The following is a 57,671-nucleotide window of genomic DNA, read 5'->3' on the forward strand; positions in this document are numbered from 1 at the left end:
AGTATTCGCTAAAGGTTCAGTAGCTGATTCCCCATTAACAATTCGACATAAAAACGGAAAGTTGACTGACGTCTTGTTTAATGGATCTGTTTATAAAGATGATAAAGGAGCTGTATTAGGAATTGTAATTGTAGCGAGAGATATTGCTGAGCAAAAGTGGGCCTTGGATTTACGAATTGCTAATAGAGAACTTGCTTTTCAAAATGAAGAGAAAGAAAAAAGAGCCAATGAATTAATCATTGCAAACGAGGAACTTTTGTTTCAAAATAATGAAAAAGAAAAACGAGCAGCTGAATTATATTTGGCCAATAAAGAGTTAATTTTTCAAAATGATGAAAAAGAGAAAAGAGCTGCAGAATTAGTGATTGCTGGCATTGAACTAGATTTTCAGAATAAAGAAAAAGAAAAACAAGATATTGTAAACGAGGAACTCAAATCCCTTAGTGATTCTGCTAAATTAGCATCACAATATTCTCTGAGTTTAATTGAAGCCAGTCGTGATCCATTGGTAACAATAAACATAGAAGGTAAGATTACTGATATGAATGAAGCCACCGTGAAAATTACGGGCATCGATCGTGAAAAACTAATTGGTACTGATTTCTTGGATTATTTCACAGAACCACAAAAGGCTCGAGAAGTATATCAAGAAATTTTCGCAAAAGGATCCGTTGCCGATTCTCCATTGACACTTCGTCGCAAAGGAGGAAAATTGACAGATGTTTTATTTAATGGTTCCGTTTATAAAAACGAATTAGGAAATGTACTTGGTGTTGTTGTAGTAGCTAGGGATATTACGGATCAAAAAAGAATTGAAACGGAACTAATTGAAGCCAAAGTATTTGCTGAGTTAGCTACAGGAATTGCCGAGGAAGAAAAAAGAAATGCTGAACTTTCAACATTAATTGCTGAAAATGCGGTAAAGGCAAAACAACAGTTTTTATCAAATATGAGTCATGAAATCAGGACTCCCATGAATGCCATTATCGGCTTTACGAAAGTAGTTCTTAAAACGGATTTGTCAGCAAAACAAAAGGAATATTTGACAGCCATAAAAATGAGTGGTGATGCACTTATTGTTCTTATAAATGACATTCTTGATTTAGCAAAAGTAGATGCAGGTAAAATGACTTTTGAAAAAATACCATTCAAATTAAAGTCTTCAATTTCTTCTATGCTTCATCTTTTTGAAACAAAAATTCAAGAGAAAAATTTAAAATTAGTAAAGGAATATGACCCAAACATTCCACCAATTGTAATTGGTGATCCAGTACGTTTGCATCAAATCATTTTAAATTTAGTAAGTAATGCGGTAAAATTTACTTCAAAAGGAAAAATCACAGTTAATGTGAATCTAATTGATGAAGATGAAGAAAATATAACTATCGAATTTGCAGTTACAGATACGGGAATTGGAATTTCTAAAGAAAAAATCGCAACCGTATTTGACAATTTCCAGCAAGCAACAAGTGGAACATCCCGAATTTATGGTGGTACCGGATTAGGACTTGCCATTGTAAAACAATTAGTAGAACCTCAAGGAGGAACTATAAATGTAGTAAGCGAAGTTAATGTAGGAACTACATTTAGTTTTAGATTAGACTTTCAAAAAACAAACCTTGACGCAGAAGTAAATAACGAATTTCTTGAATTGGATACTGAAATTAATAATATAAAAGTATTAGTAGTTGAAGATATTGCATTGAATCAGTTGTTAATGAAAACCTTGTTGGATGATTTTGGTTTTGAAAGAGATATAGCCGAAAACGGAAAAATCGCCATTGAAAAATTGCAAAATAACTCCTATGACATTATCTTAATGGATCTACAAATGCCCATAATGAATGGATTTGAGACAACTGAATACATTAGAAAAACAATGAATTCACAAATACCAATTGTTGCTTTAACTGCTGATGTTACCACTGTAGATTTAGCCAAATGCATGGCAGTAGGAATGAATGATTACATTGCAAAACCAGTAGATGAACGATTATTATATAGCAAAATTGTAAGTATTGTAAAAAAAAATTCCTCTTTAAAATCAGATGAATTAGTACCAAAAGATATCCAAAAAAGTATTGATTTGGAATATTTGAAAACTAGGACTAAATCGAATCCAGAATTAATGATGGCAATGATAGATGCTTATTTACAGCAAACACCCCCATTAATAACTGCCATGAGAGAAAGCTTAAAAGACAAAGACTGGCAACTGTTAAAAGCTTCTGTACATAAGATGATCCCGTCCTTTTCAATAATGGGAATAAGCCCAAAGTATGAAGATATGGCAAAAAAAGTTCAAGATAGTGCTCTTGAACATGAAAATATAGAAGAAATAGGACATTTGGTTTTAGAGCTAGAAACCATTTGTACCTTATCTTGTAAAGAATTAGAAATAGAATTTAATAATATAAAAAATAGTAACTAATGAAAAACGATAACAAAATAAAACTCTTTTTAGTAGATGATGATGCCGTTTTCTTAAAATCATTAGAAATAGAATTTCTTCATCACACTGATTTTATTGTTGAAACTTTTGCAACTGGTGAGCTATGCATTGCCAATTTAGAAAAGAAACCTGACGTAATTATTCTTGATTACCATCTGGATGGAATTGATAAAAATGCTATGAATGGCATTGAAACATTGGATAAAATAAAAGAATTTAATCCTGATATTCCAGTAGTAATGTTATCATCTCAAGATAAAATTGATGTAGCCATTAGCTGTATGCACCATAAGGCATTTGATTATGTTGTAAAAAGCGAAACTGCTTTTTTGCGCCTTCAAAAAAACATTACAGCCTTTTTCCATTTTGAAAGAATTGAAAAAGAATTAAACTGGTATATGGCCAGAATGTAATTTAATACTATTCCTTTTAAGATAAAAGAGCAATGTTCATCATTAGAGGAGCATTGCACTTTTATCTTAAAAACACCCATAACCATTCAAACATTTGAATTTCACAACATTTAAAGACAATACAGCAACTAATTAGCATATAAATAACTGAATTTTGGAATGTGATAAATAAGTCACATTTCAAAAATAAAATTATGAAAATAGTAAAAATGTTTCCTGTTTTGGCAGTGCTTTTAGTTGGATTAATGACGAGCTGTAGTACTGATACGGATTCAGGCACAGCTGTTGTTGCAAATTCAATTTTTAAAACTACACCAATACCTTCAACTGACAAGTCAACCTCAAATTTGACAAACAGCGCTACATTAGAAACAATAAATCTTGGTGTTGCAGGAAATTTTGCTATACTCTCAAAAACAGGTATTACCGATGTCTATAAATCCGCGGTCACTGGTGATGTAGGAGCAAGTCCAATTACAGGAGCGGCTATTCTTTTAAAATGTGATGAAGTAACCGGAACTGTTTATTCAGTTGACGCTGCAGGTCCTGCATGCAAGATAACCGATGCAACCAGATTAACAACAGCTGTAGGTGATATGGAAACGGCGTATACGAATGCCGCGGGTCGTATTAATCCCGATTTTCTAAATTTAGGAGCTGGAAGTATAGGTGGAAAAACACTTACACCAGGTTTATATACATGGACAAGTACATTAAACATCCCAACTGATATTACAATCTCAGGTAGTCCAACTGATGTTTGGATTTTTCAAGTTGCAGGAAATCTTAATATGAGTTCAGCTGTTAGAATTACTTTAGCTGGAGGTGCACAAGCCAAAAACATTTTCTGGCAGACGGCTGGTGCAGTTACTCTAGGAACAACTAGCCATTTTGAAGGAAATATATTAAGCCAAACTGGTATTAATTTAAAAACAGGAGCCTCCATTAACGGAAGAATGCTTGCTCAAACTGCTGTTACACTTCAAATGAATACAGTTGTATTACCCCAATAAACATTTGGTTATTTAACTACTAAAAGTGCTGTTTATCAACTGATAAACAGCACTTTTTCTTTACTTAAAAGGAATAGTAGCACCTCTAAATGTGTGAAAGATGAAAGTATTATTTAAAATAATGTAAAACTTACTGGGTACAAGACGTTTATCTTTGTTGTAGAAATTAGCACTAGATATTTAACAAGTCAAATAAGATTAAAAATTTATACTAATGCATATTCATTTTAACAGCATTTGTATTTTAAAACGAATTTAAAATATAAATAAACAAATTATTAATTCTTAAAAAAATAAAATTATGAATCTTAAAAGAATCTTTGGAGCATTACTTACAGCGCTTGGAATTGGAGCTCTTATTTATACAGCTGTTGTATTTGCAAATACTGGTGGTAGTAATAATGATGTTAAAGCATTAATTATTTACGGAGTACTAGGTATAGTGTTTTTTAGTGCCGGAATAAGCTTAGTACGCACAACAAAAGATGAATCTTAACTAATCGAAAGAATTAGTCTTATTATTTAATGAATCGAAATCAATATTAAAAAACAGGTTATGAAATCAAAAAACATAGGAATTCTTATAATTGTAATTGGAGCAATCATGATTTTTTATAACGGGTTCAATTATATTACTAAAGAAAAAGTAGTTGATATTGGACCTATTGAAATCAATAAAGAAACAAATCACCCAGTACAATGGTCACCAATTGTAGGTATTGTTCTACTTGTTGGAGGAGTACTACTTGTAGTACGTGACAAAAAATAATAGAATCCAAATTACATGATTACGTAATAATTTAAATTTATAATATGAAGCCACAAATAGGAATAACAGCCAATAATTTAAAAAACAGTACTGATTTACTTTCATCCGTTTTAGCAGATGAAATGACATTATATATTAAAACTAGAAAATTTCATTGGAATGTCTCTGGTGAAAGTTTTATGGAAATTCATAAATTATTTGAAAATCAGTACAAACAATTAGAAGAAAGTATTGATAATGTAGCAGAACGTATCAGCAAGCTTGGCGAAAAAACTATTGGTACAATGAATGAGTTTATAGCACATTCAAAACTAAAAGAATCACCTAATAAATATCCTTCACAAAAAGAAATGATTAAAGAGCTTCTAGATGACCATGAAACTGTTATTGTAGCTCTACGCAAAGGAATAAAGCAGTCTGAAGAAGATAATAAAGATATTGGTACATCCGATTTTTTAACAGGTTTAATGACAGAACATGAGACGACAGCTTGGATATTAAGACGCTATTTAAGTTAATTATACAAGCTTTCAAAGATTTACATCTTAAATAACCAATCATAACAATTGAAAATATTTTTATTAGTAACAACCATTTGAAATAAAAATACATTCATAAATAATAAACAAAAATGAAAAAAATTACATTCAATATAATTTCAAAAAAAATACTTTTAAGTGTATTTGCTCTCATGACACTAATATCCTTTACATCTTGTGCCAAAAAAGTGGCTTTTCAAACCTCATCCATTGTACCAGCAGCACGTGGAGATGTAAAAATAAAAAAAGATGAAAATAAAAATTACTTGATTAAAATTGAATTGGAAAATCTTGCTGAAGTTAACCGAATTGAGCCTCCAAAAAGTGCATATGTTGTTTGGATGGAGACTGATGACTCCTCAGTGAAAAATATTGGTCAAATAAAAAGTGATTCAAAGTTTTTATCTTCTAAACTTAAGGCTTCTTTTGAAACTGTGACTCCATTCAAGCCTTCGAAAATATTTATAACTGCAGAGGATAATGCAGGTGTTCAATATCCGGGAATGCAACTTATAATGGAAACAAGTACCTTTTAAAATAAATAGTCTAAAAAATAAAGATTTGGTTGGTTTTTGGTTGAATTGAGGACTGTTTTAATCTACAGTCCTTTTTTTTATCTGAAATTAAACTATCAAAAATTTACGTTTTAAGGATATCTTAAAAGGAGTTCTAAATCAATTAAACCCCTAAAAAACAATTCCAATTTAAGTCCAATTACAAAAAAGAATCTACATGGAATTCCATATTAAACATACTGGCAAACTATTGAAAACAACTTATGAAGGATGGAATGAAAAAGATCCGTTTAGACAAAGTGCTGTAATTGCTTATTATGCTATTTTTAGTATTCCTGGTTTATTAGTTTTAATTATTTCTATAGCTGGTTATTTCTTTGGAAAAGAAAGTGTAAACAAAAATATATTAGAACAAATTACTAATACAATGGGGGCCGAAACTGCCATTCAAATTAGCCAAATTTTAGCTAAATCTACTGAAACGAAATCAAGTTTTTTAGGGTCAATTGTTGGTGTTATAGTGTTACTAATTGGTTCCACAGCAGTTTTTGTTGAACTACAAAAAACGCTGAACTTAATATGGAAAGTGGAAGTATTACCAAAGAAAGGGATAATTACAATATTGAAAGCACGTTTTTTTTCCTTTGGATTAATATTAGCTATTGCATTTTTATTGATGATTTCTCTAGTTATATCTACAATGCTTTCTAGTATGGGAAATTGGATTGGAATATATACTTATAATTATTCCGTTCTTTTTTTCAATTGCATCAATTTTATATTTTCATTGGCTGTTATATCAATACTTTTTGCTCTAATGTTCAAAATTTTACCCGATGCAAAAATAAAATGGAAACATGTTTGGTTAGGATCAATAGTTACTGGTATCCTTTTTACAATTGGTAAAACTATTTTAGCATACTACTTTAGTACGGCTGAACCAGCATCTGTTTATGGTGTAGCGGGGTCTGTAATTTTAATTTTATTATGGGTTTCTTACTCCTCTATGATTTTGTTTTTTGGGGCCGAATTTACGGCCGCCTACGCAAAAATTTACACAGGTGTTGTGCCACCTACTGAAATTGCAAAAAAAATAACAAGCACAAACTAACTATTTATAAATCAAATAACATTTCTTCCATTTTTGCTATTTCATCAATGAAACACATACGTTAATTATATAAATTTCCGTTGAAATTGTATAATGCAATTTACAATTAAAATACTGAAATTTAACCTTTTACAAAGTATTAGTTAGACTATAATTAATTAAAGCAAAAGGTATGAAAAGAGTTAAAAAATTAGGTATATGGATGGATCATTCCATTGCTTATTTAATGGAATTTACAAATAATCCATTTGAAATAAAAACGATAGAATCACAATTTTCAATAGAAGAAAAAGAGTTACAAATCTCAAAAAAAGCAACAGTTTTAATAAACACAGAAAAACATGTTTTATATGAGTATTACAATAAAATAGGTGACGCAATAAAAAATTATAAACAAATAATTCTATTTGGTCCATCATGTGCAAAAATGGAATTCTTTGATGTTTTAAGTGAGGATGAACGTTTCTTAAAAATGAAAATTGAAATTAAAGAAACTGATAAAATGAGTTTGAATCAGCAACATGATTTTATTTTAAAATATTTCGCAAACAACTAATTTTTATAGTAATAAATGGTAATGATTTAATCCAGGTCATTTTGGTTTTCGGATAAAATAACTTGAAATGAAATGACCATAATACATAATTTCAATTGAAAACTAAGCCTATGTTTATTTATAAAATAAAATTTCTAACTAAAAATTAAAAAAATGGATAATGAAAAAGCAATTAGCGTATTAAATTCATTTATAGTAATCAATAATGCTAGAATTAAAAGATATAAATGGGCATCGACAGATAGCAAGGAATCTTTTTTGAAAAAAACATTTATGAGTTTTCAAAAAACGAGTCTAGCATGTAAAAAAGAACTTAGAAAAGAAATTATAAAATTAGGAGGCACACCAATTGAAGAAAAAAGTAAAAATACTTTGCTTCATCACTTTTGGTTGAAGTTTACAAAATTTGTTTTTAATACTGATTTAAACAATATAATATATTCCTGTGAACGAAATGAGTCTATTATAATTCAAAGTTATTATGAAGCAATATACAGTAATCTAGGCAACCTTAATTATAAACAAAAGGCGATGCTAAACAATCAATATTTTTTAATTAATGATGATCATGACAAAATGAAATCATTAAACATTCACTCTCATCGTTTATAATATTTATCTAGTAAAATCAAATGTAATCTGAAGAGTCTTAAACAGTATGATTTATTCAAACATAACTATTTTTCAATTACCAAACATTAAACTTAATAACACCCACCATTTTGATTATTTATTTTAAGAACCTCTTTAGTGATGTAGGTGATGTAACAAAATTTGCATCAAAATTTTTCAAAGAAGCTGTAGCTCCCCCTTATGAATTTAAAGAATTTATAAAGCAGTGTTATATTATTGGATACAAATCATTGCCCTTAGTAGCCCTTACCGGTTTTATAATGGGCTTAGTACTTACGCTTCAATCACGTCCTACCCTAGCCAAATTTGGGGCTGAATCTTGGTTACCTGGAATGGTGGCACTTTCATTGATTAGAGAAATTGCTCCTGTGATAACTGCATTAATTTGTGCAGGTAAAATTTCATCTGGAATTGGTGCTGAACTAGGTTCTATGAAAGTGACTGAACAAATAGATGCTATGGAAGTCGCAGCAATTAATCCTTTTAAATACCTCGTTGTTACTCGTATTTTAGCAACTACACTTATGATTCCCATGTTGGTCATCTTCGCAGATGGAATTGGAATATTAGGTGGTTATATCGGAATCAATATGCATGGTGATGTAAATCTATTTAGATATGTTTCTAAAGTTTTCGATTCATTAGCCTTTATTGATATCATTCCTGCAACAATCAAAACCTTTTTCTTCGGTTTTTTCATTGGAATGATTGGCTGTTACAAAGGGTTCACCGCCGAGAATGGAACTGAAAGCGTGGGTAAAGCAGCAAATTCAGCAGTCGTGACTGCATCATTAACTATTTTTATTATAGACATGTTAGCAGTTCAATTAACCGATTTATTTTTTTAGAATGAAACAAGAGCACCTAGTTTTAGAAACACCAGTCATCTTAAAAGATGCAACTCCCCTTATTGAAATAAAAGATCTACACAAGTCTTTTGGAAAAAATAGTTCCGTTCTAAAAGGAGTTAACCTTACACTTAACAAAGGCAAGGATTTAGTCGTTCTAGGAAAATCTGGATCTGGAAAATCAATAACTATAAAATGCATTGTAGGATTAGTTCAGGCAGATAAAGGAGAAATAAAAGTATTTGGTCAAGAAATACTTGATTTGCAAACAGAGGAACTAAATAAAATAAGAGTTCGAATTGGTTTTTTATTTCAAAATTCAGCCTTATATGATTCTATGACTGTAGAACAAAACCTTGCATTTACATTAACCCGCCATGTGAAAAATTTAACCGATGAAGAAATAGAAAAGGAAATTATAGATGTATTGGAAAGTGTTGGATTGGCGGAAGCAATTCATAAAATGCCTTCAGAACTTTCTGGAGGAATGAGAAAAAGAATTGCACTTGCTCGAACTCTAATCTTAAAACCCGAAATTATTCTTTATGATGAACCCACTACTGGACTAGATACAATTACTTCTAGGGAAATTAGTGAGTTGATTTTAGAGATAAAGAAAAAAAATAACACAACGTCAATTATTATCACCCATGATATGGCTTGTGCAAAACTTACCGCAGACAACATTGCAATATTAAAAGATGGAGTAATTCATGTTGAAGGCAGTTACGAAGAATTAGAAAACAGTAAGGACGAATGGGTTCGTTCCTTTTTTATATAATTAGTTAATTTAAGAATTTAAGAATGAAAAAGGAATCAGGAAGTACATGGAAATTAGGAATGTTTGTATTAATAGGATTGGTCGCTTTTACGTCCACTATTTATTTTGTTGGAAAACAAAAAAACTTATTTGGCTCTACATTCATTTTAAACTCACATTTTAAAAATGTAAGTGGTTTAGAAGTGGGGAATAATGTGCTTTTTTCGGGTATAAACGTTGGAACTGTTAGTGAGATTCAATTAATAACAGATACATCAGTTGTTGTTCGATTATTAATAGAAAAAGACGTGCAAAAATTCATAAAAAAAGATGCCATTGCAAGTATAGGCTCGGATGGATTGATGGGAGATAAAGTGCTTGTTATTTCTCCAGGTACAAATTCAAAAACTAAAGTAAAAGATAATGACAATATAGCGTCAATCAACCCCATTGAAATGGATGAAATTATGAGAAGCCTTAAAACGAGTATTGATAATGCAAGCATAATAACCGATGAGCTTGCTCAATTTACTTATAAGATGAATAATGGAAATGGTGCTTTGAATAAATTAATTACCGATGAAAAATTTGCTAACAGTCTAACAAAAACACTTACAAACTTACAAACAGGTTCCAAAGGATTGAGTGAGAATATGGAAGCCGCAAAACATAATTTTCTACTAAAAGGATATTTTAATAAAAAGAAAAAAGCAGAAGAAAAGAAATTGGAAGAAATTCAAAAAGAAAAGGAAAAGGAAAGTACTGACTTAAAAAAATAAGGAAGTTATACAGATAACAAACACATCATAATTAGCATCCCTTACTGTTAATTAAACAATATAATTATAAAAAAAAGTATTACAAATGACGTAGGTATTAGCGACTACCAAATAATTTTAACAACAAAGTACTTTTTCTATTTAAAAAATGATGTGATTTTTTTATTTCAATTGTAACCAATTTTCGAAAATAAATAAACAAAAATAAGTAAATCATATAAATTCTTTAAAAAGTTATATAAGACTTTCTAGTATAAACAAGAGCACCTTTGTATAACATACTTTAAATTAAATATAATGAAAAATAAATCAGAAAAAATTAAAGAGACCTGGGAGGCACAGAAAGCAAAGTTAAAAGAAAAATTTGCTGGACTAACAGATACTGATTTTCTTTTTCTGGAAGGTAAGGAAAATGAAATGATAGAGAAGCTTAAACTTAAGCTTGGCAAAACAGAAGTTGAAATTTACCAAATTCTTAATTCCCTTTAATAGCTATTGCAGATAGCCGAATGAATAAAAGTGACTCTTTTCAAAATTTTACAGCATCAAAAAAAGTAAAAAGTGTTAATAATGTAACTTTTAAATAAAGTTGTATAACAGATCCATTTAGTAAAATAATGACCTTTGTTATATATAAAAACAGAAACTCAACAAACAAATATTAATTAATAAAACTAAAGATCATGAGCAATCTACTTTACACATTAGCAGTCATTTTAATCATTTTTTGGGCAATTGGATTCTTTGCATACAGTTTAGGATCGATAATACATATTTTATTAGTTATTGCAATCATAGCAATAATATTAAGGATAATCCAAGGAAGAAGATTATAAAATAATCAACTAAAAATTAAAAAAATTAACATTAAAAAAATTATTATGAAAACAGATAAAGTAATATTAGGAGTATTAGGTGGACTTGCAGCAGGTGCAATAATGGGAATCTTATTTGCTCCAGATAAAGGCGAAAAAACTAGAAAAAAAATCAAACGTAAAAGCAATGATTATGCTGATGATTTAAAAGACAAATACGAGACTGCTTTAGATACTATCTCTAAAAAATATGAAACTCTAAAACAAGAAGGTCAAGATCTTTATATAGAAGGAAAATCAAAATTTGATAAAACAAAAAAAGAATTGGAAAATTTAGATATCAAGAATTTAAATAACTAATTTATATTATGAACAATAATACAACATCAACAATAGAAATTCTTTTTGAAAAGGCTGAGAATTACACCCGCACTTCTATAGAGTTAGCTAAGCTAAATGTTATAGATAAATCTTCGGACGTTTTATCCTCATTAATTTCAAGACTAGCAATTGCTATTGTTTTTGTTATGTTCATTTTACTCTTTAATTTTGGTTTGTCTTTTTGGATTGGAGAAACGCTTGGTAACTTCTTTTATGGTTTTTTTATTGTAGCCGCTTTCTATCTCATTATTTCTATTGTATTGTATTATTATAAAGATCAATGGATAAAAATGCCAGTGAGCAATTTTATCATTAGAAAAATGCTAAAACAGAAATAAAATGAAAAAATTAAACGAAACCGATCTTTTAGACCAAACGATTTTAGCTCTAAAAACAAAAAAAGCAGATGAATTTGAATCTCTAAAAGAACAATTTCATTGCACATATGAGAGCATAAAACCAATGAATTTAATTAAAAATGCTTTTACAGATTTAACAGATTCTCCAGTCATTAAAAATAGCATTCTCAATAATGTCATTGGTCTATCAACAGGATATTTGTCTAGGAAATTAATATTAGGGAGTTCACAAAATCCTATAAAAAGAGTTTTGGGTTCTGTATTTCAATTTGTAGTTTCTAATTTTGTTTCTAAGCACTCCTCTTTATGATTCAATCAAATTTATTTAAGTTAATAATGCCGTTAATTTATATAAGTAATTGTTTTTTAGACCAATAATTTACTTTTAAAAGACATACGATTTATTTATAACTATTTAAGATTTCATGAATTGTTGTCGGTAAATCACAAAAAAGTAGCTTTTTATTATGGACATGAAAATGAAAAAAGAAGATTTGATAATTACTAATTTGCAGCTTGAATTTCAAAATAATGAAAAAGAAAAAAAAGCAGCTGAACTAATTATCGCCAATACCGAACTCGCCTTTCAAAATGATGAAAAAGAGAAAAGAGCGGCTGAATTAATTATTGCCAATAAAGAACTCGCTTTTCAAAATGATGAAAAGGAAAAAAGAGCGGCTGAATTAATTATTGCCAATAAAGAGCTTGCCTTTCAAAATGATGAAAAAGAAAAAAGAGCAGCTGAATTAATTATTGCCAATAAAGAGCTTGCCTTTCAAAATGATGAAAAAGAAAAAAGAGCAGCTGAATTAATTATTGCCAATAAAGAACTCGCCTTTCAAAATAATGAAAAAGAAAAAAGAGCAGCTGAATTAATTATTGCTAATAAAGAACTCGCCTTTCAAAATGATGAAAAAGAAAAAAGAGCAGCTGAATTAATGGCAACCAATATAGAACTTAAGAATGCCGAAGAATCACAAAAAGAATATATTAGGGGCTTAGAAAAAATCATGTATTTGACTTCACATAAAGTCAGACAGCCAATTGCTAATATTATTGGTTTTTCTCTCATGATTGATATAACTAAAGATTCAAAAGAAGAAATTAAACAATCTATCGATTACATAAAAGAATCCGCATTATCACTAGACCTTTTAACTAGAGAATTAAATGCACATGTTTTATACCTAAAGAAAAAAGTGAAAATGTAAATCAAATTTATCTATATAAAAGATTTCCCCTTACTACAAATTGTAGTAAGGGGAATTTTTTTATACCTAATGGACACAACATGGTTTTCGAACTCTTTAGCTATTTTCTAAATCTCACTTTATTTCTCTGAAATTGAAATAAATACTGCTATTGTAAAATAAAAGCAGTACTACCATTATTTTGTAAAAACCTAACATTGAGCATTTTAACATATTTTATAAATATACTATCAGTGAATTATAAAACAATGAAAGTTAATAGTATAACAGGTAAGAGGCATTAACAATGAACCTTTGTTCCACATAACAATCAATCCCCAAAATTAAATAAAAATGAAAACAAAAAAATTACTATTAACCGTCGCAGTACTCTTTATTGCATTATTTTATGGTTGTGCAAAAGATGATTTTCAAGAAGTAGATGGTGTTTGTCCGCTTGTGACAACTACCAGTCCAGTCAATGGAGCTATAAACGTTCCTCTTGATCAAATAATTACTGTAAGCTTTAATGAAGAAATGAATCCTGAAACTATAAATCAGTCTTCATTTACTTTAACCGGAACTTCACAAGTTGCAGGTGTAGTAACATACAGTGGAACTACAGCAACTTTTACTCCATCTGCATTGCTTACTCCTAACACTACGTACAGTGCAAGAATAACAAGAACTGTAAAAGATCTTACGGGTAACGCATTACAAACCGAAACTATTTGGACTTTCAGTACTGGTTTAACAATTACTCCAATGGTATCATCAACTGATCCTGAAAATAACACCAATAATGTTGTTTTAAACAAATTAGTAAGTGTTAATTTCAATATGCCAATGAAAGCTTCAACTATTAATACAACTAACTTTACTTTAAAACAAGGAACTACAGCAGTTTCAGGAACTGTATCGTATAGTGGTACTACCGCTATCTTTACTCCAGCAGGACCTTTAGCTCCTAATACTGTATACACAGCAACAGTTTCTAAAGCAGTAACAAATTTAGACAATACTGCATTATTAAGTGACTATGTATGGAAATTTACAACGGGTGCTTTAGTAGCTCCTACAGTAACTGCAACAGATCCAATAAACAATACGACAGGAATTAATCTAAATCAAACGGTTACAGCTAACTTTAGTATGATTATGGATCCGTTAACAATTAATGGAACGACTTTTACTTTAAAACAAGGTATAACAACAATTGCAGGAATAGTAAGCTATTCTGGAACAACTGCCTCTTTTAATCCAACAAATGATCTATTGGAAGGGAAACTTTATACTGCGACAATTACAACTGGTGCAAAAAATGCTACAGGTGTTGCTTTAGCAAATGATTATGTATGGAGCTTTACAACATTGGTTACAAACCCAACTATCCCTTCTACTTCAAAATTAACTTTCGGAGTCTTTGGTGGAAATGCTGGAATAACGAATCAAGGATTATTAACAAGAATTAATAATGGAGGAATTGGTACAACAGCAGCTTCTACATTAGTAACAGGTTTTACAGATATTTTAGCTTCACCATTTGAAGTATATACTGTTACACCTCTTAATAACGGTCTTGTAGCTGGTGGAGTCTTTGCTGCAGCACCTGCACCAGGAAATGGTACAAAAGCACAAATAGCACTTGAAGGATTGAATGCTGCAAGAGATGTTTATAATAGTATTTCTCCAGCTTCGAAACCAGGTGGAAGTGATCAAGGATCTGGTGAATTAGGAGCCTTATCATTGGCGCCTGGTGTGTATAAATCAGCAAGTGGTACCTATAAAATTACAAATGGTGATTTAGAATTAGATGCACAAGGTGATGCAAATGCAGTTTGGTATTTTCAAGCAGCATCATCCCTAACAGTGGGATCTCCAGCAGCTTCTAGAAGTGTTAAATTTAAAAATGGAGTTGGTTCAGCAAATAATGTGTATTGGTACGTAGGTAGCACAGCCGTAATTAACTACGGTGGTGGTGGTGTAATGGTAGGAAACATTATTGCTAATAATGGTGTGACATTGTCTTCTCCAGGAAATAGTACAACTCTTGTTGGTCAAGAAACAGTATTAAATGGTAGAGCTATTTCATTAGTTTCTTCGGTAACTATGGTAAATACAATTATTAATATCCCTGCTAATTAAGTAAACAATCAAAGTTTTAAATATCCCGTCTTAGGGCGGGATTCATTTAAATAAAACCTAATAATAAAATACATCAAAAATGAAATCAAAAAATATTTATAACGAGACACCATCTACTGCATGGTCTCTTACCAATCGTACCTTAAAAAGTATCGGAATTATTACTTTAGCTTGGTTGAGTTTTCAAACTTCAGTTCAAGCACAAGAGACTCTAGAAGCTAAGTATACAAAACCTTCATGGTATTTTGGTTTAGCTGGTGGTGCTAATTTTAATTTTTACAGAGGGTCAACACAGCAAATGAATGCTAGTTTTACTTCTCCTAAAACATTTCATGATGGATTTGGAGCTGGTCTTTTTATTGCACCACTTTTAGAATATCGTCCTGCTGATTCAAGATGGGGAGTTATGTTACAAGCTGGATATGACAATCGCAAGGGTAAATTTGACCAAGTAGTTACAGCATGTGACTGTCCTGCAGATTTAAAAACGAACGTGAGTTATATTACAGTGGAACCAAGTTTACGTTTTGCTCCTTTCAAATCTAATTTCTACGTTTATGGAGGTCCACGTTTGGCTTTCAATATGGATAAATCATTTACCTATCAATTAGGTATAAATCCTGCATATCCAGATCAAACCGCTAATCCAGCTGTGAAAGGTGATTTTGATAATGTAAATAAAACGATAGTTTCCATGCAAATTGGAGCTGGTTATGATATTCCACTTTCATCAGATAGTAATAAAATACAATTTGTATTGTCTCCTTTTGTTTCTTTTCAACCTTATTTTGGTCAAGATCCACGTTCAACTGAAACATGGAATATTACAACGGTAAGAGCAGGTGTTGCACTTAAATTTGGACAAGGCCAAAATATCCAACAGTCTACTGATATGGTAAAAGACGCCGAAGTACAATTCTCTATTAATTCACCAAGTAATGTACCAGGTGAGTCTAGATATAATGAAATATTCCCACTTAGAAACTATGTGTATTTTAATGCCGGTTCAACTGAAATTCCAAACCGTTATGTTTTATTAACTAAAAATCAGGTAAAAGATTTTAAAGAAGACCAATTAGAAGTCTTTGCTCCAAAAAACTTGTCTGACCGTTCAAAAAGACAAATGACTGTTTACTATAATGTATTAAACATTTTGGGTGACCGCATGCAAAAAAATCCTACATCAACAATTTCTTTAGTAGGGTCTTCAGAAAATGGTCCTACAGATGGATTAGCAATGGCCGAATCAGTTAAAACGTATTTAGTAAATGTGTTCGCTATTGATGCTTCAAGAATTAAAACTACAGGTCAAACAAAACCTAATATCCCTTCTTTACAACCAGGAGGAACATTAGAATTAGAACTTCTTAATGAAGGAGATCGTAGAGTTTCTATTGAAAGTACTTCTCCAGATTTACTAATGGAATTTCAAAACGGACCTGATGCCCAATTGAAACCAGTAAAAATTGTAGCACTTCAAGAAGCACCAATTGAAAGCTATGTTACTTTTGATAATACAGGAGCTACTGAAGCTTTATCGTCATGGTCTTTACAAATTGCTGATGAACAAGGAAAAGTACAATCTTTTGGTCCATATACAGAAGATCTAGTTCGTATACCTGGTAAAGCAATCTTAGGTAACCGTGCAGAAGGGGATTACAATGTAAAAATGATTGGTCAATCTAAAAGCGGTAAAATTGTACAGAAAGAAAGCCCAATACATGTTGTGCTTTGGACACCTGCTAAAGTGGAAGAAGGAATTAGATATAGTATTATTTATGAATTTAATAAATCTAAAGCGATTACAATCTATGAAAAATACCTAACTGAAGTTATTGCACCAAAAATTCCTAATGGAGCAACTGTAATTATTCATGGTCACACTGATGTAATTGGTGAAGAAGTCCATAATCAAGAATTGTCTTTAGCTCGTGCTAATGATGTGAAAAGTATCATTGAAAGTGGTTTGTCAAAAACTGGAAGAAATGATGTGAAATTTGAATTACATGGATTTGGGGAAGATGAAAATAAAGCTCCATTTGAAAATAAAACTCCAGAAGAGCGTTCTTATAATAGAACAGTAATAATTGATATTATTCCTGCTACTAAATAAAAGTGAATATATTTTTTATAATTTGAAAAAGAGGATAGAAACTTAAAAGTCTATCCTCTTTTTTTATGCTCCATTTTTATTAAATTATAAATAAAAAATAACACTTTCACCATTTAGAATTCAATTCTGCAACCATTTTCACCAATTAAATCAATAAATATAATTATCTTTATATCAGCAATTTAATACTTATATCATGAGAGAAAATCAATTATACACCCCTATAAAAATTGGCTCAATCGAATTAAAGAATCGAATTGTTATGGCGCCAATGACGAGATGCAGGGCATTAAAAAATATTCCAAATGAACTTATGTGTGAATATTATCAACAACGTTCAACTGCAGGATTAATTATTACCGAAGGAACAGCACCATCCCCTAATGGACTAGGGTATGCCAGAATTCCAGGAATTTTTAGTGAAAAACAAGTTGAGGCCTGGAAAAAAATCACAGAAACTGTACATAAGAACAATGGAAAAATAATTGTTCAGCTGATGCACTCAGGAAGAATAAGTCATCCACTTAATATGCCTGTTGGGTCCAAAATACTCGCTCCTTCAGCAGTAAAAGCAAGTGGACAAATGTGGACTGACTTAAAACATTTTCAAGATTTTGAAACTCCTACTGAAATGACTTTACAAGATATAATTCATGCCAAAACTGAATTTATATGTGCTGCCGAAAATGCCTTATTTGCGCATTTTGATGGTGTAGAGTTGCATGGAGCCAATGGTTATTTATTAGAAGAGTTCCTGTCACCAATAACTAATATCCGTACTGATAATTATGGCGGAAGTATTGAAAACAGATGCCGATTTGTTCTAGAAGTAGTAAAAGGTGTTGCCAATGCAATAGGAAAAGACAAAACAGGAATTCGCTTATCCCCTTATGGAGTAGCCAGCGATATGTCACATTATCCTGAAATAGATGCTACTTATGACTATTTATCTAAGGAACTTAATAAATTAGATATTGCATATATCCATTTAGTTGATCATTCTGCGATGGGATCCCCTCCTGTTCCATTAGAAATAAAGAAAATGATTCGTGAAAATTTCAAAAATGCTATTATTCTTTGCGGTGGCTTTAATAATGAAACCGCCGAAGAAGCTATTGAAAGTGGTTTAGCGGATCTTGTTGCTTTTGGTAGACCGTTTATCTTAAATCCTGATCTTGTAGATCGATTTAAAAATAATTGGCCACTTTGTGAAGATTTAAATATGGATCTATTTTATACCGCTGATGAAAAAGGATATACTGATTATTCTTTTTATAATTCTTGAGGAAATTAATATTTTATTAAAATTATGATGAAAGACATATTCCAATTATTAGATTTATTAGGTAATGATAAAGAGAACTTGTTGAATCATGTGTGTAAAACAATTGCTAAAAATCAAATCCATTTACCCAATAAAGATAGCGTTGATTCGTTTTTAAATAGTAATCGAAATGAGCAATCCATTAGAAGTATAAATCAACTTTATCACAATGGAAATCTTTCTGGAACTGGCTACCTATCTATTTTACCCGTTGATCAGGGAGTTGAGCATACTGCTGGTAGTTCCTTTTCTCCAAATCCAATTTATTTTGACCCAGAAAACATATTAAAGTTAGCATTAGAAGCTGGTTGTAATGCAGTAGCCTCTACAATGGGAGGTTTAGCATTGCTCTCTAGAAAGTATGCACATAAAATTCCTTTTATTGTAAAAATTAATCACAATGAATTAATGACGTATCCTAACAAATATGATCAAATCATGTTTGCAAGTGTACAAGACGCATGGAATATGGGAGCAGTTGCTGTTGGAGCCACCGTATACTTTGGTTCAACTGAGTCTGATAGGCAAATTATAGAAGTAACACAGGCCTTTGAAGAAGCTCATAATTTAGGAATGGCAACTATACTTTGGTGTTACACCCGAAACACAGCCTTTATAAAAGATGGAATAGACTACAATATTGCTGCAGATATTACAGGACAAGCCAATTATTTAGGCGTCACATTACAAGCAGATATTATAAAACAAAAATTACCACTCAACAATGGTGGTTTTACTACTTTAAAATTTGCTAAAACTAATCCTGATATGTATTCAAAACTGTCTAGTGAGCACCCTATCGATTTGTGCCGTTATCAAGTACTAAATTGTTATTCAGGTCGCATTGGAATGATTAGTTCTGGCGGAGAATCAAAAGGTAAAACTGACTTTGCAGAAGCGGTAAGAACAGCAGTAATAAATAAAAGAGCAGGAGGTTCTGGAGTGATAATGGGGCGAAAATCTTTTCAACGCTCTTTTAGTGAAGGTGTTAAACTCATAAATTCAGTACAAAACATCTATTTGTCAAATGAAATAACAATTGCCTAATAAGTAAAATAGATAGTCAAACAACTAAAAAATAATTGAAATCTTAAAAATATTAAATTAAATTCATTTTTAGATATTGAATATAAAATTAATTCTTAACAAAAAAATTATTATTTTTACTGTTCATAATTTTTAAATATGACCGAGAACGAAAAAACGCTAACCAAATTCTACACTGCCTTTACTAATGCCGATGCATCTACAATGTGCGAATGCTATCATCCAGATATTAAATTTAGAGATCCTGTTTTTGGTCTATTAAAAGGGAATCAAGCTTGTGATATGTGGAAAATGCTAATTAAAAGTAGTAAAGGAAACATCATAATAGTATTCTCTAATATAGAAGCTGATGAATATTTAGGTACTGCAAAATGGGTAGCCACCTATAATTTTAGCAAAACGAAACGGAAAGTTATAAATGAAGTAAGTTCTCATTTCCATTTTAAAAACGGTTTAATTATTAAACATACTGATGATTTTGACATTTGGAAATGGTCAAAACAAGCTTTTGGAATTCCTGGAATCTTATTTGGTTGGACTGGTTTCATGCAAAAAAAAATTCACGAGAAAGCAATTTCATCACTTAAGGATTACCAAAAAAATAAACAATGATAATTAATACTCTAAAAACTATATTTAAACGAGATCTTAATCAGTTAATAAACGAAATTGAATTGTATCAAAATGAGAGTTTAATATGGCATGTTGAAAAAGAAATATCAAATTCAGCTGGAAATCTATGCCTACACTTAATAGGAAATCTTAATACATACATAGGAAGTGTTTTTGGAAATACTAACTATATCAGAAATAGACCTCTTGAATTTTCATTAAAGAATGTTCCTAAATCCGATTTGATACAAAAAATCGATGCCACAATACTTGTAGTCGAGGAAGCTTTAAATGCAATAAAAGAAGATGATTTAAAAATGGACTATCCATTGTTAGTATTCGAAAACAAAACGTCAACGGAGTTTATGCTCATACATTTGACTACTCACCTATCCTATCATCTAGGACAAATAAATTACCACCGCCGCTTATTGAATGAATAAATTAGTCTTTGTTTAGAGAGCAAAAATAATTCTAATAGATCTATTCAATTTAAAGAGTCTAATTATCTCCTAGTATTTTTTTTCTTTCTTCAAATTCGGCTGTAGACAACTCCCCATTTGCATATCTTCTTTTCAAAATTTCCAAAGGGGATTCCTTTTCCGAAAACTTATTAGTATTGGATTTAACAAAAAATCGAAATAAAAAAATAAAACAAAATACCATTATAGGTAACCATATAACCCACATTATTCCCATGTTCCAGTAAGTATCGTGATACATCATTATTTCCAGCAATTAATGTTATTAAGTAATTTGCTTTTATTAGTTAATATAGACCTTCTTTTTAAGCAAAATCCAATTTAACTCATTTTTTACAAGTTATAAACTATCTTATTATTCACCATGACTGCATTTTATATCTATAGAATCTATCTCCATGCTATTACCAATTACCATCTTTTTATTACCAATAACATGTGTTGTGTTTTTTCTATTTTTTAAATATAATTCGAACTGCCTTGCCAATTGCCAGTCTTCACTAATTGTTTTAAAAACTTCTTTTTACTGAAGAGAATCCTTCAATAAAATATTTATAGATTGTTTTTGAGCATTTATCTGGAAACTAACAAAAAACACTGTGACAATTGACCATTTAAATTTTAAAAGAAGTTTCATAGTACCAATTTTTACAATTCTTTTTATAGTGCTTAAAGATAATGAATTAAAAACTAAAATTATTCAAATATCTGAAAATCAATATTTTAAAATAAAAAAAATACAATCCGTACTTAAAAATGCTTTTCATTTCTCTTTTATGATGAATCAAGAATTTATTATCTAATTTGGCAATCTATTACAAATGATTATCTTGCGAGTAATGTATATCAACAATTGTTGAGCTAAATCTAAAAAAATAATGAAAAAAGTATTACATAAAAAATTAAATGAATTACAAGCAACCGCAATTTGCGGAAATGATATTAGTTCATCTTGTCTTTACGTATCGGCACTTACAATTATGTATGCGGGCCAATATGCTTGGATTTCATTATTATTAGTTGCAGTTGTATTATTTTTATTCCGAAAAATATATGGTGAAGTTGTTGGTGCCATACCTCTTAATGGAGGCGCTTATAATGTATTATTAAATACTTCTTCCAAAAGGTTAGCTTCGCTTGCTGCTACTTTAACGGTATTATCTTATATGGCGACAGCTGTTATATCGGCATCTGAAGGAATGCATTATCTACATGGTATAGCTCCAGGAATTAATGTCGCAATTGCAACAGTAGTTGTATTACTTGCTTTTACTGGATTAGCTATTTTAGGAATTGGAGAATCAGCAATTGTTGCTGTTGCTATTTTTATTATTCATTTATCGACCTTAAGTATATTAGTCCTAGCGTCTTCTTGGTTTATTTTCTCTAATGGATTAGAAACTTTCAATATCAACTGGAGTCTACCTGTGAGTTCAGGCGGAATTATCAATGCATTATTCTTAGGGTTTTCGGCAGCAATGTTAGGTATTTCAGGTTTTGAAAGTTCAGCTAATTTTGTTGAGGAACAAGAGCAAGGTGTTTTCCCTAAAACACTTCGTAATATGTGGGCTATAGTAAGTTTTTTCAATCCAGTTATAGCATTATTATTAATTTGTATTATCCCCCTTGCGCAAGTTGGAGAACATCAAGAGTCATTATTAGCTTATTTAGGACACACAACTGGTGGATCTTGGTTAGCTTATCTTATCTCTATAGATGCTGTTCTAGTACTTTGTGGTGCTGTTTTAACTTCATTTGTAGGAGTATCAGGTTTATTAAATCGTATGACTTTAGACCGTATTTTACCCAACTACTTTTTAAAACAAAATAAGCGTGGTTCTAATTATAGAATAATCATCAGTTTCTTAATATTATGTGTATCCGTTTTATTCGTTACGGCAGGTAATCTTATTGCATTAGCTGGAGTTTACACCTTCTCGTTCTTAGCGGTAATGGGATTATTTGGAATTGGAAATTTATTATTAAAATTCAAACGTAAAAAATTACCAAGACCAGAAAAAGCGAGAGGAATTGCAGTAGTTTTTGCAGTTTCACTTATCATAGCTGCCTTTATAGGAAATGTTCAATTAAATGTTGACTCTTTCTACACTTTTATTAAATACTTAATTCCAGCTTTACTTTTTGTCTCAATTATGCTCAACCGATCTTTTCTTATAAAAGTATTGATTGAAGCTTTAGAATATTTTTACAAACCATTACGAAGAATGGTTATTTTCAGTAATCGTTATTTATTGAAAATGAATTTAAAAATCAATTCACAAGAACTTGTATTTTTCACAAAAGGGGATGACGTCGCGATCATAAATAAGGTAATGCAATACGTTCAAAATAACGAAACCACTAAAAAATTAAAAATTGTCAATGTAAAAAGTGAAGGGGAAAATAACGATTTACTTATAAAAGATCTTAAAGTATTAGATCGCGCCTATCCTGAAATTGATATCGAATTTATTGAACTAGAAGGTGTTTTTGGTCCTGAAATCATCGATGAACTATCAAATAAATGGAAAATTCCAAAAAACTTTATGTTTATTGGTTCTCCAGGAAATCGTTTCTCTTATAGAGTATCTGAACTTGGTGGTGTACGTTTAATTATGTAATTTTAATATTCTCTTATTTAATTCTCTCAATAACAATGCAATGAAAGAACTATTAAACTATACTCTTTTTCAAGATGGAGAATTCAATATTAAGATTATTAGCATTATAAAGCTATTCGTCTTTCTTATCGTAACGGGTCTTCTTTTGAAAATTATTAAAAAAACAATTTACAAAGTTGACAAAATTGACGAAGCTAAAAAATATTCCATTTACAGTTTAGTCAGATATTTAATTATTGTAATTTCGATTATCACTGGTTTACAACTATTTGGATTCAATTTATCGGTACTAGTAGCAGGTTCAGCAGCATTATTAGTTGGGATTGGTTTGGGATTACAAAACCTATTTAGTGATTTTGTTTCTGGAATTATACTCTTGGTTGACTCTTCAGTTAAGGTAAATGATGTAATAGAAGCTGACGGATTAATATGTATTGTAAAGGAAATCAACTTAAGAACAACCACCGTTTTAACGCGAGATGATAAATACATTATCCTACCTAATTCTAATTTAACAAAAAATCAGTTAATAAACTGGACACATAATGATCTCTCGTCAAGGTTTGACGTCAATATAGGTGTAGATTATTCATCGGATATAAAACAAGTAATGCAAGTACTTAAGGAAGCTGTTGATAGTCAAAACGGTGTACTAAAGGAACCAAATCCTTTTGTTCGATTTACTGATTTTGGTGATTCATCACTAAATTTTTCTGTTATTTTCTGGTCTGAAGATGTTTTTAGAGTCGAAAGTATAAAAAGTGAAATGAGGATCAAAATATTTGAATTATTTAAAGAAAATAATATCATCATTCCTTTTCCTCAAAGAGTAATACACATCAACAAATAGACAAAAATGGAAAAGCAAATCCAAGAATACCTATATAATCCCACTGTTGGGAAAATTGTGACTTTTCTTGTTGGTGTTGTCATAATTTGGATGATTATTAATGCCCTTCAAAAAAAGCTGTTTTCAAAAATTAAAGACAATGACAATCGATATAAAGCTAAAAAGTTCAGCACTTTTGTGGGTTATTTGATAACTATTATTTTTTTGACTGTTGTTTTTAGTGATAAGTTAGGTGGATTTACTGTTGCATTAGGCGTAGCTGGAGCAGGAATAGCATTTGCTTTACAAGAAGTAATAGCATCCTTTGCTGGTTGGTTAGCCATCATGTTTGGTGGATTTTATAATACAGGAGATCGCGTACAACTAGGAGGAATAAAAGGAGACGTAATGGATATTGGAGTGCTACGAACTACAATTATGGAAACAGGGCAATGGGTTGATGGTGATTTATACAATGGAAGAATAGTATTGATTGCCAATAGTTATGTTTTTAAAGAACCTGTTTTTAATTATTCTGGAGATTTTCCTTTTTTATGGGACGAAATAAAGATTCCTATCCAATATGGCAGTAACTACGATAAAGCTAAAGAAATAATATTGAATGTAGGTATCGAAGTTGCAGGTGATTTAACCAATACTTCAAAAGAAAAATGGAAAAAACTTCAAAATAAATATAGATTAGAAGACGCACAAACTGAACCCATGATTTCCTTGGTTGCCAATGACAATTGGGCCGAATATACGCTTCGTTATGTGGTAGGTTATAAAAAAAGAAGATTTACCAAAACAGCATTGTTTTCTAAAATCTTAAGCCAAATAGAAGCTACAAACGGAGAGGTAAAAATGGCTTCCGCCACATTCCACTTGGTTCAAGCACCTGATTTCAATATCAATATCAAAAAATAATAATGGACGTATTTCATCTTTTTTCAATACTAATTGTAGTATCAGCAGTCTTTGCTTATATTAATTTTCGTTACCTAAAATTACCAAGCACTATTGGTTTAATGCTTGTGTCCTTAGTTTTTTCTCTATTTATATTAGTTTTTGGGAATAATTTCCCTGATTTCAAGCAAGACATAACCGCTACCATGTACAATATCAATTTTAGTGAATTACTACTGGAAGGAATGTTGAGTTTTATGCTTTTTGCAGGAGCAATTCACATTAAATTCAAAGATTTGAACAATGAAAAATTAAGTATCTTATTATTTTCAACCATAAGCGTCCTGATTAGTACCTTCCTAATAGGATTTGCATCTTATTATGTATTGACTTTTATGGGTTTCAAAATAGATTTGATCCACTCCATGCTTTTTGGAGCTTTAATTTCACCTACAGATCCTATTTCAGTTTTGAGTATTTTAAAGAGTACTGGAATTTCAAAATCATTAGAAACAATCATCGCAGGAGAATCTTTATTTAACGACGGTGTAGCTGTTGTAGTATTCATTACACTATTAAAACTAGCTAGTCCTGGTGCAAACTTGGACGCAATTAGTATAATGATGTTGTTTGGTCAAGAAGCTATCGGAGGTTTAATTCTAGGTCTGATAGTGGGTTATATTGGATTTAAATTCATAGCCAGTATAGATCATTACCAAGTAGAAGTATTAATCACTTTAGCAATCGTTATGGGAGGTTATACACTGGCACACTATCTTCATGTTTCTGGCCCACTAGCTATGGTTGTTGCGGGGTTGATTACTGGTAACCAAGGGAAAACTTTAGGTATGTCAGATATAACAGCACGATATGTAGACGGATTTTGGGAACTAATAGATGAAATCCTAAATGCACTTCTTTTTGTACTTATAGGATTAGAACTTTTAGTTATTCAAACCAATCAAAAAATACTTATTGCAGCTTTTATTATTTTAGTCATTACACTAATTACTCGTTACATATCCATTTTTATTCCATCTATTTCGGTACGACTTAAAGAAAAAATAACTCAAAAAACGAGACTAATATTAACGTGGGGAGGTCTAAGAGGAGGCATTTCTATTGCTCTAGCTTTATCAATTAATCCAGAATATCACAAAGAAATATGGGTAACAATCACCTATGTAATTGTTTGTTTTTCTATTTTAGTACAAGGACTAACTATTGGAAAATTTGCTAAAAAAATGCAATAAAAATAAGCTAATAAAACCTGAATCGACATTTTAAAAAACACGCCTTTTCGATAGTTAAACCGTTTCTAATTGGTTAAAATCAAAGTCCCAACCACGGTCTTTTTCATACCATAATTGCCCTTGACGAACTTGCAATGGGCAATCAAAATTATTAGTATAAAGTGCTCCAGTCCCTAACCCTTGTGGCATTAAATTGTGCTGTAAATAAGTCCATTGTGCGATGGCATTTAAACCAATATTACTCTCCAAAGCCGAAGTAATCCACCAACCAATTTGATACTTATCGGCCAGTAAAATCCACTCTTTCGTTCCTCTAAAACCACCTATAAAACTAGGCTTCAAAATGATAAATTGGGGCATTATTTTTTGCAATAACCGTTCTTTATCTTCAAATGAAAACACGCCAATCAGCTCTTCATCCAAAGCAATCGGCAAAGGAGTGGCTTTACATAGCTCTGACATCCTGTCAGTGTTGTTTTTAGCAATAGGTTGCTCTATGCTATGCAATACATAACCAGCTAGTTGTATTATTTTAACTAAAGCTTCATTTAAACCGAAAGCGCCGTTAGCATCCACTCGGATTTCGACTTGTTCAGGACTGAAATTTGCCCTAATAAAAGCTAACAATTCCAATTCTTTATCGAAATCTATCGCTCCAATCTTCAATTTTATACAATTGAATCCTTGGGCTAATTTTTCCTCGATTTGCTCCTTCATAAAAGAAGGTTCTCCCATCCATACAAGTCCATTGATTTGAATTGATTTTTCACCCGCAACAAAGTCCGAAGGAAACAATTCAAAAGGTGTTACACTTGCCAAAGATTGAAAGGCCATTTCCACCCCAAACTGTATTGAGGGAAACTCAATTAAAGCTTCCAAAAGTTGCTCTTCACCCAGATGAATATTTGTACAAGTCCATCGCAATTTATCTTCATAATCTGGTCGATCATCAATACTCAAACCGCGCAAAACACCACACTCTCCTATTCCTTTTTTACCGTCTTTTTCAAGCACAATAAACCAAGTTTCTTTTTGAGTTAATACGCCACGAGAAGTCCCAGACGGACGCTTGAAGTCGAGAATGTATTTGTGGTAAGTAGCTTTCATTTTAATGCGAACTAAATTGTTTTTAAAGAATTACGCTTTTGGTTTCATCAAGTAGGAGATTCCAATTAATAAAATTCCGAAAAAACTCAATATAGTAAACATATAGGTTGGACTTTCCACCAATAGATACATTTTAAGATTTAAAACCACGCCAATAAATAGCATAAATATTCCAAAATAACGTGTAATTGTAATTGCTGTTTTCATAAATTATTTATTTTTTAAAGCATTTAAAGTTCTTAGCTCTATGATTCAAACATATAATCATATAAGTTTTATTATTGCAATCGAAAACCTATTTTAAGTAATAAATCTAAAAGTATATAAGGTATTTAAGGACATCTGAGTTTCCTCAACATCTGCTTAACTTAAATGACTTATATGGTTACAAAAACTATTTTTCCATCAACTTCAAAACTCTTTCAAAATCTCCCGAAGGCAAACCTACTTTCTTGAAGATAGCAAAGTCACTATTGATTTTTTGAATCCAACTTAAGCTATCCGTTACGTTTTGAGTTTGATATTCTTTGTAAATAGTTTTAGCACTTCTATACTCGTCATTGAATAAATAAGCATGTGCTAAATTTAGTTTTACTAACAGTTCAGTATCATCTAGCTTCACTCCTTCTTTTAAAGATTTGATTGCTTTACCATATTGCTTGGTTAAAATATAAGTGTACCCAATTGCATTATAATCTAATGCTGTGGCTTTACCTTCATTGATAATTGTATTGTATTGTGCAATTGCGTTGCCATAATCTCCTTTTTTAATGAAATTGGATGCTTGGATACGTAAATTATCCAAAACACCTTTAGAACCGTTTATTTCATTAAAACAACTATTGCCAAAATCTTTGTATGCTTTTGCTTGTTCTATAGCGAGTAGTTTTTGGAATTCCTGAAACTTGTACTGCTTTTGAATTTTTTCTTCAATACAAATACAAAAATCATCCGAGTTAGATAGTTTTCTAGCCAAAGCAGATGTTTTACATTGATTGATAATGTATTTTCTATTTTCCAAAGTCCATCCTCTACTAAGCTTAGTATCTACCCAAGGCACTACTTCAAGAATTATTTTTTGTTTCATAATCCAGTTGCTGCTTTTGAAACCAAACCATAAATTAGTCGTATTGGATTTCAAGCAACTTGATTTATCGATGGACAATCGGTTAGCATCTTTGCTTAATGGTACATCTTGAACTACACAAGCCTTATCTGTTTTATCGTCTTTTTGATACGCTAAAGCGAGCTCATTTGATGAAAAAACAGCATATTTACATTTATCCGTTCCTGAAATTTTAGATAAAATAAAGACCGCTCCTGCTGAGCCTTGACTAATACCTGTTGGGTCAGGAATGGCTTTCAATAGAGAAACTAAACTACTGGCCATTTGTTGATTTTCATCCAATAAAGTAATGCGATAAATCAACTCTGTAGTTCCTACAGGAAAATCCTCTGTTTTTACAATGACTCTGTCTCGTGCTGAAACAATAATTTCCTTAGTAGTTGCTCTGTCTTTGTCCCAATAGCCTTCTTTTTGAGCAAAAGCCGACTGATAAAAAATGCTAATAAATAGCAATGCAATGATTTTTTTCACTTTGGTTTAATTTATTGCAATTAGCCGTAGCACAGATGGAAGTGAAAATCCTTGTGTGCCAGGTTTTGGCACATAAGATTACTCCACTTAACTTTCATTTACATAGGAGTTCAGTGAACTTTGTTTGTAACAAACAGCTGGAAATAGCTCCTTAAGAAAAATTATAATTCGATACTATCCCCTATTTCCAATAGCATTAAGTCCTTTCCCTTATCAAAAAACTTTTGAATGCTTTCTTTGTGATCAATTTTGATATACCCAAAAGTGTCGAAATGATACCCAAGGATTTTGTCACAATCTACAAAATCAGATGCAATAATAGCGTCCTCAACATCCATGGTAAAATTATTTCCTATTGGTAAAATTGCTAGATCTAATTTGGTTCTCATAGGAATCAATTTCATATCCATAGTCAAAGCGGTATCTCCAGCGATATAAATGTTTTTATGCTCGCCTTCGATTACAAAACCTCCTGGATTCCCACCGTAAGATCCGTCAGGAAATGAACTGGAATGAATCGCATTTACATACTTTACTTTTCCAAAATCAAAATTCCAACTTCCGCCGTGATTCATAGGATGCGCAGTAAAACCTTTGGCTGCATAGTGACCCGCAATTTCAGCATTTGAAACAATAACGGCTCCAGTTCTTTTGGCGATTACTTCTACATCTAGAATATGATCTCCATGAGCATGCGTCAATAAGATATAATCAGCTTTTAAAGTTTCTATATCAATATGTGCGGCCAATGGATTTGCTGTGATAAATGGGTCCACTAAAATGTGTTTCCCTCCTACTTTGATCCCTAAAGATGCGTGTCCGTAAAATGTTATTTTCATAGTTTTATTTTTTATCTACCCCCCATAAATGTGTTCACAATAATATCCGAAAAAAAGTAAATCATACACAAAGAAAGCAATACTGAAAGTGCAAATGTACTTAGTGCTAGTTTTTTTAATTCAGGATCTAATAACTTTGGGTCTTGGTTTTTATAAACGTTAATTAAATGTTTTGTTAAAGGTATGTATGCCAGTAGGAATAAGTATTGGTCAAATTGAAAGCTATTGAGTAAAGCAAAAATCAATACTAAAGCCATTGAAAAAAGAATTAAAAAGTAATGGTATAATTTTGCTTTTTTACCTCCAATTTGTACAACCAGCGTATTCTTCCCTACTTTTTTATCAGATTCTTCATCCCGCATATTGTTTAAATTCAACACTCCTACGCTCAAAAAGCCTATAGCCATTGCTGGTAAAAAAAGTTCTAAATCAATTTGTTTTGAATATAAAAAGTTCACGCCCAAAGTACTTACTAATCCGAAAAAGATAAATACAAATACATCTCCAAAACCACGATATCCGTATGCTTTACTTCCTACCGTATAACGTATCGCCGATGCAATTGCTAAAATTCCCAGTACTAAATAGAAAAAGGAATAGAACAGGTTTGTATCACCAAAAGCAAAATAAATTAGTAACATCGCTGAAAGCAACGTAAGTCCCGAAGTAATGATTATAGCTCGCTTCATGGCTTGTGGTGAAATTACTCCACTTTGTATGGCACGTTTTGGTCCCACACGATCTTCATTGTCGGTTCCTTTCATTCCATCGCCATAATCATTGGCAAAATTAGATAAGATTTGTAATCCAAGTGTAGTTAGTATTGCAAAACCAAAGAGTCTCCAATTAAAAACTTCAGTTGGGGTAAGTACATTATCTGTTGGGTTAGCCAAGGCGTACATACTTCCCACAATTATTCCTGATACCGATAAAGGCAACGTGCGCAAACGGGCCGCTTCAATCCAATGTTTCATTTTATATATTTAGTTTAATGTTTAGAGTTTAATCGTTTAAAGCGTTTAAAATAACTTTAAACATTAAACCTAAAACTATTTTTAAGGTAACCATTTTTTTTCAAAATTTGGTTTTCTTTTTTCCAAAAAGGCATTTCTTCCTTCTTTGGCTTCTTCTGTCATATAAGCTAATCGAGTAGCTTCGCCAGCAAAAACTTGTTGCCCTACCATACCATCATCGGTAAGATTCATGGCAAATTTTAGCATTTTTATTGCCATTGGCGATTTTCCTAATATTTCCTGCGCCCATTCGTACGCCGTATCTTCCAATTCAGCATGAGGAATAACAGCATTGACCATTCCCATATCCATTGCATCTTGAGCAGAATAATTGCGTCCCAAGAAGAAAATTTCTCTGGCTTTCTTTTGTCCTACCATTTTAGCTAGATAAGCCGAACCGTATCCACCGTCAAAACTCGTTACATCAGCATCTGTTTGTTTGAAAATAGCGTGTTCTTTACTAGCCAATGTTAAATCACAAACTACATGCAAACTATGTCCTCCTCCTACGGCCCAACCGGGAACTACAGCGATAACTACTTTTGGCATGAAACGAATCAAGCGTTGTACTTCTAAAATATTCAAACGATGTTGCCCATCTTCACCAACATATCCTTGATGCCCGCGCGCATTTTGATCTCCTCCACTACAAAAAGAGTACACACCATCTTTAGATGATGGCCCTTCAGCTGAAAGCAAAACTACACCTATTGAAGTATCTTCTTGTGCATCATAAAAAGCATTATACAATTCCGAAGTAGTTTTAGGACGGAATGCATTGCGTACATCTGGCCTATTAAAAGCAATTCGTGCGACACCATTGCATTTTTTATAGGTTATATCTTCATATTCTTTTACAGTAATCCAATTCATTATAATTGTTTTAATTATTATAGTGTAAAAATAAATCATTTTTTAGACTTTTAGCAATTGTATGGGAGTCTATCTGTAAGTAAAATTTTATCTAGTATCCATTTTTAGAAAAAAAATCAACTAATCTTTAAATTTAACAATAGCTAAAAAAAATATTTGCTATCTTTAAACATTACTAATCAACATTGTATGATTTTTTTGAGACCTGATTGGTAAAATTACTTCACTGATTTATTAATTTAAAAAAAGAATAATTTGAATCCAATTCATTTTTTTGTCGCTCCTTTTTCTACAGTGATAAGTTATAAAATTATTTCTAAAGCTAAGATTAAAGAGTATAACGGTATAAGCATTTGCCCTAAAGTAAAAAATAAAGAGTAACACCTACGGTTAAAAAAAAAGATTCCTATTTGATTGCAAAAAATAAGTTTAGCATACGCATAATTGTTATTTTCAAGAAGACTGATCTTTCAATATATATACACAACCAATGGCTTTAACGTGAAATTAATTCTTAACTCAAAAAGCATCTATTTGTGCACTTAAAGACAATCCATTTTATAAAGTAATTTGCGCTTAAGGCTATATTTTTAAAATAGTATTAGCATACTATTCCATCTAAAAGTGAATAAATCTACTTTAAAAAATGACATTACATTTATTTTTTTGTTGTTTTGCATTTTTATAATCCAAACCAACATAAAAGAAGAAAGACTAACCGGTATGATTAGTCTTTCTTTTTTTATGTATTATATTGTATTTAATTATTCTTTAACCAAATAAATTCCGTCTTCTTTTATTTCAATCAATTTTTCTCTATACAAAGCGCCTATTGCTTTCTTGAACGTTTTTTTACTCATTTTCAAGACCGTCTTAATGTCTTCCGGATGCGAATTATCTGTCAATCGCAAGAAACCTCTACTCGCTCTTAGCTCATCCAAGATTTTATCCGCATTTGGCTCAATGCTTTGGTAGCCTTGAATTTGAAGCGCCACATCAATTTTATTATCAGGACGAATGTTTTTTATGTATCCTCGCATACGATCTCCCGTACGAATCGCGTCATCATAAACCTCATCTTTATACAACAACCCTTTATGACGTTCATTAATGATTACGTTGATTCCTAAATCAGTAATATGCGAAACAATTAAATCGACTTCTTCTCCTTTTTCAATAGTCAGTTCTTCATTTTTCAAGAATTGATTGGTTTTACTAGAAGCCACTAATCGGTTTGTTTTTTCATCCATATAAAGATAAACCAAGTAACGTTTTCCTTTTTCCATAGGACGTGCTTGCTCTTTAAACGGAACCAAAATGTCTTTCTCCATTCCCCAATCCATAAAAGCACCTATTTGATTGACATAATTCACACGTAAAAGCGCAAACTCATTCAATAATATATACGGTTCTAATGTAGTTGCTACTGGGCGTTCTTCGTGATCTAAATAAACAAAAACAATAACCTCCTCACCTATTTCAAATTCATTTGGAACATATTTGTTAGGTAAAAGGATATCATGAATTCCTTCTGGATCTTTCTCTGGGTTACCCAAAAATAAACCAACTTTAGTATCACGAAGTATTGTAAGCGTATTGTATTTTCCTATTTCAATCATTTTATTCTATTTTCTTGAGTGCAAAGGTACGAAGTTTGAAGATGAGAAAACGAAAAATTACCTCACAAAAAAAAGCGCCTAAAAGACGCTTTTACATTTTTATATCAATTACTAATTGTAAACACTTTCTTTTTTAAAGTGAACTGCTAACAAATAATAAACTACTGCTCTGTATTTATTTGCATTTGAGCGACCATACTTTTCAATGACAGCATCGATTCCTGCATCCAAATCTGGACTATCTTTAAGACCTAACTTTTTAATTAAAAAGTTATTTTTCACTGTATCTAATTCTGATTGTTGACTTCCTGCTACTGTTGAAGAATCTTTATTATAGATAGAAGGTCCACAACCAATAGTTACTTTTGTCAATAAATCCATATCTGGATTAACTCCACATTTATCTTTTAAATCTGCAGCATATTTTACAATTAAATCTTCTCTTGCGCTCATAAATAATAGTTTATAGTTTTTGTTAATATTCGAATAGACGCAAATTTAGAAAATAAATCATTACAAACCCATTTAAAGACAAAGAAAAAGGTGATTTTACATTAAAATAAACTCCCCTTAAACTAATTCCTTAAAATATTGAAGTAAAATTCGATCATTATCTAAAGTTGGAGTGAAAATCTCTAAAATAGACGGTTTTTCATTCTGCTCGTATAAATTACTTAAACTATTTTTTAACGAAGTTTCATCACTGGCGATACTATATTCAAATCCATACATTTTAGCCAAATGTTCAGCAGTAAGACAATGCGATGTTTCAAAAAAGGTATTAAAAACGGGAGTTTCCTCATGTCCAGGTAAAATTCTAAAAATTCCCCCTCCACCATTATTAATCAAAATTATCTTAAAATCCTTAGGAATATAATTATTCCACAACCCATTACTATCATATAAAAAACTAATATCTCCGGTAATAAAGGTAGTTTGTTTTTTATTGGCAACAGCCGCACCAATAGCCGTAGAAATACTTCCATCGATTCCACTTGTTCCTCGATTGCAATACACTTCAATCGAAGGATCAATATCGATTAATTGTGCATATCGAATGGCAGAGCTATTACTGATTTGTAATTGGCTGTTTTTAGGTAAACTAGGAATTACGGTTTCGAAAACTTTAAAATCTGAAAAAGGAATTTTAGCTAAATAAAGATTGCTTTTTTGCTTTCGCAAAAGGGTAACTTTTTCTGTTTTTTCAAAATAATCAGTGACAACTATTTTGGTAAGTGGTAAAAATGCATCAAAAAACACATTGGTATCTGCTTCAAAATGCTCCGTTAAAACACCAAAAGTATCGTAAGCCCTTAACGGATCAATATGCCAATGGTGTTTTGGTTTGTATTTACGGAGAAAGGCTTTAATGCGTTTGGACACAATCATTCCTCCAAAAGTTACTAAAATATCTGGACAAAATTCTTCAAAATCTTCATTTGAGAATGGTGTAATAATAGTATCAATGTTGTTGATAAAAGAGGGATGATGCAGATTGGAAGTGGTTTCTGTTAAAACAACTACCGAATTGTCATTGGCCAAAGCCTCTACTGTTCTCTCGTTCACAACGTTTGGATCATTGACACCTACCAAAACCATTTTCCGATGAAAGTTGTTCCAAATAGTTGCGAATTTTGCTAAATCATCATTAGAAATCGTCTGGGTTTCATTTGCGGAAGCAAAAACATTGACAGCAACTGAAAGTTCAGAAACCGTTTCGTATAAGGGTTCTTCAAAAGGAGCATTAATATGAACTGGACCTTTTTTATCTATTGCAGTATTTATTGCCGCATTTATTTTTTGATCGTTTTCAGTCGAGGGTCCTTCTTGTAAATTAGCATTATAAACGGAATGATTTTGGAATACATTTTCTTGACGAATCGTTTGTCCGTCGCCGATATCAATCTTACTCTGTGGACGATCAGCCGAAATTACAATCAATGGAATCTGACTGTAAAAAGCTTCCGCAAAAGCAGGGTAATAATTCAACAATGCAGATCCCGAGGTACAAACTAGGGCTACTGGTTGCTTCGTTTGTTGTGCTATACCTAGTGCAAAAAAAGCCGCGGAACGTTCATCGGCAATACTATAACATTTAAAAGCTGAATTACTAGCAAAACCAATTGTCAACGGGGCGTTACGAGAACCTGGAGATATAACTATTGTGGTGATTCCTTTGCCCAAACAAGTTTGAATGATACTTTGAGCTAAAGGTATTTTGGGGTAAATCATTAAAATTTAGTTTAAAGTTCGAGGTTCAAAAAACAATAAATTGTTTAAATCCTCAATAACAGCAAAGTTACAAACTTGCGTTCTCTTTTTAGTTCGTTTTAGTTGATTTTTATTAATTTTGACAACAAATAATTACTCTATGAAAATTAAGTTAAGAGCTTATAAAACAGAAGACACACAAGCGATATTAGATATCATCAATTATAATATTCTGAATTCAACCGCTTTGTATGATTATAACCTCCGAAATTATGATCAACAAAAAGTCATTTTAGAAGACAAAATAGCGAAAAACTTCCCTGTTATTGTAGCGGAATTGAATGGTGTAGTCACTGGTTTTGGGATGTATAGCGAGTTTCGATTTCGCGAAGCATATAAATTCACTGTAGAGCATTCTGTATATGTGAATAATGACTTCCATGGTCAAGGAATTGGAAAAATATTGCTTCAGGAATTAATCGAACTGGCTAAAAAACAAGGTTTACACACTATGATTGCCGTTATTGATGCCGAAAATCAAAGTAGCGTAGACTTTCACGAAAAATTTGGTTTCAAAACAGTAGGAATAATAAAAGAATCAGGATTTAAATTTGACCGTTGGTTACATTCTGTTTTTATGCAGTTGATTTTAGAATAAAAAAAAAGCTAATTCACTATTTGGATATCGAAATAGTGAATTAGCTTTAATTCTATTTTTTTTATTATTAGGCTTTAATCCAATTAATAACAGAAGTATCTGTTGGTAACGTTTTTGGAGAAATTACTTTTTCAAGTTCCCCTTTTTCATTTATTAGATATTTTTGAAAATTCCATTCTACATCAGAATCCTGCAATCCGTTTTTAGATTTTTGTGTCAAAAACTGATACATAGCACACATATCATCACCTTTTACGGATACTTTGTCCATCATAGGAAAAGTTACTCCATAATTCAATTGGCAAAAAGAGGCAATTTCTTCATTTGTTCCTGGCTCTTGTGAAGCAAAATTATTTGCAGGAAAACCAACAATTACAAATCCTTTATCCTTGTATTCTTTATAAATAGCTTCCAAGTCTTTGTACTGTGGTGTCAATCCACATTTTGAAGCCGTATTTACAATCATTACCTTTTTTCCTTTCAAAGAGGCAAAATCAAAAGTATTTCCTGATAAATCTTCTACCTTAAACTGGTAAATGTTTTGTTTTTCCATAGCCATTTCGGTTTTGTTTTTATCTCCTTTTTTGCTTTGAGCTTCATTTTTGCAACTAAAAAGTAATAGTGCTGAACAAGCTATAAATAATAGGTTTTTCATATTTAAATTTTTTATAAAAATAAACAAATTGTATTTAGAATAGTTCGTATTAACTTTTTATTAATAATGAACAACTGTTAAAAAAAACCTAGTGCCAAACAAAAAAACACTAGGTTTTCCAACCAAAAACAAACTATCACTTTTATTATTATTATTATTATTATTATTATTAGAATGCATAAGTAATCTTTCCTTTCATATAAAACGGTGTTCCAGGGGTAAAGTGAATTTCTTCTACACTATTGGGTTCGTTTTGTAATCTTGATTCTGTTGCAAACTGTGTTTCGTTCCATTTTGAATTCAATATATTCTCAATAGACACCCCAAAAGTCACCTTGCTATAGGTATAGTTTATATTGAAATCTGCTATAGCATATCCTTTTGCCACTATAGAATTATCTTCATTGGCAGGCCGACTTTTTAAATAACGATACTTCAACCCTCCCGAAAATCCGTTCCATTTTTGAAAACTCAATCCACCAGTAGAGGTGAAATCTGGAGCCAATGGAATGTAATCTTGACCTTTCGGCTCATCAATACTTCGAGCATAAGTATAATTTGCATCAGCATCAAAATACAAATAATCATTTAGCTGATAACGCAAACCTAAATCGACTCCCATGCGCTTTGATTTCCCGCTTGGTTCAATGATTCCAGCATCACCCACATAAACAAATTCTTGTTCTAAATACAAATACCACAAAGCAGAATTCACAATTAGTTTAGGAAATGGTTTCCAAATGGTACCAATATCAGTACCAATAGCTGTTGGTAGAATTTCTTTTCCATTATTTTGAACCACAACGCGTGTATCATTAGAATGAAATCCAATACCTGATTTTACAAAAAACTGCAAATCATTATTTTGAGAATAGATAAAATTCAACTTTGGCGAAATTTTCACTTCCGTTTCTGACTGTGTTTTATAAATTGCAACTAATTTATCTTGGTAATTGAATTTAAAATAGTCCAAACGTACGGCTGGATTGATGAGCAGTTTTCCGAATTTAATTTCCGAATTTAAATACGTAAACCCATTTGCTTCATCAATATCACCTAATTTTATTCTTTCTAATGTTGTACTTCTATTTAAAGTATGTGACAATTCGGTATCCATTGTTGCATCGGCACGAAAACCTACACCCAACTGAAACAATACATCCAAATCAGCATTTTTTATTTTTTTGTTTAACTCCGCATTCATTCCGTAAATATTTCTAATCTCTTTTTGTCTAATTTGATCTCCATTGATAGGATCATCTAAGAAAAAAGTAAAGTTAGAATACAATTCAAATTCATATTTAGAGTAAAAAGCATTGGCTTTCAAAAACGTATTTTCATCAATGGGTTTACTTAATGTCGCAATGATATTAGTTCTTGCCGTAGTTCCGCCTTCCGTATCATCAACTGATCCAAATCTAGAAATAGTACCGTTATCTACCAATCGTTGTGGTATTTGACCACTAGCATCCCACTTACTGGAAAAACGGGAAGCAGAAATAGAAAATTTACTATTATCATCTAATATAGCTGAATATTTTCCTAACAGATTGACCCTATTAAAATTTTGGGGGGAATCAAATGGGCCATCTGTTAGAATATATTCAGTAGCTAGATAGGCGGATTGTTTTTTTTGTTTACCCAATAAGTTGAATAAACCTACTGTTCTTAGTGTATTAAACTGGCCCGCTTCGACACTGATGCTACTTTTGTCTAATTTTTCTTTAGTTTGGAAGGCAACGTATCCTGCGGTTGCAAAATCCCCTTTGTCCGCATAATACGTGCCTTTTCCAAAATCTATTTTTTCTACTGTTTCAGGAATCACAAAATGCAAATCGGCATAACCTTGCCCATGCGCATGCGAAACCATATTTACTTGCATACCATCTACCGAAATTGCAATATCAGTACCATGATCAATGTCAAAACCTCTCAAGAATATTTGTTCAGCCTTCCCTCCACCAGCATGTTGTCCTATGAATAATCCAGGTACTTTTCTAAGAATTTCTTGAGAAGAATTCACTGGAGTAGTTTGCAAATCTATTTTTGAAATAACATTCATCGCTGATAACTTTTGCTGAATAACAATTTCATTCAGTCTAAAAATATCATCTTCCAATACGATTCTAATTTCAGAGTTGGTAATGGTATAATTCTGTTTTTTATAACCCAATGCGTTAATCTTTAAAACATCTGCCAATACCGTTTTATCAATACTAAACATTCCTAATTCATTCGTATGTGCATGACTTTCTGAATTTGTATTTACTACATATGCGTTCTCTATTGGGTTACCAAATTCATCAACTATAGTTCCTTTTTGAACTTGACTGTGGGATACTAATCCAGTTATAGACAGTAGAAGTGCTAAAAAATATCTCATCTGTTTTATAATTGATTTACCTTTTTTTCAAAATTGGGTCCCAATTCATATATACTAGAAAGCAATTCTTTTTTTATAGGAGCTACTTTTTGAGTGTCATTATTCGCTTTGTAAATCATAGCCAAATGGTATTGGACATTAGGTTCAAAAGATTTTCCTAGTACATGTTCTTTAGCAATTTCTAAAGCTTTTTCCTGCTGCCCCATGTTTAAATAAGACCAAGCCAATAAGTCATATGAATCTGGTGTAGGTCGATGATCTACTTCAATTTTTGCAATTTCTAATGCTTTTGCAGCATTTGCTTGATCGTCGGCATAAATTAAAGTGTTGTACTTATTATACATTGCACCATAATTAGTAGCATTCAACATATCGAAATATGATTTTTTATTTAAATCAGCTTCTTTTTTATCACCTTCAAATTGAGCAATTTGAACTTTCAATAAAAAGAAATCTGGGGTATTATGTGTAATTTCAATAGCTTCCACAATTCTTTTTGCTTCGGTTGTATTTCTTTCATGAGAAAATACAATCCAAGCAATTCCTTTTAAAGCATAGGAATAATTGGGATCTATTGCTAATGTTTTTAAATAACTATCATATGATTCTTGGATCATTCCGGCATGACCGTAAAAATCTCCAAGATTTGAATAAGACCATATTTTTAGTGTTTTATTATCTTCTTTTTCTGCTATATCTCTTGCTTTTTCCATGAAAGTAATAGCGGTTTTCAAATCGCCTTTATGGTCATTCCATTTCGCTAAGCGAATCAAATAATCATAATCATTCATGTCTTTTAAAGTATTCAAATTTGTTAAGGCTTCAGGGAAATTCCCTAATTCCATTTGAACATCAAAAAGTAATTTTTGAGTTTCGTTACGTCCTTCGCCAATGGCAAATGCTTTATTGGCCAAAACTAACGCTTCTTTAAAGCGATGTTGTGCAATATAATTTCTTCCTAAAGACCGTAAAGTTGAAACTTTTGAATAATTATTTGCATCATTTGATTGGATCAATAAATCTTCGGTTTTATATAAGTTTTTTATATCACCATTATATTCAAAAAGGGTAGCATATTTTGATGCAATTACATCTAAAAATGTTTTTTGATTTGGTGCTGCATCATATTTAGATTGCCAAAATTCAATTTCTTTATTTGCAAAATCTATTGATTCATTTCCTGCAATATGCAAGTATTTATTGTAATCAGCGGCTTTTGCAATTTGAGTTGTTTTATTATCGCAAGCAAAAATAAAAAGGATTGTAAAAACAAAAATGGGGATTAATTTATACGTTTTCATAATCTATTGTTTGTTATTCATTATTAAAAAAAACAGAGTACTTAATTTATAAAAGCACTCTGTTTTTTTGTTATCTATTACCAAGCAGCTGCTAAGTAAGGGAATGAAGCTGTAAATGGTTTATCATTTGCATCCACGTGATCAGAAGTAAGTCCAGGGTTAGCTGCACCATTTGTACCTCCAAAGATCAATATCAATTCTACATCTATAACGTCATCAGCCAATGCTCTACCTGTTAAAACATTTGTTCCATCGAAGAACGTAGTTTTACCAGTAGTTTTTACGTTTAAAACATCTGTTGCTAGTACTCCAGTAAATTGAGCAGCTGTTAAACCTAATGCATTAGTTGTAAATGCAGGGTTTAAAGCCATTAATCTAGATTGAAAAATAGATTGGTATTTTGCTCCCATTGCAGAAGGAATGGCTGCATTAAAATCGTCTTTAGGTTGACCTGAAGCGATAAAAACAGTATTTATTGCTGGTCTAGCCATTTGATCTTGTTGTACATATGTTCCTGAGAAGTCGGCACTTGCCATAGGATCATTATTATCGTCTTTGTTACAGCTTACTGTAGCTACTGCACATACAAGTGCAAAAGTTATGATTTTGAATTTATTTGATTTCATAATTTTCAATTTTTAAAATAAAATTTATTATTGTTTTTTCTTAGTTTCTGCCCATACATTTAAAGTACTTGCTGTACCTAACATTGCTTTTGGAACCTCAACAACTACTGAAAGTACATTAGATCCTGCAAAAGTATCTGTACCTGGATTGTTGAATCCTGAAGCTGTCCCTCCAAGGATTGCTTGAAATTGACCTAAGTCAAAAAAGAATGGGTCGTCTCTTGGTCCAGCGAAAAATTTCATTCCGTTTTCTGTTGAAGTTACAGCTGAAGCTCCGTATTTAGAAATTGCTACACTTCCAGAAGCTGCACTTGTTTTAATCGTACTAGATGTACCAGTTGTTGTAGGTGCATATGGTCCGAAGAAATACATTTTATCTCCTTTTCTAATTGCTTGTATTACTAAGTCTTCTACATTATCACCTGTATTATCGATATTAATTTCAATCATTACATTTTCATTAAAGGAAGCAGCTGCTGTAGCATTCGGACTTAATAATCCTTGTGTGTTAACTGCAAAAACTAAATTACTAGTTTCTTGTCCTTGAAAAGTGTATACGTCTGTAATGTCTGCTGCATTACCTGTTACTGATGGAGCATCTACGTGATCCGCTGCTACTAGAATTAGACCTGAAATCGCAATTAGCGACAGACCCAATATCATTTTTGTTTTTTTCATTTTGTTATAATTTAAAAGGTTATAAAAGCATTTACGGGAATGTTTCCGATTTGGTTTTAAAATAATTAAAAAAAACTTAATTTTTTTATTAACTTATTGTTAATCAGAATTTTACAATATTAAAAAAAACACAAAATTTTTAAATCCCATTTTTTTTAAATTAGATATTGAATTATTTAATTTAAATCTGAATAAGTTTGTATAAGTTTGTAATAGTTAAACTTATACATTATGACCCAAGAAGATTTATTAGTATTGATTTACAAAAAAGACGAAAGAGCATTTACACATCTATATGATATGTATTCAAAAAGTTTATTTTCTGTCATCAATGTTTTAGTTAGAAATAGAGAAGAGGCCGAAGACGTTCTTCAAGAAGTCTTTATCAAAATATGGAAAAACATTGATTCCTATAATGAAAGCAAAGGTCGATTTTATACTTGGATTCTAAATATTGCCAGAAATACTTCTATAGATAAACTAAGATCTAAAAATTTTAACAATAGCCAAAAAAACCTTTCTTCAGATAATTTCGTAAATCTATTAGACGACAGTAACAAACTCGTCAATAAGGTGGATACAATAGGGATTCAAGAATTTGTAAAAAGATTGAAACCCAAATGTATTCAAATAATAGATTTACTGTTTTTTAAAGGATATACTCAACAAGAAGCTTCGGAAGAGTTGAATATCCCTTTAGGAACGGTAAAAACACACAATCGAAATTGTATAAATGATTTAAGAACTTATTTGAAAGTATAATGGAAAATAAAGAATATATAGACTCCGGTATTTTAGAACTTTACGTGTATGGTCTTCTTAGTGAAGTCGAAAGTGAAGCCGTTGCCACTAAGGCAAAAAACGACAATGAAATTAATGATGAAATCATCGCAATTGAAAAGTCAATTGTAGCATTATCATCTAGCTTCTCCCCTTTTCATTCGGTCGCAAATTATGAAAAAATTAAAGCCAAACTCGAATTAAAACATGCTAAAGTAATCGAATTGGAACCAACTAGAAATTGGTCACAATATATTGGTTGGGCTGCAGCTATACTCCTAATGGTAGGTGTAGGTTACCAGTATAATCAATTAAACCTGACTAATAATCAAGTCGTTAAAACTGAAGTGGAAAAAGTAAAAATGGAGAAAGAACTTCAAACATTAGAACTTCAAAATAAAGCTACTGAAACTAGTTTAGCTGTAGTAAGAGATGTGAAAAATACGGTAGTATCACTTGGTGGTCAAGCGGTTGCACCAGAGTCGTCTGCCAAAGTATATTGGAATAAAGAGACACAAGTGGTTTATGTAGATGCTGCTGGATTACCAGAACCTCCAAAAGGAATGGTGTATCAAGTTTGGGCATTAAAACTAAATCCTTTAACTCCTACAAGTATTGGATTACTTGATAATTTTGATAAAAACAACCAACGTATTTTTGCTGTAAACAGTACTGGTGATGCTGAAGCTTTTGGAATTACGCTGGAGCCTGCCGGAGGAAGCTTGACTCCTACAATGGAACAATTATACACGTTAGGAAAAGTATAATTATTATAAAATTTCAATTCATAAAAAAGCCAGACTTTCTAATTAAAGTCTGGCTTTTTCCATCTTATCAACTCCTTTTTTTAGATGCATTAAAAAACCTAAAAAGACCTTAAATAACATAACTGTTAAATGAAAAGCATTACAATCTAAAGTATGTTATATTTGCATTTTTAAATACTACATGAACTACACCTTACTTTCCTCCCCTTTACAAGGATTTACCGATTTTCGTTTTAGAAACGCACAAAACAAGATTTTTGGTGGAATTGACACTTATTATGCTCCTTATATCCGTTTAAATGGAAAACTAGTTATAAAATCCTCTTATCAGCGTGATTTATTGCCGGAGAACAATTCAGAATTAGAAGTTATTCCACAAATCATAACTAATGATGCCGATGAGTTTTTGTTTGTTTCAAAGTATGTTCAAGAACTAGGCTATAAAGAATTAAATTGGAATTTAGGCTGCCCCTACCCAATGGTTACTAAATGTGGTATGGGATCAGGTTTAATTAGTAACACCGAAAAAATCGAACAGATTTTGCATAAAGTGCAAAACGAATCAGACATTATTGTTTCGATGAAAATGCGCTTAGGCTATGATACTACAGAGGAAATTCTGGATGTATTGCCAATTTTAGAAAAGTACGCAGTAAAAAATGTGGCAATACACGCACGATTAGGGAAACAATTGTACAAAGGTGGAGTACATTTAGAAGCTTTTCAAACTTGCGTAGATCAAAGCAAGGTGAAACTGTATTACAATGGAGACATTACATCCGTAACTAAATTCCATGAAATGCAAGAGCGCTTCCCTTCTATTGACCATTGGATGATCGGAAGAGGTTTAATTGCCGATCCTTTTTTACCTAGTATGATTAAAAATAACACCACCGAATATCCAAAAAATAAAATGGAGCTATTTAGTGAGTTTCATGAAACATTGTATCAAGGATATAGTGAATCGTTATCTGGTTCCACGCATATTCTATTGAAAATGCATCACTTATGGGAATACTTCTCCGTTATCTTTTCAAATCCTCACAAAGTGCACAAAAAAATCAAAAAAGCGAAAAGCATCCGGAATTATGAAGCGGCTGTTATGGAGGTTATAAAAGAGGGTTAAATAATGTACTAAACATGAGTTATGCAATTTTTATATAATTATAATTTGCAGTAAATTTTAAACTACAGCTACAGGCCATACCTTATTTTAAAATGGTTAAAATTTTGAGCAACCTCTGCTGGAGTCAAAACTCTATTATGAACTTGGAAATTCCCAATAGCACCGTCCCACTGATATCCACCGGTAGTACCTCCGATATATAAGTTAGTATTAGCCGAGGCATTTTTATAAACGGCAGTTCCATAAAGCACTCCGTCATAATACACTTTTGCTGTATTAGACACAGCATCGTTAACCACCACATAATTATGCCAATTACCATTTGCTGAAGTTGCAGGTATATTTCCAAAAGGATTATTGGAGCTATCCCAGGTATTCCAACTCAGAACGTTGCCGCTGAAAAATAAATCTGGACCAGCACCATCATTTCCAGCGTTAAACAACATTTTATTTGAATTAGTATTGGTTGATTTTGCCCAAACTGAAAATGTACATGAAGCTGTTTTTGTAAGTGGTGCATTTACATAAGTATTGGAACCATTAAACACTAGATTACCACCATCAGAAGAATTATAAACAGGGTTATTTATTAATGTCCCATTATTTCCCAAACCACTTAAATCCGTCCAAGTCGTTCCGGAACCAGGATAACTGGTGGTATTGCCAGCATCTAAATGCATAACCAAGTCAGTTGTTAAATCGTACGTTTTTGATTGTATAGTGAGCCCATTTTTATCAACCCCAAAATCACCACCTATAGCTCCATTTTTATTTACATAATTAGTTTTAGAGGTCGTTAGCTCCCCATTTTTAGTTAAAACTGAAATATTATTTACCGTCAAAATAGATGCGATACTTCCACTACAATAGGTTCCATCAAGATCTTGCGTAGCTGTGATAGTAGTACTTCCAGCAGCTATAATATTTATTGTTGTTCCGCTTACTGTAGCTACTGATAAATTACTACTAGTATAAGTAAAGGCTCCAGAACTATTACTAGTTGGCTGATAAACAGTATATTTACTATCAAAATAAGTCTTATTAACAGCATTAAAATTACTAAGAGCAGGCGATAAACAGCTAATAATAGTTACAGAAATTGCTTTTCTTGTACTTTCACAACTACTAACCGTTTGAGTTACATAATAAGTCGCTGATGTTAAAGTAGTATTTGCTTGCAAAGGACTTCCTCCTGTATCAGCTAAGTACCATTTAATATTTGTACCTGTTGCAACCAAATCTGCAACCGTAGCTGGAGAATTATGATTTTGATCGCTTGCTATAGGCTCTGATGGTGGGGTGCAAGGAGTAGTTCTAGAGTACGAAAATCCACCTCCATTTCCGGAGTCAGTCCATGAAAGAAATTTTAATTCTAAAAAAATATTTTCAGCTATTAAATGAACCACATACGTTTTATTTACACTAGTAGGAGGAGAATAATTAACAGCTTGTTGCCAAGTTCTATAAGTTAAGTTTGCATAGTTTGACAATAAACCCTCTGCCCATTCCGTATTTGAAGGAGAACTTCCTCCGAACCTACTTTCTGCAGCGATATTAAATAAGCCTTGGTCATCTGCTCTAGTAATCTTTACCGTATTAGTTAGAACATCCTGATTTTGAACTAGGTTATAATTAGCATAGTCAGCCTTACTAAACGTTATTATATTTCCATTCCAAATTATAGGATTTGTTGTAATTTTGATTGCTCCTGATGGATTACTTACCAAAACAGTATTATTACCAGAGATAACGACGTAGTAATAATTAGTACCTAAATCAGTACTATCAGGGGTATAAGAATTATTTGTAGCTCCAGTAATTAGTGTTCCACCAGTATTGGTTTTACTTACGTTTTTATACCATTGATAAGTAATACTACTTCCTGTTGCTACAACACTTAAACTATTTACAGTATTATTTTGAATTACTGTTTGATTACTAGTTGAAGGCTGACTAGTAATTTCAATACCAACTCGTACATATCCAGAAACATTGCTAGAACAGGTAATTGTTGCTGTGGAAATAATTGCATAGTAGTATAAAGTTCCCTCATTAGTGGCACTTGGTGTATAATTGTTATTTGTTTCTCCAGAAAGTAATGTTCCTCCTGAATTAGATTTTATATTATTACTATACCATTGATATGTTGCTGTAGGATCATTAGATAAAACACTTAAAGTAGTAGGAGACCCCCCCAATACAACTGACTGGTTATTTGAGTTAGGTTGGGTATCTAATAAGCAAATACTGTAGTAATTACCTTGATTGTTTTCAATTTTTTGACGTGGGTTAGCTAATACTGCCGCAAATAATATTAACTCACTAACATTTCCATTGTAAAATACTTGTCCACCACTAAAAGTTTGATTTGCCCCTATTGCTACCGATGTCACAGCAGAAGAAGTTCCAGTGTTAAGATTTACAGTGCCATCACTGGCACTATTGGCATATAAATTCATTTGCCCATTTATACTATTTCTGGTCCAGGAATGTATCCTTATAACATTATCGTTTACTGCGGCATTTCCTCCTAATGACTTATCAGAGGGACCGTTTCCTGCAGTGAATTTATTATTGTAAATACCGTACGCGAAGTCAGTAGTACCGCCAGGTTGTTCAGAACCAAAGATACCGTTCATATTATACCAACTTCCGCCACCGCCACTTCGTGTGTTTAAACTCGAGGCTTTATAAACAAGACAACCTGTTAAATCATTATTAAACGTAGTGGATGTTACGACTAAAAATTGCGAACCTGAAAAAATAATACTAGGTAATCCATTCGCTCTTTCAATAACTCCTGCAGTAATAATTTTTGGTTGATTTAGGAGTATATTTTGAACTGCATTTTTACCATTCCCACTTTGATCATACCATATAGTTACAAATCCATCATTAGCTCCTACAAAGGCCAATAATGAAGCTGTATCTAAATCTCCATTACCATCAAAACTTATACCTTGAGTAGCGTTATCGTTACTACGACGCACTTGAATGGCATCGCCAACGTAGGAGGAACTTAATTTCCGTAAACTATAGGCTACAGCAGCTGGTGTTGTGTTGTCTAAACCTAAAACATCTAAAGAATTTTGAGCATATCCTTGAGAAATGACAAAAATCAAAAAAAAGTAAAATATTTTTTTATAAAACTTCATAGTGTAACTATTTTATTAGCGCTGTATTAATAAAAATAATCAAACTGAATTCTATCACTTACTGATAATGAATATCCACCATTATTAGTTGGATTATACGTTAATGTACCAGTTGACAAGGAATAAGCTGTATTACTAATTCTAATTCCATTCACATACATCTTTACTTTACTATTTAATGATGGAACTTGAGTCAAAGTAAAACTAGTTTGACTAGCTGTTGCCGAAAATTCATCTGCAACTTCTCGAACAGGAGTTGCTGCCACAGAGACAGAACCATCTGCCATTAAATATTGTGATGATGTACCTCCTGATTTTATATAAGAAGCCGCGGTTAGGTCTCCGCTAGTATTTAAATCTGAATCAAATGTCTTAGTTCCAGATATTGTTTGGGTAGTCGTCAGGTCAACAAAATTTTGACTTGATGAACCCGTTCCTCCATTAGCAATTGCAACTATTCCTGTTACATTAGTAGCATTATCACTGCTTGTGAGATAAACATTAGTATCAGTACTTCCATCTGCTTTTAAAAATTGGGAAGAAGTTCCTCCATCCATTATAAACGAAGTTGCAGTTACCGAACTAGTGAATCGGCCATCACCTTCAACATCTAATTGATATAATGGGGTATAGTTTGCTCCTATACCAAATCTTCCATTATTATCAATTGTTAATCTTCTACAACAACCGCCCTGAACCAAAGTAACTCCAGATCCAAACGGTGCAAAATCCCATGTACTAGACCCCGTTAAAGTTAATGACGAAACTTTAAAATTAGATGAAAAGTCTCCAGTTGTACCGCTTAAAGAACCACTTAAGGCTCCACCGGTTAAGGGTAAAAAATTACTACCAGAAGTGGTAATTGCACTCGTTACATATTCAGTTGTAGCTATTTGTGTCGAATTAGTTGAAGATGCAGCTGTTGGAGCAAATGGAGTTCCCGTAAAGGTTGGTGAATCCAAATCAGCTTTCAATAAATCAGCATTGATACGATTTGTAGTTTCTGTAGCCAAATTGGTCTCGATAGCAGATTCAGAGGCTAAGGCTCTACTGCTTTCGTCTAAAATGGATGTAGCATTTGCCGTTTCAACTGTTGTTGCTCTAGTACTTTCATTTGAAATAGCTGTAGCATTTGCCGTTTCAGCGGTTGTTGCTCTGGTACTTTCATCTAAAATAGCGGTAGCATTTGCTGCTTCGGCTGTTGTTGCTCTAGTACTTTCATCCAAAATGGCTGTAGCGTTCGCTGTTTCAACTGTTGTTGCTCTTGTGCTTTCATCTAAAATAGCTGTAGCGTTTGCGGTTTCAGCTGTTATTGCTCTAGTTGTTTCTGAACTAATTGCAGTATCATTTGCCGTTTCAGCTGTTGTTGCTCTAGTGTTTTCGTTTGAAATAGCTATAGCATTTGCGGTTTCGGCTGTCGTTGCTCTGGTACTTTCATCTGAAATTGCGGTAGCGTTCGCCGTTTCAGCTGTTGTTGCTCTAGTGCTTTCGTCTGAAATAGCTGTCGCATTCGCCGTTTCGGCTGTTGTTGCTCTAGTACTTTCGTCTAAAATGGCTGTAGCGTTCGCCGTTTCGGCAGTCGTTGCTCTGGTACTTTCGTCTGAAATAGCTGTCGCATTCGCCGTTTCAGCTGTCGTTGCTCTGGTACTTTCGTCTGAAATAGCTGTCGCATTCGCCGTTTCAGCTGTTGTTGCTCTAGTACTTTCGTCTGAAATAGCTGTCGCATTCGCCGTTTCGGCTGTCGTTGCTCTGGTACTTTCGTCTAAAATAGCTGTAGCGTTCGCCGTTTCAGCTGTCGTTGCTCTGGTACTTTCGTCTGAAATAGCTGTAGCGTTCGCCATTTCAGCGGTTGTTGCTCTAGTACTTTCGTCTAAAATGGCTGTAGCGTTCGCCGTTTCAGCTGTTGTTGCTCTAGTGCTTTCGTCTAAAATAGCTGTAGCGTTCGCCGTTTCAGCTGTTGATGCTCTAGTGCTTTCGTCTAAAATAGCTGTAGCGTTCGCCATTTCAGCGGTTGTTGCTCTAGTACTTTCGTCTAAAATGGCTGTAGCGTTCGCCGTTTCGGCTGTCGTTGCTCTGGTACTTTCGTCTGAAATAGCTGTCGCATTCGCCGTTTCAGCTGTTGTTGCTCTAGTACTTTCGTCTAAAATGGCTGTAGCGTTTGCCGTTTCAGCTGTTGTTGCTCTGGTACTTTCATCTAAAATGGCTGTGGCATTCGTCGTTTCGGCTGTCGTTGCTCTAGTGCTTTCGTCTAAAATAGCTGTAGCGTTCGCCGTTTCAGCTGTTGATGCTCTAGTGCTTTCGTCTGAAATTGCTGTCGCATTCGCCGTTTCAGCTGTTGTTGCTCTAGTACTTTCGTCTAAAATGGCTGTAGCGTTTGCCGTTTCAGCTGTTGTTGCTCTGGTACTTTCATCTAAAATGGCTGTGGCATTCGTCGTTTCGGCTGTCGTTGCTCTAGTGCTTTCGTCTAAAATAGCTGTAGCGTTCGCCGTTTCAGCTGTTGATGCTCTAGTGCTTTCGTCTGAAATTGCTGTAGCATTTGCCATTTCAGCGGTTGTTGCTCTGGTGCTTTCATCTAAAATAGCTGTGCCGTTTGCCATTTCAGCGGTCATTGCTCTAGTACTTTCGGCTGTAATGGCTGTAGCATTTGCTGCTTCAGCTGTTGTTGCTCTAGTGCTTTCGTCTAAAATGGCTGTAACGTTTGTTGCTTCTGCTAAACTCGCTCTGGTTGTCTCTGTTGAAATTGCTGTAGCGTTAGTTAATTCGGCTACTGTAGCTCTGGTGCTTTCGTCTGAAATCGCTGTCGCATTTGTAGCTTCAGCCAAACTCGCTCTGGTTGATTCCGTTGTGATTGCTGTAGCGTTAGTTAATTCGGCTGCTGTAGCTCTGGTGCTTTCGTCCGAAATCGCTGTCGCATTTGTAGCTTCTGCTAAACTCGCTCTGGTTGTTTCTGTTGAAACTGCCGTTGCGTTAATTAATTCAGCTGCTGTAGCTCTGGTACTTTCGTCCAAAATAGCTGCAGCATTTGTTGCCTCTGCTAAACTCGCTCTGGTTGTTTCTGTTGAAATTGCCGTTGTATTTGTAGCTTCTGCTAAACTCGCTCTGGTTGATTCCGTTGTGATTGCTGTAGCGTTAGTTAATTCAGCTGTTGTAGCTCTGGTACTTTCGTCTGAAATCGCTGTCGCATTTGTGGTTTCTGCCGTTGTTGCTCTAGTGCTTTCGTCTAAAATGGCTGTAGCGTTTGCTGTTTCAGCTGTTGTTGCTCTGGTACTTTCATCTAAAATGGCTGTGGCATTCGTCGTTTCGGCTGTCGTTGCTCTAGTGCTTTCGTCTGAAATTGCTGTAGCATTTGCCGTTTCAGCTGTTGATGCTCTAGTGCTTTCATCTAAAATGGCTGTGGCATTCGTCGTTTCGGCTGTCGTTGCTCTAGTGCTTTCGTCTGAAATTGCTGTAGCATTTGCCGTTTCAGCTGTTGATGCTCTAGTGCTTTCGTCTGAAATTGCTGTAGCATTTGCCGTTTCGGCTGTTGTTGCTCTAATACTTTCGTCTGAAATAGCTGTAGCATTTGCCGTTTCAGCCGTTGTTGCTCTGGTACTTTCGTCTGAAATAGCTGTCGCATTCGCCATTTCGGCTGTTGTTGCTCTGGTACTTTCATCTGAAATTGCGGTAGCATTTGCCGTTTCAGCCGTTGTTGCTCTGGTACTTTCGTCTAAAATAGCTGTAGCATTCGCCGTTTCGGCTGTTATTGCTCTAGTAATTTCGTCTGTGATCGCCGTAACGTTTGCAGTTTCAGCCGTTGTTGCTCTCGTACTTTCGTCTAAAATGGCTGTAGCATTTGCTGTTTCAGCTGTTGTTGCTCTAGTACTTTCGTCTAAAATGGCTGTAGCGTTCGCCGTTTCGGCTGTCGTTGCTCTGGTACTTTCGTCTGAAATAGCTGTCGCATTTGTAGCTTCAGCCAAACTCGCTCTGGTTGATTCCGTTGTGATTGCTGTAGCGTTAGTTAATTCGGCTGCTATAGCTCTGGTGCTTTCGTCCGAAATCGCTGTCGCATTTGTAGCTTCTGCTAAACTCGCTCTGGTTGTTTCTGTTGAAACTGCCGTTGCGTTAATTAATTCAGCTGTTGTAGCTCTGGTACTTTCGTCTGAAATCGCTGTCGCATTTGTGGTTTCTGCCGTTGTTGCTCTAGTGCTTTCGTCTGAGATTGCTGTGGCATTTGCCGTTTCAGCTGTTGTTGCTCTAGTACTTTCGTCTAAAATGGCTGTAGCATTTGCCGTTTCAGCCGTTGTTGCTCTGGTACTTTCATCTGAAATTGCGGTAGCGTTCGCCGTTTCAGCTGTTGTTGCTCTAGTGCTTTCGTCTAAAATGGCTGTAGCATTTGCCGTTTCAGCCGTTGTTGCTCTGGTACTTTCATCTGAAATTGCGGTAGCGTTCGCCGTTTCAGCTGTTGTTGCTCTAGTGCTTTCGTCTGAAATTGCTGTAGCATTTGCCGTTTCAGCCGTTGTTGCTCTAGTACTTTCGTCTAAAATGGCTGTAGCATTTGCCGTTTCAGCCGTTGTTGCTCTGGTACTTTCATCTGAAATTGCTGTAGCATTTGCCGTTTCGGCTGTTGTTGCTCTAATACTTTCGTCTGAAATAGCTGTCGCATTCGCCATTTCGGCTGTTGTTGCTCTGGTACTTTCATCTGAAATTGCGGTAGCATTTGCCGTTTCAGCCGTTGTTGCTCTGGTACTTTCGTCTAAAATAGCTGTAGCATTCGCCGTTTCGGCTGTTATTGCTCTAGTAATTTCGTCTGAAATTGCGGTAGCATTTGCCGTTTCAGCTGTTGATGCTCTCGTACTTTCGTCTGAAATCGCTGTCGCATTTGTGGTTTCTGCCGTTGTTGCTCTAGTGCTTTCGTCTGAGATTGCTGTGGCATTTGCCGTTTCAGCTGTTGTTGCTCTAGTACTTTCGTCTAAAATGGCTGTAGTATTTGCCGTTTCAGCCGTTGTTGCTCTGGTACTTTCATCTGAAATTGCGGTAGCGTTCGCCGTTTCAGCTGTTGTTGCTCTAGTGCTTTCGTCTGAAATTGCTGTAGCATTTGCCGTTTCAGCTGTTGTTGCTCTAGTACTTTCGTCTAAAATGGCTGTAGCATTTGCCGTTTCGGCTGTTGTTGCTCTAGTACTTTCGTCTAAAATAGCTGTAGCATTTGCCGTTTCAGCCGTTGTTGCTCTGGTACTTTCGTCTAAAATAGCTGTAGCATTCGCCGTTTCGGCTGTTATTGCTCTAGTACTTTCGTCTGAAATAGCTGTAGTATTTGCAGTTTCAGCCGTTGTTGCTCTCGTACTTTCGTCTAAAATGGCTGTAGCATTTGCTGTTTCAGCTGTTGTTGCTCTAGTGCTTTCGTCTGAAATTGCTGTAGCATTTGCCATTTCAGCGGTTGTTGCTCTAAGTACTTCTGCCGCTAAGGCTACTGCTGTAGAATTTGAACTATTATCAATATATGTTTTAACTGATTTTACACTTGGGTACTTTGTATCTGATGCCCCATCAGTAGCAAAATCAATGCTTTTATTAACTAAACTTTCTTTTCCATTTAAAGAAGATTGTGTTAAACTACTTATTGGTTTATCTAAATCGCTGGTATTATCAACATTTTCAATTTCAAAATTACTTTTAACACCATAAACTGTAGTGGCATTTGTTCCGCCATTTTCAATAGAAACAATACCTGTGACGTTTTCAGCATTTTGAGACGAAAAAGCAAATGGAACGTAGTTAAACGGCTGGTTGCTAATCTCTGTATAACTAGAACAATTCCCATCTGTATTTATTCCAACAACTAAACTTTTATTTGATGAATTCCAAACCACTGCTTTGAAAGAATCGGCATAGCCAGCTGTTTGTAAACCCGAACCAATAATTAAGTTAACCATTCCAAATAGATCGGTTGTGGTTTGAACTGTTTCCTGGTATTCAATATTTGAAAATTCATCAATGAATTTAAAAACCATACAAATATCTTTTTCAACTAAAGGCAGGTTGGGATTGATTACCCCAGAAGATTGGTTAGCCTGCGTATTCATTATTACGGCTTGGTATGTAATTCCATTAGTTTGTGCAAAATTTTTAGTTGCAACAAAAAACAGTAATAGTATAATTATTTTTTTCATGATGAAATGAATTAATATTGAAATGAACTTTTAAAACTAATTGATGTATAGTTAATAATGATCTTATAAAAACATGTTGATTTATAATTCAACCCAAATTATAATCTACTATTTGGTTAAAACTTTCTCAACAAAAATCAACTAATCCCCTTAGTGTAATTAAAGATTAGTTTAGGAAAGGTTTTTTTCTTATTATTTTTTGTAGATTTTTCGTAAAAAAACAGATCTGTTTTTTGAGAAAACAGATAATAACATCCTATAATAAAAGCAATTAAAGAGTAGTTTTTTATCATAGTTTTATAATTTGAGTATAATATGTGAATGCATTAGACTTGAGACTAACTAAATAAGGAGAGGTCGGTAAATTTGATAAATCTACACTCAAAATTATACCATTTGCACTCTTATTTCCTTCAAAAACTAAACGTCCACTACTATCATAAACATGAATAGCTATTGGTTCCGTAATTGATTTAGAAAATTGAAAATGAATAGTATTTGTAAATGGATTTGGATAAGTTTTGGTCGGAATTACATCTACAGTATTGGTTGCAATATAGTTACTCCAAAAGCTTTGTTGAAAACCTTGCATAACAACAAAACCATCTTTTGAAGTCCCAATGATACTTTGCTGACCAATAGTTTGATTAATAACTATTCCATTTGAAAGTTTTTTGGTATCACCTTGCGACGATAACATTTGATGATGTAGAACTTGTCCTTGAAAGGTCACGGTAAAAAGCAATAGTATATACCTCATAAGCAACTAATTAAAAAAAATCTATATAAAAGTCGCTCAATGGAACTTTAAAATTAAGAAACTCTTAACAAATATAGATTAAATACCAATTAATCCGATGAATTACATAATTTTTATTGATATAAACCTAAAAACAAACTTTTAATTAATTAAAAAACGTTAAAACCTTGAAATTTCAACAATAAAGCATTTATTCTATAGCAATACCAACCGCAAAAAAAAAGGTTCAACTTTGTCAGTTGAACCTTTTTTAATTAAACAAAAAATTATTTCTTGTAATACTTTTTATATTTTGGATAAGTAACAGCTCCTATAAAAGAAATTGTTCCAAGAGAATACCAAATCCAACTTAGAGAATGTGCTTCACCACTGGCGTAAGAGTGTAATCCTACTAGGTGAAAATTCACACCATAATAGGTGAACAAAATAGACACAAAAGCAAACATACTCATCAAGTTAAAAATCCATTTCCCTCTTAAAGAAGGAACAAATCGAGCGTGAATCACAAAGGCGTAAACCATGATACTGATTAATGCCCAAGTTTCTTTTGGATCCCATCCCCAGTAACGTCCCCAACTTTCATTGGCCCATTGTCCCCCAAGGAAGTTACCAATAGTTAACATAATCAATCCAATAGTTAATGCCATTTCATTGATATAGGTGATCTCTTGAATATTCAAATCCATTTTAGCTTTGTTCTTTTCATTGGTGAAAAAGATCAATAACAAGGAAACAAAACCTAATATCATTCCGAGTGCAAATGGTCCATAACTAGCCACAATAACGGCTACGTGAATCATTAACCAATACGAATTAAGTACAGGCTGTAAATTAGCTATTTCTGGATCAATCCAGTTGGCATAAGCAGCTGCAAGAATCATTGCCGATACGAATGCTGCAGACGCCACAGTCAGTTTCGATTTAATATCAAATGCTAGCCCAAAAAACATCGTTGCCCAAGCTACGTAAACAATCGCTTCATACGCATTACTCCATGGCGCATGCCCTGAAATGTACCAGCGTGCTCCTAGAGTTACCGTATGCAGTACAAACAAAGTAGCTATAACAATATGCATCGCATTTACTAGAAAACGCAATACTTTTTTATCCTTGAAAATTTGAAGGATAACAAATAACATCATTAATATGGCAGCATATAAATAAGCGAATGGTAATTTTTGAAGTAAATCGTATTTGTTGTACAGTATCTCCAATGAAATTTTGTCATCACTTGGTAACACTTTGATCCCAAATTTCTTTTGATACCCATGAATACTTTCCACTAAATCATCCGCATTTTTATAATCATTTGATATAGAAGCATGATTTAAAGCGCCAAAATACAACGGTAAAACACTTTTAGTATACGTAGAATCCATGCCTTTTAAACCAGCATGTTCCAACTCTAATGTTGAAATCCACTTATTATTAGGATCATTTGGTATGGGGAATATTTTTAAAATACTACCACTTAATGCTGATTCCATTAAATTTACTTTCTTATCCGTCTCAATAAAGTCTTTTTCAAATTGATTTGGATTAGCCGCCTTGTAAGCCGCATCCAAATAAGGTGATAACTTATAATTCCCTTTGGCATCAAAAAAGGCTATAAAAGGAGCTGTTGTAGCTTTAACATCTACACCTATTAATTTTCGGATACTATCGTTTCCACTTCTCAAATAAATCAAAGGCACTTCAATCCATAATTGAGCATATTGAGATATGGATAAGAATACCTGATCAGAATTCATCCCTTTATAATCATTAGAATGACTCACTTTTCGTAATAATTCAGATGAAAAAGTATTAATAGGCTTCATTCTACCACCTGCATCTTGAATAACCAATCGTCCAAACTTGGAAGCATGTTCTTCAGATACTTTGAATTTATTAATCAAGGAATCTATTTGTTTTTCCGTAGGAGCTACTCGCATGTGGCTCTCATTTTCAGCATGATCGGCATGATTTCCATTGGCATCATGATCGTGATTATGAACTTGCGCAAAACCATTAAAACTTAACAATAAAACTAAAACAGTCAGCAGTTTTACTTTTTTATCTTTTACCACTTCTAATTTTCTTTTTATATCAGCAAATCGAGAATGCTTCGTAAACATTATAGCCATCATCGCAAAAAACAACATGAAATACCCAGCATATGTAATCCCTGTTCCCCAAGAATCATGATTTACTGAAAGTACAGTCCCTTTCTCATCTGGATCAAATGAAGACTGAAAGAAACGATACCCTTTGTAATCCAAAACATGATTCATAAAAATTCTGGCGTCAAAAGTTTCAGTACTATCTTGAACCGTAACTTTACTTTCAAATGAAGAATAGCTTTTCTCCGTTCCAGGATATTTTTGAGCTATAAAATCATTCAATTTAATTTTAAAAGGCAAAACATATGCTTTACTACCATAGAAAAAAGTATAATCTATCGCACCAATTTTTACGGTTTGAAACTGCCCTACTTTTCCTTTTGAACCTACAACTGTAACTTCTTTTTCTTGACCTTCGGCTTTTACTTTCAACACTAAAGCATCTTCATGATTTTTAGCTTTAAAATCGTTACTCGATTCATAATCTATCCTCCCTTTTACAGCTGGATCAGGAAATACAAATCGTTTTTCCCCAATGGTATATAGCGATCGCATCATTAACGGTTGAACAATATCTTTAGTAACAGCTCCCTGAAGTTTATCAGCCATTCGCATAAAATTACCTTCAAAAGGAGTCTGGATTGTATATGCAGTTCCAGTTGTATTGATGTTTATAGCTCCTTCAGTAGGTTTATTTAAAGCAAATAAGACGTTGTGAATATTTTGAACTTCTCCTTCTTTCAAGAAATGTTCTTCACGACCACCATCACCTGCTTCAACTAATTTTAAATATAAAATACCTTTTGAATC

Annotated in this window: 50 protein-coding genes and 1 pseudogene (2 of these 51 cut by a window edge); 33 read left to right on the forward strand and 18 right to left on the reverse strand. The window is 32.8% G+C overall.

Annotation, left to right across the window (positions count from 1 at the left end):
• The 25 genes from AB3G36_RS13545 to AB3G36_RS13665 all read left to right on the forward strand — a co-directional run.
• Positions 1-2,431, forward strand: partial view of a PAS domain S-box protein gene (locus AB3G36_RS13545; RefSeq protein ID WP_367753608.1) — the 3' portion only. The gene continues 860 nt to the left of window position 1, outside the view; the window shows 2,431 of its 3,291 coding nt (coding positions 861-3,291); its start codon lies beyond the left edge, outside the window; it ends in the stop codon at positions 2,429-2,431.
• Positions 2,431-2,865, forward strand: coding sequence for a response regulator (locus AB3G36_RS13550; protein WP_367753610.1), 435 nt, complete (start codon positions 2,431-2,433; stop codon positions 2,863-2,865). The genes AB3G36_RS13545 and AB3G36_RS13550 overlap by 1 nt, the downstream gene beginning before the upstream one ends.
• Positions 2,866-3,059: 194 nt before the next feature.
• Complete coding sequence (locus tag AB3G36_RS13555) at positions 3,060-3,878, forward strand: ice-binding protein (protein WP_367753612.1); 819 nt, start codon at positions 3,060-3,062, stop codon at positions 3,876-3,878.
• A gap of 301 nt (positions 3,879-4,179) precedes the next feature.
• Positions 4,180-4,374 (forward strand): hypothetical protein, encoded by a 195-nt coding sequence (locus AB3G36_RS13560; protein WP_367753614.1) that lies wholly within the window; start codon positions 4,180-4,182, stop codon positions 4,372-4,374.
• A gap of 60 nt (positions 4,375-4,434) precedes the next feature.
• Complete coding sequence (locus AB3G36_RS13565) at positions 4,435-4,647, forward strand: hypothetical protein (protein WP_367753616.1); 213 nt, start codon at positions 4,435-4,437, stop codon at positions 4,645-4,647.
• A gap of 44 nt (positions 4,648-4,691) precedes the next feature.
• The gene (locus AB3G36_RS13570; RefSeq protein WP_367753618.1) at positions 4,692-5,165 is read left to right on the forward strand and encodes a Dps family protein; all 474 of its coding nucleotides are present in this window, start codon (positions 4,692-4,694) and stop codon (positions 5,163-5,165) included.
• 113 nt (positions 5,166-5,278) lie between these two features.
• Positions 5,279-5,722 (forward strand): hypothetical protein, encoded by a 444-nt coding sequence (locus tag AB3G36_RS13575; protein ID WP_367753620.1) that lies wholly within the window; start codon positions 5,279-5,281, stop codon positions 5,720-5,722.
• A gap of 196 nt (positions 5,723-5,918) precedes the next feature.
• Positions 5,919-6,812 (forward strand): YihY/virulence factor BrkB family protein, encoded by an 894-nt coding sequence (locus AB3G36_RS13580; RefSeq protein WP_367753622.1) that lies wholly within the window; start codon positions 5,919-5,921, stop codon positions 6,810-6,812.
• 172 nt (positions 6,813-6,984) lie between these two features.
• Positions 6,985-7,368: a hypothetical protein gene (locus AB3G36_RS13585; protein WP_367753624.1), complete on the forward strand. Its 384-nt coding sequence runs from the start codon at positions 6,985-6,987 to the stop codon at positions 7,366-7,368.
• 153 nt (positions 7,369-7,521) lie between these two features.
• Complete coding sequence (locus AB3G36_RS13590) at positions 7,522-7,980, forward strand: PA2169 family four-helix-bundle protein (protein ID WP_367753626.1); 459 nt, start codon at positions 7,522-7,524, stop codon at positions 7,978-7,980.
• Positions 7,981-8,090: 110 nt separating this feature from the next.
• The gene (locus AB3G36_RS13595) at positions 8,091-8,849 is read left to right on the forward strand and encodes an MlaE family ABC transporter permease (RefSeq protein WP_367753628.1); all 759 of its coding nucleotides are present in this window, start codon (positions 8,091-8,093) and stop codon (positions 8,847-8,849) included.
• Between the two features lies 1 nt (position 8,850).
• Positions 8,851-9,630: an ABC transporter ATP-binding protein gene (locus AB3G36_RS13600; protein WP_367753630.1), complete on the forward strand. Its 780-nt coding sequence runs from the start codon at positions 8,851-8,853 to the stop codon at positions 9,628-9,630.
• Positions 9,631-9,653: 23 nt separating this feature from the next.
• Positions 9,654-10,388 (forward strand): MlaD family protein, encoded by a 735-nt coding sequence (locus tag AB3G36_RS13605; RefSeq protein ID WP_367753632.1) that lies wholly within the window; start codon positions 9,654-9,656, stop codon positions 10,386-10,388.
• A gap of 297 nt (positions 10,389-10,685) precedes the next feature.
• A complete protein-coding gene (locus AB3G36_RS13610; protein ID WP_367753634.1) occupies positions 10,686-10,877 on the forward strand; it encodes a hypothetical protein in 192 nt (63 codons plus the stop codon).
• Positions 10,878-11,071: 194 nt separating this feature from the next.
• A complete protein-coding gene (locus tag AB3G36_RS13615; protein ID WP_367753636.1) occupies positions 11,072-11,224 on the forward strand; it encodes a lmo0937 family membrane protein in 153 nt (50 codons plus the stop codon).
• Positions 11,225-11,269: 45 nt separating this feature from the next.
• Positions 11,270-11,563 (forward strand): YtxH domain-containing protein, encoded by a 294-nt coding sequence (locus AB3G36_RS13620; protein ID WP_367753638.1) that lies wholly within the window; start codon positions 11,270-11,272, stop codon positions 11,561-11,563.
• A gap of 8 nt (positions 11,564-11,571) precedes the next feature.
• Positions 11,572-11,922 carry a hypothetical protein gene (locus AB3G36_RS13625; RefSeq protein WP_367753640.1) on the forward strand — a complete coding sequence of 117 codons (351 nt, stop codon included), beginning with the start codon at positions 11,572-11,574 and terminating at the stop codon, positions 11,920-11,922.
• A 1-nt stretch (position 11,923) separates the two neighbouring features.
• Complete coding sequence (locus AB3G36_RS13630; RefSeq protein ID WP_367753642.1) at positions 11,924-12,253, forward strand: hypothetical protein; 330 nt, start codon at positions 11,924-11,926, stop codon at positions 12,251-12,253.
• Between the two features lie 169 nt (positions 12,254-12,422).
• A complete protein-coding gene (locus AB3G36_RS13635; RefSeq protein WP_367753644.1) occupies positions 12,423-13,154 on the forward strand; it encodes a diguanylate cyclase in 732 nt (243 codons plus the stop codon).
• Between the two features lie 333 nt (positions 13,155-13,487).
• Complete coding sequence (locus AB3G36_RS13640; RefSeq protein ID WP_367753646.1) at positions 13,488-15,278, forward strand: Ig-like domain-containing protein; 1,791 nt, start codon at positions 13,488-13,490, stop codon at positions 15,276-15,278.
• Positions 15,279-15,357: 79 nt separating this feature from the next.
• Positions 15,358-17,391, forward strand: coding sequence for an outer membrane beta-barrel protein (locus AB3G36_RS13645; protein ID WP_367753648.1), 2,034 nt, complete (start codon positions 15,358-15,360; stop codon positions 17,389-17,391).
• 196 nt (positions 17,392-17,587) lie between these two features.
• Complete coding sequence (locus tag AB3G36_RS13650) at positions 17,588-18,676, forward strand: alkene reductase (protein ID WP_367753650.1); 1,089 nt, start codon at positions 17,588-17,590, stop codon at positions 18,674-18,676.
• Positions 18,677-18,703: 27 nt separating this feature from the next.
• Entirely contained in the window at positions 18,704-19,762 is a 1,059-nt protein-coding gene (locus AB3G36_RS13655; RefSeq protein ID WP_367757945.1) for a class I fructose-bisphosphate aldolase, read from the forward strand.
• A gap of 138 nt (positions 19,763-19,900) precedes the next feature.
• Positions 19,901-20,374: a nuclear transport factor 2 family protein gene (locus tag AB3G36_RS13660; RefSeq protein ID WP_367753652.1), complete on the forward strand. Its 474-nt coding sequence runs from the start codon at positions 19,901-19,903 to the stop codon at positions 20,372-20,374.
• Positions 20,371-20,817: a DUF1572 family protein gene (locus AB3G36_RS13665; RefSeq protein ID WP_367753654.1), complete on the forward strand. Its 447-nt coding sequence runs from the start codon at positions 20,371-20,373 to the stop codon at positions 20,815-20,817. Before AB3G36_RS13660 ends, AB3G36_RS13665 begins: the two co-directional genes overlap by 4 nt.
• 58 nt (positions 20,818-20,875) lie before the next feature.
• On the opposite strand, the gene AB3G36_RS13670 is transcribed toward AB3G36_RS13665, so the two are convergent.
• Complete coding sequence (locus tag AB3G36_RS13670) at positions 20,876-21,100, reverse strand: SHOCT domain-containing protein (protein WP_367753656.1); 225 nt, start codon at positions 21,098-21,100, stop codon at positions 20,876-20,878.
• Between the two features lie 634 nt (positions 21,101-21,734).
• Here AB3G36_RS13670 and AB3G36_RS13675 point away from each other — a divergent pair.
• The 4 genes from AB3G36_RS13675 to AB3G36_RS13690 are packed head-to-tail and all read left to right on the forward strand — an operon-like array spanning position 21,735 to position 26,465.
• Positions 21,735-23,477, forward strand: coding sequence for an APC family permease (locus AB3G36_RS13675; protein ID WP_367753658.1), 1,743 nt, complete (start codon positions 21,735-21,737; stop codon positions 23,475-23,477).
• 40 nt (positions 23,478-23,517) lie between these two features.
• A complete protein-coding gene (locus AB3G36_RS13680; RefSeq protein ID WP_367753660.1) occupies positions 23,518-24,327 on the forward strand; it encodes a mechanosensitive ion channel family protein in 810 nt (269 codons plus the stop codon).
• A 6-nt stretch (positions 24,328-24,333) separates the two neighbouring features.
• A complete protein-coding gene (locus tag AB3G36_RS13685; RefSeq protein ID WP_367753662.1) occupies positions 24,334-25,233 on the forward strand; it encodes a mechanosensitive ion channel family protein in 900 nt (299 codons plus the stop codon).
• 2 nt (positions 25,234-25,235) lie between these two features.
• Positions 25,236-26,465: a cation:proton antiporter gene (locus AB3G36_RS13690; protein ID WP_367753664.1), complete on the forward strand. Its 1,230-nt coding sequence runs from the start codon at positions 25,236-25,238 to the stop codon at positions 26,463-26,465.
• 54 nt (positions 26,466-26,519) lie between these two features.
• Here the strand turns inward: AB3G36_RS13690 and AB3G36_RS13695 are convergent, their stop codons facing one another.
• The 9 genes from AB3G36_RS13695 to menD all read right to left on the reverse strand — a co-directional run bounded on the left by AB3G36_RS13695 (position 26,520) and on the right by menD (position 35,745).
• Positions 26,520-27,572, reverse strand: a complete 1,053-nt coding sequence (locus tag AB3G36_RS13695) for an o-succinylbenzoate synthase (protein WP_367753666.1) — start codon at positions 27,570-27,572, stop codon at positions 26,520-26,522.
• A 30-nt stretch (positions 27,573-27,602) separates the two neighbouring features.
• Positions 27,603-27,779 carry a hypothetical protein gene (locus tag AB3G36_RS13700; RefSeq protein WP_367753668.1) on the reverse strand — a complete coding sequence of 59 codons (177 nt, stop codon included), beginning with the start codon at positions 27,777-27,779 and terminating at the stop codon, positions 27,603-27,605.
• A 187-nt stretch (positions 27,780-27,966) separates the two neighbouring features.
• The gene (locus AB3G36_RS13705) at positions 27,967-29,169 is read right to left on the reverse strand and encodes a tetratricopeptide repeat protein (RefSeq protein ID WP_367753670.1); all 1,203 of its coding nucleotides are present in this window, start codon (positions 29,167-29,169) and stop codon (positions 27,967-27,969) included.
• A 161-nt stretch (positions 29,170-29,330) separates the two neighbouring features.
• Entirely contained in the window at positions 29,331-30,008 is a 678-nt protein-coding gene (locus AB3G36_RS13710; RefSeq protein WP_367753672.1) for a metal-dependent hydrolase, read from the reverse strand.
• 11 nt (positions 30,009-30,019) lie between these two features.
• A complete protein-coding gene (gene menA, locus AB3G36_RS13715; RefSeq protein WP_367753674.1) occupies positions 30,020-30,982 on the reverse strand; it encodes a 1,4-dihydroxy-2-naphthoate octaprenyltransferase in 963 nt (320 codons plus the stop codon).
• 81 nt (positions 30,983-31,063) lie between these two features.
• A complete protein-coding gene (locus AB3G36_RS13720; RefSeq protein ID WP_367753676.1) occupies positions 31,064-31,894 on the reverse strand; it encodes a 1,4-dihydroxy-2-naphthoyl-CoA synthase in 831 nt (276 codons plus the stop codon).
• 764 nt (positions 31,895-32,658) lie between these two features.
• The gene (locus tag AB3G36_RS13725) at positions 32,659-33,513 is read right to left on the reverse strand and encodes a S1 RNA-binding domain-containing protein (RefSeq protein WP_367753678.1); all 855 of its coding nucleotides are present in this window, start codon (positions 33,511-33,513) and stop codon (positions 32,659-32,661) included.
• Between the two features lie 111 nt (positions 33,514-33,624).
• The gene (locus tag AB3G36_RS13730; protein ID WP_367753680.1) at positions 33,625-33,966 is read right to left on the reverse strand and encodes a DUF2853 family protein; all 342 of its coding nucleotides are present in this window, start codon (positions 33,964-33,966) and stop codon (positions 33,625-33,627) included.
• A gap of 117 nt (positions 33,967-34,083) precedes the next feature.
• Positions 34,084-35,745, reverse strand: a complete 1,662-nt coding sequence (menD, locus tag AB3G36_RS13735; RefSeq protein ID WP_367753682.1) for a 2-succinyl-5-enolpyruvyl-6-hydroxy-3-cyclohexene-1-carboxylic-acid synthase — start codon at positions 35,743-35,745, stop codon at positions 34,084-34,086.
• 139 nt (positions 35,746-35,884) lie between these two features.
• On the opposite strand from menD, the gene AB3G36_RS13740 reads away from it, so the two are divergent.
• A complete protein-coding gene (locus tag AB3G36_RS13740) occupies positions 35,885-36,382 on the forward strand; it encodes an N-acetyltransferase family protein (RefSeq protein WP_367753684.1) in 498 nt (165 codons plus the stop codon).
• A 67-nt stretch (positions 36,383-36,449) separates the two neighbouring features.
• On the opposite strand, the gene AB3G36_RS13745 is transcribed toward AB3G36_RS13740, so the two are convergent.
• From AB3G36_RS13745 to AB3G36_RS13760, 4 genes and pseudogenes are all read right to left on the reverse strand, one after another.
• The gene (locus AB3G36_RS13745) at positions 36,450-37,037 is read right to left on the reverse strand and encodes a glutathione peroxidase (RefSeq protein WP_367753686.1); all 588 of its coding nucleotides are present in this window, start codon (positions 37,035-37,037) and stop codon (positions 36,450-36,452) included.
• A gap of 169 nt (positions 37,038-37,206) precedes the next feature.
• Positions 37,207-39,420, reverse strand: a complete 2,214-nt coding sequence (locus AB3G36_RS13750) for a TonB-dependent receptor (protein ID WP_367753688.1) — start codon at positions 39,418-39,420, stop codon at positions 37,207-37,209.
• A gap of 5 nt (positions 39,421-39,425) precedes the next feature.
• Complete coding sequence (locus tag AB3G36_RS13755) at positions 39,426-40,721, reverse strand: tetratricopeptide repeat protein (protein ID WP_367753690.1); 1,296 nt, start codon at positions 40,719-40,721, stop codon at positions 39,426-39,428.
• A 77-nt stretch (positions 40,722-40,798) separates the two neighbouring features.
• Positions 40,799-42,025 (reverse strand): annotated as a pseudogene (locus tag AB3G36_RS13760) (DUF4331 family protein).
• A gap of 231 nt (positions 42,026-42,256) precedes the next feature.
• Between AB3G36_RS13760 and AB3G36_RS13765 the strand changes: the two are divergent.
• The 3 genes from AB3G36_RS13765 (at position 42,257) to AB3G36_RS13775 (ending at position 44,698) form a co-directional block, all read left to right on the forward strand.
• Positions 42,257-42,787 (forward strand): RNA polymerase sigma factor, encoded by a 531-nt coding sequence (locus AB3G36_RS13765; protein WP_367753692.1) that lies wholly within the window; start codon positions 42,257-42,259, stop codon positions 42,785-42,787.
• On the forward strand, positions 42,787-43,572 hold the full coding sequence (locus AB3G36_RS13770) for an anti-sigma factor (protein ID WP_367753694.1): 786 nt from the start codon (positions 42,787-42,789) through the stop codon (positions 43,570-43,572). The genes AB3G36_RS13765 and AB3G36_RS13770 overlap by 1 nt, the downstream gene beginning before the upstream one ends.
• A gap of 181 nt (positions 43,573-43,753) precedes the next feature.
• Positions 43,754-44,698, forward strand: a complete 945-nt coding sequence (locus AB3G36_RS13775) for a tRNA dihydrouridine synthase (protein WP_367753696.1) — start codon at positions 43,754-43,756, stop codon at positions 44,696-44,698.
• Positions 44,699-44,766: 68 nt separating this feature from the next.
• On the opposite strand, the gene AB3G36_RS13780 is transcribed toward AB3G36_RS13775, so the two are convergent.
• The 4 genes from AB3G36_RS13780 to ccsA form a co-directional block, all read right to left on the reverse strand.
• The gene (locus AB3G36_RS13780) at positions 44,767-47,853 is read right to left on the reverse strand and encodes a LamG-like jellyroll fold domain-containing protein (protein WP_367753698.1); all 3,087 of its coding nucleotides are present in this window, start codon (positions 47,851-47,853) and stop codon (positions 44,767-44,769) included.
• 26 nt (positions 47,854-47,879) lie between these two features.
• The gene (locus AB3G36_RS13785; protein WP_367753700.1) at positions 47,880-53,999 is read right to left on the reverse strand and encodes a hypothetical protein; all 6,120 of its coding nucleotides are present in this window, start codon (positions 53,997-53,999) and stop codon (positions 47,880-47,882) included.
• A 289-nt stretch (positions 54,000-54,288) separates the two neighbouring features.
• The gene (locus AB3G36_RS13790; protein WP_367753702.1) at positions 54,289-54,759 is read right to left on the reverse strand and encodes a T9SS type A sorting domain-containing protein; all 471 of its coding nucleotides are present in this window, start codon (positions 54,757-54,759) and stop codon (positions 54,289-54,291) included.
• 266 nt (positions 54,760-55,025) lie between these two features.
• Positions 55,026-57,671, reverse strand: the 3' portion of a protein-coding gene (gene ccsA / locus AB3G36_RS13795) for a cytochrome c biogenesis protein CcsA (protein ID WP_367753704.1). Its footprint extends 546 nt past the window's final position; 2,646 of the gene's 3,192 nt are visible here — the last part of the coding sequence; the start codon falls outside the window, past its right edge — the gene reads right to left on this strand; it ends in the stop codon at positions 55,026-55,028.

This window comes from Flavobacterium sp. WC2430, assembly GCF_040822075.1.
GTDB lineage: Bacteria > Bacteroidota > Bacteroidia > Flavobacteriales > Flavobacteriaceae > Flavobacterium.

Coding starts and splice junctions, on each gene's coding strand:
- AB3G36_RS13550 (WP_367753610.1), top strand. CDS start 2,431: ATGAAAAACGATAACAAAATAAAACTCTTTTTAGTAGATGATGATGCC.
- AB3G36_RS13555 (WP_367753612.1), top strand. CDS start 3,060: ATGAAAATAGTAAAAATGTTTCCTGTTTTGGCAGTGCTTTTAGTTGGA.
- AB3G36_RS13560 (WP_367753614.1), top strand. CDS start 4,180: ATGAATCTTAAAAGAATCTTTGGAGCATTACTTACAGCGCTTGGAATT.
- AB3G36_RS13565 (WP_367753616.1), top strand. CDS start 4,435: ATGAAATCAAAAAACATAGGAATTCTTATAATTGTAATTGGAGCAATC.
- AB3G36_RS13570 (WP_367753618.1), top strand. CDS start 4,692: ATGAAGCCACAAATAGGAATAACAGCCAATAATTTAAAAAACAGTACT.
- AB3G36_RS13575 (WP_367753620.1), top strand. CDS start 5,279: ATGAAAAAAATTACATTCAATATAATTTCAAAAAAAATACTTTTAAGT.
- AB3G36_RS13580 (WP_367753622.1), top strand. CDS start 5,919: ATGGAATTCCATATTAAACATACTGGCAAACTATTGAAAACAACTTAT.
- AB3G36_RS13585 (WP_367753624.1), top strand. CDS start 6,985: ATGAAAAGAGTTAAAAAATTAGGTATATGGATGGATCATTCCATTGCT.
- AB3G36_RS13590 (WP_367753626.1), top strand. CDS start 7,522: ATGGATAATGAAAAAGCAATTAGCGTATTAAATTCATTTATAGTAATC.
- AB3G36_RS13600 (WP_367753630.1), top strand. CDS start 8,851: ATGAAACAAGAGCACCTAGTTTTAGAAACACCAGTCATCTTAAAAGAT.
- AB3G36_RS13605 (WP_367753632.1), top strand. CDS start 9,654: ATGAAAAAGGAATCAGGAAGTACATGGAAATTAGGAATGTTTGTATTA.
- AB3G36_RS13610 (WP_367753634.1), top strand. CDS start 10,686: ATGAAAAATAAATCAGAAAAAATTAAAGAGACCTGGGAGGCACAGAAA.
- AB3G36_RS13615 (WP_367753636.1), top strand. CDS start 11,072: ATGAGCAATCTACTTTACACATTAGCAGTCATTTTAATCATTTTTTGG.
- AB3G36_RS13620 (WP_367753638.1), top strand. CDS start 11,270: ATGAAAACAGATAAAGTAATATTAGGAGTATTAGGTGGACTTGCAGCA.
- AB3G36_RS13625 (WP_367753640.1), top strand. CDS start 11,572: ATGAACAATAATACAACATCAACAATAGAAATTCTTTTTGAAAAGGCT.
- AB3G36_RS13630 (WP_367753642.1), top strand. CDS start 11,924: ATGAAAAAATTAAACGAAACCGATCTTTTAGACCAAACGATTTTAGCT.
- AB3G36_RS13635 (WP_367753644.1), top strand. CDS start 12,423: ATGAAAAAAGAAGATTTGATAATTACTAATTTGCAGCTTGAATTTCAA.
- AB3G36_RS13640 (WP_367753646.1), top strand. CDS start 13,488: ATGAAAACAAAAAAATTACTATTAACCGTCGCAGTACTCTTTATTGCA.
- AB3G36_RS13645 (WP_367753648.1), top strand. CDS start 15,358: ATGAAATCAAAAAATATTTATAACGAGACACCATCTACTGCATGGTCT.
- AB3G36_RS13650 (WP_367753650.1), top strand. CDS start 17,588: ATGAGAGAAAATCAATTATACACCCCTATAAAAATTGGCTCAATCGAA.
- AB3G36_RS13655 (WP_367757945.1), top strand. CDS start 18,704: ATGAAAGACATATTCCAATTATTAGATTTATTAGGTAATGATAAAGAG.
- AB3G36_RS13660 (WP_367753652.1), top strand. CDS start 19,901: ATGACCGAGAACGAAAAAACGCTAACCAAATTCTACACTGCCTTTACT.
- AB3G36_RS13665 (WP_367753654.1), top strand. CDS start 20,371: ATGATAATTAATACTCTAAAAACTATATTTAAACGAGATCTTAATCAG.
- AB3G36_RS13670 (WP_367753656.1), bottom strand. CDS start 21,100: ATGATGTATCACGATACTTACTGGAACATGGGAATAATGTGGGTTATA.
- AB3G36_RS13675 (WP_367753658.1), top strand. CDS start 21,735: ATGAAAAAAGTATTACATAAAAAATTAAATGAATTACAAGCAACCGCA.
- AB3G36_RS13680 (WP_367753660.1), top strand. CDS start 23,518: ATGAAAGAACTATTAAACTATACTCTTTTTCAAGATGGAGAATTCAAT.
- AB3G36_RS13685 (WP_367753662.1), top strand. CDS start 24,334: ATGGAAAAGCAAATCCAAGAATACCTATATAATCCCACTGTTGGGAAA.
- AB3G36_RS13690 (WP_367753664.1), top strand. CDS start 25,236: ATGGACGTATTTCATCTTTTTTCAATACTAATTGTAGTATCAGCAGTC.
- AB3G36_RS13695 (WP_367753666.1), bottom strand. CDS start 27,572: ATGAAAGCTACTTACCACAAATACATTCTCGACTTCAAGCGTCCGTCT.
- AB3G36_RS13700 (WP_367753668.1), bottom strand. CDS start 27,779: ATGAAAACAGCAATTACAATTACACGTTATTTTGGAATATTTATGCTA.
- AB3G36_RS13710 (WP_367753672.1), bottom strand. CDS start 30,008: ATGAAAATAACATTTTACGGACACGCATCTTTAGGGATCAAAGTAGGA.
- menA (WP_367753674.1), bottom strand. CDS start 30,982: ATGAAACATTGGATTGAAGCGGCCCGTTTGCGCACGTTGCCTTTATCG.
- AB3G36_RS13720 (WP_367753676.1), bottom strand. CDS start 31,894: ATGAATTGGATTACTGTAAAAGAATATGAAGATATAACCTATAAAAAA.
- AB3G36_RS13725 (WP_367753678.1), bottom strand. CDS start 33,513: ATGATTGAAATAGGAAAATACAATACGCTTACAATACTTCGTGATACT.
- AB3G36_RS13730 (WP_367753680.1), bottom strand. CDS start 33,966: ATGAGCGCAAGAGAAGATTTAATTGTAAAATATGCTGCAGATTTAAAA.
- menD (WP_367753682.1), bottom strand. CDS start 35,745: ATGATTTACCCCAAAATACCTTTAGCTCAAAGTATCATTCAAACTTGT.
- AB3G36_RS13740 (WP_367753684.1), top strand. CDS start 35,885: ATGAAAATTAAGTTAAGAGCTTATAAAACAGAAGACACACAAGCGATA.
- AB3G36_RS13745 (WP_367753686.1), bottom strand. CDS start 37,037: ATGAAAAACCTATTATTTATAGCTTGTTCAGCACTATTACTTTTTAGT.
- AB3G36_RS13750 (WP_367753688.1), bottom strand. CDS start 39,420: ATGAGATATTTTTTAGCACTTCTACTGTCTATAACTGGATTAGTATCC.
- AB3G36_RS13755 (WP_367753690.1), bottom strand. CDS start 40,721: ATGAAAACGTATAAATTAATCCCCATTTTTGTTTTTACAATCCTTTTT.
- AB3G36_RS13765 (WP_367753692.1), top strand. CDS start 42,257: ATGACCCAAGAAGATTTATTAGTATTGATTTACAAAAAAGACGAAAGA.
- AB3G36_RS13770 (WP_367753694.1), top strand. CDS start 42,787: ATGGAAAATAAAGAATATATAGACTCCGGTATTTTAGAACTTTACGTG.
- AB3G36_RS13775 (WP_367753696.1), top strand. CDS start 43,754: ATGAACTACACCTTACTTTCCTCCCCTTTACAAGGATTTACCGATTTT.
- AB3G36_RS13780 (WP_367753698.1), bottom strand. CDS start 47,853: ATGAAGTTTTATAAAAAAATATTTTACTTTTTTTTGATTTTTGTCATT.
- AB3G36_RS13785 (WP_367753700.1), bottom strand. CDS start 53,999: ATGAAAAAAATAATTATACTATTACTGTTTTTTGTTGCAACTAAAAAT.
- AB3G36_RS13790 (WP_367753702.1), bottom strand. CDS start 54,759: ATGAGGTATATACTATTGCTTTTTACCGTGACCTTTCAAGGACAAGTT.